Raw genomic sequence first — 57,671 nt, 5'->3', positions numbered from 1 at the left:
TGAGCACGTCGGATTTCAGGGCAACGCCTTTTTTATAGCTCTCGATGACTTCCTTCTTGACCAGTTCAGCGGCCATTTTCTCCAGCGTCGACTCGGGTGTATCCTTGATGAGCAGATCTACGTAGGATTTTAGACCGATCCGGATATTGAAATGTATTTTATCGTTCTCCAATTTGGGTTCGACGACAAAATGCGGCTTCATCAGGATCAGGGTGGCTACGGGAGTCTGACCGATAGGAATGTTGACGGGTGACCGTTCAAGCTGCCGCTGAATCCAGCGGGTTCCCCTCAGGTCATCCTCCGAGAGCCATCCGCGAAGCTCCCTGTTGTCAAAGAAATATGCGCCGGATACCCGGTGCATCGGGTGATCCTTTTTATCCTCATACCAGTCCTTATAGTCGATCGTCAACGAAGGAAGAATTGCTGTCCCGCTTGGTTCTCTCAGCTGGGCCAAAATTTTGAACTCGTAAATGGGCAGGATGAACGAACGCTGTGTATAAATCTGCTGCGGTGATTCCAATACGCTTTCCAGCGGAGAAAAATTCAGGATGGACTTCTCCGTCAAAATGTCTTGAACCGGATCTCTCGTCCCGTACAGCAGCACGTTATAGCGGATCTCCCGGAACCGGTTCAGCATGTCAAACACTTGGTCCATGCCATGCTTGAGCAGCCGCTCGGAACAAACGACCGCTTTCATATGGCCCCAAAATACACGGCGCTGGGCCGTCGAGTAGATGGACGTCAGCGATTCGGTCACGGTCTTCCCTTCTCCCGTACCGATCCAGATCGGCACAACTTTACCGACCTGGGCATTTTGGGATTGAGCAACATTCGAGAAGTTCAGCACCTGAATGTAGCTTTTATATTTTCCATCCACATAATCAAGTCCGATTGCCGTCACATAGGCCATATTCTGAATATCCTTGGAGTTCCAGCATCCCGGCAGGAGAAGCAGCAGCGCACAGCACACGATGGATAGCACCGTTCTTTTCATGTCGGAGATTCCCCTTGATGATCCGGATCCTGCGGATTCAGGAAGGAGGTGCGGCTTTTGACTTTATCCCACGGCAGACGGATGACCGAGTTGATAAAATCCTTGAACCGGAAAGGCGAAACCGGCGCAAGATAGGACTCTCCGAACGTCCGGAGGCGGGATACGTAGATCAGCAGCAGAATCAAGCCGAGAATGAGACCGTACATGCCCAGAAACGAGGCGATCAGGAACAAGGTGAACCGGATAACACTGATGACCGACGTTAAGCTTTGGTTGACCAGGGTCGCGCCGGTGACGGTCGTAATGGCGCCTACGACGACCGATGACGGAGAGACCAGCCCGGCACGGATGGCGGCGTCGCCGATGATGAGACCGCCAATGACGGTCAAGGTCTGGCCGATCGTGGTGGGCAGCCGGATGCCGGCCTCGCGGAAGATCTCAAACAGCAGGAGCAGCAGAAACAGCTCCATCTGAGCGGAAAAGGGCAGGCCCAGACGGGTCACTGAAATGGTCGCCAACATCCGGTATGGGAGCTGGTCCTGGTGAAATGCGGTCAAGGCCACCCAGAATCCTGGAAGAGCCACGGACAAGACGAGACTGAGCACGCGAATCAGGCGCACGAAGGAGACATAAATGTAGTTAAAGTGGATGTCTTCCGGCGACTTCATGAGCAGGGACAGCGAGCCGGGACCCGTAAGCGCCATCGGATTGCCGTCTACGATGATGACAAATCTCCCGTTGATCAACGAGCTGACCGCGTAATCCGGCCGGCCCGTAAAATCGATCAGAGGCAGCAGGGAATACTTCGAGTCGGACAGCAATTCCTCCAACTGGCTCGCAGTATACAGTCCGTCCATGTCGATTTTGGACATCCGCTTTTTGACTTCCTCCAGAAGCTTCGGTGAGATGATGTCATCAATGTAAAGAAGCGATACGCGCGTACGTGTTCGTCTGCCCATAATAAATGTCTCATTGCAGAGTGTTGTGCTGCGGAGCCGCTTGCGGATCAGCGCGACGTTTGTGCTGATATCTTCGGTGAAACCGTCTTTCGGACCTTTGACAGAAATTTCAGTGGTAGACTCTTCCGGGGTCCGCTTGGGCATGCTGCTGATGTCCATCGTATACAGCTCGTTGGTATGCGGGAGGAACAGGACGACACTCCCCTGAAAGACCGCTTCTTCCACCTCGCTGCTGGGCGCGTTGTGCTTTAGCGCGCTCAGCGGAAGTTTGCCTGCAAGCAGTTCGCCTTTTTTGGATGGAAGGCCGTCCTTCTCATACATGTCGTAGGGCTCCGGCAGAATGACTTTGCCGATCTGCGACGACTCGCACAGACCATCAGCAAAGACCAATACGATTTCCGAATAAGGATTGGATTTGCTGAGCCGATGCATTTGGACTTTAATATCTGCACTTTTCGCAAACAAATCGTTTAGCTTACTGAAATTCCAAAGCGTCGGATCCTCCGAGGGGTTGTCTTCCTTTTGGTCTTTTTGGGACTTGTTATCATCCGACTGGCCGTCTTCTGAAGTTTCGTTATCGGTATTTTCATTTTTACTTTTACCTTTGCCATGCTCTGCATCTTCATCGTTTCTTTTATCCTTGTTATGTTCAGGGCCGCTGTTGTCCCCGTTGTCATCTTCGGTGTCGTCCAGCGGTGCGCGATTTTCCTGGCCCGACTCTTCTGAAGACGGATCTTCCGATGAATGGTCGCGCCGTTTACCTTGATCCCCGCTTTTTTCGTGATCCTGGTCACGTTTATCACCATGCGGATGACCTTCTGATTTCTGGTCCTCTGCTGGTTCATTGCTCCCTTGGGGCATGTTATGTTTATTTTCAGTATCCGTCATGTCGTACGTTCCCTCCTTTTCTCCGGAATGAAGGACATGCCAACGCACAGCAGGGAATACGCGATTCCCAAGATCAGCGATGCCGGAAAATAATTCCGGTACATCATGTTATAAAAGTCCTGCTGGCTGTACGGAAACATGGACAGCACGATGTAACTGAACGTAAGGGCGAGGATAAATCGGTTCCGCATCGTTTGACTGGAGAAAGGCATAATATCCGCAAGCAAAAACAAGGATAGGCTGACCCGTACGGTTGACCCGGCAAGCCACTGATACACCGACAAAAAGTCCACATGTTCCACATAATCGCCGATTTTGACAAGCCGCCACTGCTCATAAGGGGACGTGGCCTGCTTGGCCGCTTCATACGGCCCGAATTCGGTAATGGCTCCTATAACGGGTCCCAGCGTAATCCAAACCATCAACAGCGCAAACACGACCATATGCCAGGGTTTCACATTCGACCGGATCCGGTGCTGCATCGTGACGATGACGATGAGTTCGATGAACGCACCTCCGGCATACAGCATGCCATGAACAGGTGGCGCCCAGCCGTGCTCCATCAGGGGGAACAGCAATTTGTAATTTTTGTGCGCCGTATTGGCAACCGAGACGAAAATTCCCAGGAAGACGACAATAGGCAGCAGGACGCCAGCTCCAATGGCCATGGAGCGCAGCCCGGTTTTTGCCATGTACAGGCAAACAAGCGCCAGTACGGTAACGAGCACCAGCTTCGGCGTGGCCGGCAGGTAATTGGTGATCGTCCAGGTGGAGGTATGAAGAAGCGTAAGGCCACCTATTAAATACAAATACAAGCATATCGGGGCCATGAGGACCCAGGAAATCCATGGTTTGGTCCGATCGGCAAGCCACGGCTGCAGCTTCCGGTTTCCGGATCTCTTCATGAACAAGACGAGCAGCAGCGACCAGGGCACGTAAAAGACCGCCGCCATGATGACGGAAACCCAGGCATCTCTGCCGGACGAGTCCAGAATCATGGGATTCACGATGACATGACTGGTCAGTCCATTCATTAACATGAGGATCATACAGATTTGGGAGAAACTCATTCGATTGACAGAACCCATCGCGCTTATCACTCTATTCCGGTTAGGCTTTGGTAAAGATTATGGATAGTATGGTAAAGAACGGTGGATTTTATGTATTTACATAGATCAAACAAAAGATTTGCATGGAACTTCTTGCTATATCGGCCCAGCAAAGGCCTATGAGATTCTTTAGTTCATTTTATGGACTTCCATATTTTCAAAAGTCCGTGTTGGAGTAGAAGGGTGAACACTGCTTTTATATAAAAAAAGACCGTGCCAATACCGGCACGGCCTGTTCCTATTATTTTATTCCTTCCGCAGCAGCGCTTCGCCTGCAATGCCCGGATTGGTCATTTGGTAAGGATCGAGGATGATGTTCAGCTCTTCTTCCGTCAGCACGTTGTACAGCAGGCACAGCTCCCGAACCGACTTGCCGGTCGTGATCGCTTCGCGCGCAATGCGGGAGACGACTTCGTAGCCGAGGTGCGGATTCAGTGCTGTAATGATGCCGACGCTGTTCTCGACATATTCCCTGCACCGCTCCACATTAGCCTGAATGCCCTCGACGCAGTGCTCGCGGAACACCCGGAAGCCCTGGTTCATAATTTCCAGCGATTGCAGCAGGTTGTAGACGAGAACCGGCTCCATGACGTTCAGCTCGAGCTGGCCGGCTTCGGATGCAAGGCAGATCGTATGGTCGTTACCGATCACCTGGAACGCGATTTGGTTGATAACCTCGCACATGACCGGATTGACCTTCCCCGGCATAATGGAGGAACCCGGCTGGCGTGAAGGGAGAGAAAGTTCCCCAAGTCCTGCCCGTGGGCCGGAAGCCATCAGCCGGATATCGTTGGCGACTTTGGACATGTTCATCATGCAAATTTTTAAGGCGGCAGACACCTCGGTGTAGGCGTCGGTATTCTGTGTTGCATCGACAAGATGATCCGCTGCCTGCACCGGAAAACCGCTGAGCTCTGCCAGAATCTCGGCCACGCGCTTGATGTAGGTCAAATCGGCATTGAGGCCTGTACCGACCGCCGTTGCGCCCATGTTAATATGCAGCAGGTTGTTCTTGGTGGCTTTGACCCGCTCAATGTCACGGCCCAGCACGCGGGCGTATGCCTGGAATTCCTGCCCGAGACGGATCGGAACGGCGTCCTGCAGATGGGTTCGGCCCATCTTGATCACCGCGTCAAACTCGTTGGCTTTATCGACGAAGGCCTGGTGCAGATCGGTCATGGTGGCCACGAGCTTGTCAATCATGGTCAGTGTCGCCAGATGGACGGCGGTCGGAAACGAATCGTTGGTCGATTGGGCCATGTTGACATGGTTGTTCGGGCTGATGTCGGCGTAGCTGCCTTTTTCCTTGCCCATCAATTCCAATGCTCGGTTCGCAATCACTTCGTTCGTATTCATATTTATCGATGTACCGGCGCCGCCTTGGATCGGATCCACGATAAATTGGTCGAGCCACTCACCGCCAATGATCTCATCTGCGGCTTGTACAATGGCCTCACCTTTGGCTGGAAGCAGCCGTTTAATTTCCATATTAGCCAATGCTGCTGCCTTTTTGACCATGGCCATCGACCGGATCAGTTCAGGATGCAGACGCTGTCCGGTAATCGGAAAGTTCTCCTTTGCGCGTAGGGTTTGAATGCCGTAGTATGCATGGTTAGGAACTTCTTTGGTGCCTAGAAAATCTTTTTCCAATCTCATGAAAATCAATCCTCCGGGTATCTGTACTGGATAAGTCAAAGAGCCGCATGTAAACGCTGTGAATTGTCGGACTCGCTACCATTATACGCTGGTTGTCTTGAAATTTGCTAGTTTATTGTCAACGAGGGGTGTAAAGATCATTCATTTGTCCACTGAAAACGGACGATACGGACCTGGGGGACGGTGAATGACTTACTTCTACATACATACGTTTGACCCTTGTATTGGTGGCAAGGCTTACATAAGAAGGAGCTTTTACACTTCGCACAGCTTGGCATAAAAAAGAGGAGGCGTATCATGTTCATAGTCTGGCAGTCGGTGGTTGTAGCGCCGGCAGGCCCGAGTCTCCGGAGGAGAGGAACATGTTCAGAGAAGTCATTGACAATGCCGACCAACCGATGACAAAGGATCGTCTTCATTAACATACCCGGAGGATGAGTGTTTATGATTCGTCACATCGAAGAATTGGTGAACAAGCCAAAAAGCCCGGGTAGGCGAACAAGCATACCCGGGCTTCTCTATAATATAAGCATATAAATCGGTTAAACGGAATGCGGAACCTTCACGTCAGGATTTACGTCGGCTTCATAATCGACGCCATCCGTCTCAAAGCCGAACAGCTGGAAGAATTCGCGGCGGTACCCATGAAGATCGGTCAGATCATAGATGTTGTCCGATGTGATGCTGTTCCAGATGTCGGCGACTTCAGCCTGCACATCTTCGCGGAGCTCCCAGTCGTCGATGCGGATTCTGCCGACTTCATCCACAGGCGTTTTGCCGCCGGTATACAGACGGTCGGTAAACAGGCGGTAGGTCTGCTCGATGCATCCTTCGTGGATGCCTTTTTCTTTCATGACCTTGTACAATGCGGAGATGTACAGCGGCACGACGGGGATCGCCGAACTGGATTGGGTCACCAGCCCTTTGCTGACAACGACATAAGCGCGTCCGTTTTTGGCGGCCAGCTGGTCGTTCAGCTTCAGCGCAGTGGCTTCCAGGTGATCCTTGGCTTTGCCGATGGAGCCTTCCCGGTACACGGCCTGGGTGATGTCCGATCCGATGTAGGAGAAGGAAATGGTGGCGGCTCCGTCGGCCAGCACGCCGCCCTGATCCAGCGCATCGATCCACAGCTGCCAGTCGTCCCCGCCCATAACAGCAACCGTACCGCGGACTTCTTCTTCCGTAGCGGGTTCAATGGTCACTTCGCTGATTTCGCCGGTGTGGAAGTTGACGGTTTTATTCGTATAGGGCTTGCCCAGCGGTTTAAGGGTGGAATTGTACACTTCGCCGGTGACCGGATCGGTTCTCCGGGCGGATGCCACACTGTACACCACCAGGTCGATCTGACCGAGTTCGGAACGGATCAATTCCACCGTTTTCTCCTTCGTTTCAGTCGAGAAGGCGTCCCCTGTCACGCTGAAAGATTTTAGCCCGGCTGCTTCAGCTGCTTGTTCAAACGCGGCGGAATTGTACCATCCGGCGGAGGCTGTCCGTTTCTCGGAACCGCTGCTTGGGCGGTATACTCCTACGGTATTCGCTCCGGCTCCGAATGCAGCTGTGATGCGTGCCGCCAAGCCATAGCCGGTCGACGCGCCGATCACGAGCACGTTTTTCGGCCCTTGGACGGCCGGCTTGGATTTGACGTAATCGATTTGGGCCTGGACCTGCGCAGCGCATCCTACAGGATGTGCCGTCGTGCAGATAAAGCCCCGGGTTCTTGGTTTGATGATCATGTGAATGATTATCCTCTCTTTGTTAAAGTAAAATATCGTTTGTTTGGATTCAGGTTTATGTATCCCATACAACAGCCATGAGGAAACTCCTTTAATGATATTATATCTAAAAACCGAAATACAAGGGTTTAAGCGGTGAATGGTAGAAGCGGAGAGATTTCGGGATGTCCACCCATTTGACAATGAGAATCATTATCAAGTAAGATGGATACAGTCCGGAAATCACGGAGCCGACATGAGGCGATGATTCCGCAGGAATACAGCAATCATATCGATTGACGGGAGGAACCACCTATGTTTATTCAATTGAGAACAATGGCTGTGCAAAAAGGGTACAGCGAACAGGTTGCGGCCAGATTCACCAAGGACGGCCCGATGGACGAGATGAACGGATTGATCGACAGAACGGTCATGGTCAATACCAGAGGAAGAGAGCAGGACGAAGTCGTCGTCATGATCCGCTGGGAATCCCAGGAAGATTGGAAAAATTGGGAGAAAAGCGAGGCGCATCTTCAAGGTCATCGCGACAAGAAGGGCCAGGAGCCGCCAGCCTATATGATCAGCACAACCGTCAAAATGTATGAAGTGCAGGCTGTGAAGCCGGGCAAGGCTTCTTCCAGCACCAATTAACATCGGGAAACAAGAAAAAACCGCCACTAATGGCGGTTTTTTGTGGTCTTCATGATTATTCCGGGGCATTCTCTCTGTCCCCTGCTGTTGCTGCACGGTTTCTGCGCCCGTAAATCCGGTACAGTACAATTCCGAACAGCGTTCCCACCAGCGACATGCCGGAAATCGTCAGAAACAGCGTTCTCCCGCCGAATGCCTCATACAGCGCGCCGCCTGCAAAGGAAGCGATAATGCCGGAAACCCCGAAGAACAGCAGCGCCAGCACCGTCTGCCCGGTTGCCCGCCATTCGACCGGAACGATGCGGTACAGGTACTGAATGGCGGCGGAATAAAACACCGGAAAGGTGAGCAGCTGCAGTAACTGCAAATAGGCGAGGAGATGCGGGTCCTCAATCCATGCCGATGCGAAAAAGCGTATAAAGTAAAAGAATCCCGAAAAGGCGATCAGCATCAGCTCGCTGCCTTTGCGAAGCCACCAGAAGCTCAAGGCGAACACGACGATCTCGCTTCCGGCTGCCAGAAACCAGGCTTGTCCCACCAGGCTGGCCGTCCCGCCCAGCTCCTTGATGTAAACTCCTAAATAAGTATCGTTCATCCGCGCGGGGATCGAGCTGATAAAGACCAGGATGAGAAAGAGCAGAGTTTCTTTGCTGCTGAGAAAATGCTTCAGGCTGGAAAGGGTGACCGGTTTGCCCGACACCGGAGCGTCCGGCATGAACAGCGTAATGACAAAGCTGACCAGACCAATGGCCGCAAACAAATACGCCAGGCTGTGCGCGCCGTACGAAGTCATGAAATAGCCTGCGAACAATGACATCACTGCATAGCCAAGCGCCCCATAGGTGCGAAGCGAGCCGTAGCTGATCCCCGCCGATTCGGCGACGCGGAAGTTCAAGCTCTCCGTCAGCGGATCGACCGGCATTAGAAAAAAGTAGGTGAGCATGGCAAACAGGATGATCAGGCTGTACGTTCCGGTATGGTACAGGACAAAGCCGGTCATGATGGCGCAAACAAGAAGGAGCAGCAGCACTTTCCGGATCGTTTTGGTCCGGTCGCTGATCATCCCCCACAGCGGCTGGGCCACAATCGTGATAAATCCTCCTGTACCGACGATGAAGCCGATCTGGGAAGGCGATAGTCCCTGCTCATCAAAATATACGGGAAGAAACGGAATGAAAATGGCCAGCAGGGCGAAAAACAGAAAATTAAACGCTTTAACAGGAGCGGAAGTTCTCATGGGTACAATAGATCCCTCACGTCATTTTGGAAATAGGTTAAATCGCGTTAGGACATTGTATCATGAATCTATCATTTTCTAAATCACCGATTTGTCACGGAAGGGGCGGACGTAGTATGGTAGACTAGAGTTACAGACTTCAACAATAGCGGGGGAAATGATGATTAAATTGGTATCTTGGAACGTGAACGGGCTCAGGGCCTGTGTCAATAAAGGTTTTATAGAATATGTAAAGCAAGTGGACGCGGACATCTTTTGCGTGCAGGAGACGAAGCTCCAGGAAGGGCAGATCTGCCTGGACGGCATGGACGAGTATTACCAATACTGGAACTACGCTGAGAAGAAAGGCTATTCCGGTACCGCCGTCTTTACCAAGCAGAAGCCGTTGTCCGTGTACTCCGGGCTGGAAGAGGACGGGGAGCCGGAAGGGAGAATCCTTACGCTCGAGTACGAAGGCTTTTACTTGGTCAACGTGTATACGCCCAACGCGCGCCGCGATCTGTCGAGACTGGATCTCCGGCTGGAATGGGAGGACCGGTTCAGAAGCTACATTCAACAGCTGGATACTCGGAAGCCTGTCATCATTTGCGGGGATCTAAACGTCGCCCATCAGGAAATCGACCTGAAGAATCCTAAATCGAACCGTGAAAACTCGGGTTTTACTCCTCAGGAACGCGGCAAAATGACAGAACTGCTGAATACGGGGCTGATCGATACGTTCAGACATTTTTACCCGGAGCAGGAAGGCGCGTATACCTGGTGGTCCTACATGCCCAAAATCCGTGAGCGGAACGTGGGCTGGCGGATCGACTATTTTCTCGTATCGGAACGGCTTGCCCCGTCCCTGATTGACGCCCAGATCGATCATCTGATCCTGGGGAGCGATCATTGTCCGGTCAAGCTGCTGATGGACGAAACGAAGCTGTAAACGGTGGATCCAGTCCTTGAAATCCGTCATCCCTGGCTCACTGCGGCAATAAACATCATCAGACATTGCAGCGGTGAGTGAGGGGCATGATCCCATTTTTTAATATCATCCACAAAGATGGGGTGTTGACAATCCGGTAAACCGTATGCTAATTTATTTCTATAAATTTAGAAATACGAAATCAGGAAGGAGGAGGGGAATATGAACGAAGATGTGGAGTCCAAGCAAGCCGTAAAAATATACAAGGCACTGGGCGAACCGACTCGTTTGAAAGTGGCGATGATCCTTTCCCGGGAAGGTGAAGCCTGCTGTTCCACGCTTGGGACCAAGCTGGAAACTGTAGCGGACTCCACGCTGTCCCATCATCTGAAGCAGCTGGCAGAGAGCGGTCTGCTGGATTCGCGTAAGGAAGGCACCTTTGTTTTCTACTGCCTGAACCGTGAGGTAGCGCAGAAATATGCGCCATTTCTGTTGAACTAATTTTTTTTGTCCTTTATTTCTATGATTGTAGAAATACGAAAATATTATTCAAAGGAGTTTGATTGCATTTATGACCAGCACCTGGAAGATTTACATTTTGGCCATTATCAGCTTTTTGGTAGGTACCTCGGAATACATCGTTTCCGGTATTTTGGATAAAATTGCGGATTCGATGGGCATTACAGTCGTTGCCGCGGGCCAGCTGATTACCGTGTTCTCACTGACATACGCGATCGCTACGCCTGTTCTCATGGCCCTGACGGCAAGGTGGGACCGTCGCAGGCTGATGATCACGGCCCTTGGCATTTTCGTTGTCGCCAACATCTTGTCGTTCGTGCTGCCCGGATATGAACTGCTGCTGGCGTCACGTATACTGATGGCGCTTGGTGCGGGGATGGTCGTCGTCACGGCGCTTAGCATCGCCGCCAAAATTGCGCCTGAAGGTAAACAGGCTGGCTCTTTGGCCACCGTCATCATGGGCTTTACAGCTTCGCTCATCATCGGTGTGCCGCTCGGAAGAATGGTCGCGGCTGCTTTTGGCTGGAAAGCGGTATTTATCGGGATTGCTCTGCTCGGCATTGTCGCGATGCTCATCATTTCGGTGACCATCCCGCGGATTCAGGGAGACGCGCATGTGCCCCTTCGGCAGCAGTTTTCCCTTCTGAAAAATCCGAAAGTTGCGCTGGGCCTGTCTATCAGTTTCTTTTGGCTGGGCGGCTACTCGGTGGCTTACACGTATTTGTCCCCTTATTTGCTTCAAATATCCGGATTGCAGGAGAGCCTGCTGAGCACGGCCTTGTTAGCTTTTGGCATCGCCAGCCTGGTCGGCTCAAAAGTGGGAGGCTTCAGTGCCGATAAGAAAGGGGTGACCTTCACCCTATTGAGCGGGATGACCCTTCACGTGATCGCTCTTATTCTGCTCAGTCTGGCCGGCCATTCGGCGTTCGCCGTGTTCGCCATCCTGATCTTGTGGTCATTCGCCGCATGGTCGACAGGACCGGCACAGCAGTACAATCTGGTGACGATCAAGCCGGAATCCTCCGGTGTCATGCTTGGGCTCAACCAATCGATGATGCAGCTGTCCATGGCGGCCGGCGCCGGCATCGGCGGCGTAGTCGTCTCGGGCGTCTCGCTGTCGGCGGTTACATGGATCGGGGCCGTGGGGGTACTGGTTGCGATGCTGGCGCTGTTCGGCTTGAATCAGCTGTCCGCACGGCGAAAGGTTGCGGCGGCGGAATAAAGGAACGGGTCTTCCATTCGTATGGAGCAGAAGAACTACGTATATCTAAAAAAAAAGCGGCCAGTCCTCTTTAGGGACTGACCGCTTTTGTTATTTTAAACCCACTTGCCTGCGCGGAACACCGGCTCAACGGTGCCGTCCGGCAGTTCACCGTCAATGTCCAATTGGTCCGAACCGATCATGAAATCGACATGCGTCAGGCTGACGTTGCCGCCTTTGGCGAGCAGCTCCTCTTTGCTCAGCTTGGTTCCGCCCTCGATATTGACCGGATAGCAGCTTCCAAGCGCGAAATGGCAGGAAGCATTTTCGTCTACGCCTGTATTGTAGAAGACACGGTTCATGAGCGAAATCGGGGAGTCATGCGGCACCAGCGCCATCTCGCCGAGGTAGGACGCGCCTTCATCCGTTTCCAGCAGCGATGTCAGGTGCTCGCGGCCCGATACGGCATCGTATTCCGTCACTTTTCCGTCTTTGAAGGTTAACTTGATGCCTTCCACCAGCCGGCCGTTCAGGTTGAGCGGAAGCGTGCTGGATACCGTTCCGTTGACTCCGGTCCGCAGCGGCATCGTGTAGATTTCCTCCGTCGGCATGTTCGCTACAAAATACACGCCGTCCTCCTTCAAATCCCCGCCGCCGAGCCACAGATGCCCTTCCGGCATCTCGACCCGCAGGTCGGTGCCTGGCGCGCGGTAGTGCAGGCTCTTGTACCGCTTGTCGTTCATGTACTGCTGCCGTTTTTTCAGCTCGGCGATATGATCCCGCCAAGCCGCGACGGGATCCCCGCTGTCGACGCGGTTCATGAGGAATACGGCTTCCCACATAGCCGGGACGCGTTCTTCCTCCGGCAAATCGGCGTAAACCTTGTTCGCCCAGGCGCGGGTCGGAGCCTTGATCAGCGACCAGCTGACCTTGTTGCTGCGTACGTAGGCCTGATACTTCTCGCGGGCCACCGCCGCCGCTTTCACGGCCGTCGATACTTTGGCGGAATCGATGCCGCGGAACAGCTCAGGGTCGGGCACCTTGATGTGCAGTACCGCGCCGCCGCCTTCGGCGAGCTGCTCCATCATGTCGGCCTGCCACTTCGGATAATAAGCGAAAGAATCGTCAGGCGCTTGTTCATACCGGATGCGGGTCACCTTCTCGTCGTCCCAATCGACCTGAACATATTTGGCGCCAGCCTCATAGGCTTTGGACACGATCTGCCGCGTGAAATCTACGGTTTCCAGCGGGGATTGCACAAGCAGCACCTGGCCGGGCTGGATGTTCACCCCGACCTTGATCACCAGTTCGGCGTATTTCTCCAGCATTTGTTCAAAATGATCCATGATTCAAGTTCCTCCATCGTATGTGAAATGGCATTCCTGCCGAGAAAAGAATGTCTGTCTACCAGTGTATCTCTATCCATTTCCTTGATGCAAGCTTATCGGGGCCTCCCGTCTTTTTCGAAAAACTTTTTTGCATGCCTACCGGAGTTTAGGTTTTTTTAAGTTTCGGCTGATATCGTGTTTGTCATATGAAGGAAGGGAGAATGGACATGAATAAAGCGGTAAAAAATGTGCTGATCATTTGCGGATGCGTCATTGTGATCGGCGCAGGGGGGACCTATTTTTATCAAAAAAACGCCAGTGCGACGAAAACGGAAACGGCGACCATTACATATGCCGTCGAGAGGGGCGACTTGTCCAAAACGGTAACGTCCTCCGGCAATGTGGAAGCACCCGAATCGGTGAACTTGAGCTTCAGCGGAAACTCCAAAGTGACCAAGGTCAACGTAAGCGTCGGGGAAGCAGTGAAAAAGGGGCAGCTGCTTGCAGCGATGGATGCAACGGCGCTGCAAAACGACCTGCTGTCAGCCCAGGCGAAGTATGACAGTGCCGTGGCGAAGCTGGACAGCATCCAGGCTGGAACGGACTCGGCTACCTTAAGCGAACAACAAGCCCAGGTGGCCAAGGCGCAGTCCGACCTGGAGAATGCCAAGACGGCGCTTACGAACGCAAAAAAGGCGGCCAATGCATCGTACCTGCAGGCACAGGTGGACAAGGCCAAAGCTGCCGTCATCAGCACGCAGGCCAAGCTGGACGAAGCGAAGAAGGGGACGGACCCGTTCCAGATTTTATTCGCTCAAGTCGCGGCGGATAATGCCCAGAATGCTTATAAACAAGCGGTATCGCAGCAGAGCAATCTGGATCAGCTGAAAGAAGCGGTTACCAATGCCGAATCACAGGTGGATAGCGCGTCCCGCGCCTATGATCAGGCGGTTTCGCAGCTGGCCAAGCTGCAGGAAGGGCCGGCTGAAAGCGACGTGGCCAGTGCCAAAGCCGACGTGGCCATGGCACTCGCTGCCTTGAACGACGCCAAGGCCAACGCAGCCGGGGCCAAAATTTATGCGCCGTATGACGGGATCATTTCCGCCGTGAACGCCAAGGTCGGGGAGACGGTCGCCGGCGACGCTGCTGCGGCCATTTCCATGTTCTCAACCGGCGGAAGCTTCCGGATTTCGGCCTCCATTGACGATACCGATATCACCGATGTGAAGGTCGGCCAGGACGTCAATATAACATTTGACGCGCTCACGGGCGTAACGCTGAAAGGGAAAGTCGTGTCCAAGGCGGTGCTCGGGGAAGCGCAGACCAGCGGCGTCGTGACGTTCCCGGTCGGCATTGAAATCACAGCGGGCCAAGATAACGCAGACAAGCTGATTCCGGGTATCAGCGCGACGATTGCCATTATTACCGACGGTAAGAAGAATGTATTGAAAGTTCCTGATGCGGCGATCAAGTCGTTTGGCGGACGGAAAATCGTCATGGTCGACAAAGGCGGCAAAGAGGAGCAGGTGGAAATTACAACCGGCCTTGATGACGGGGCTAATTCCGAAGTGCTGACCGGATTGTCCGAGGGCGACAAGGTGACCATTACGATGACGACGACAAAGACGAGCACCGGAACGAGCCAGGGAACCATGGGCGGCTTTGGCGGCATGGGCGGTATGGGCGGCTTCGGAGGCATGAGCGGAGGCGGCGAGATGCGGCAGTTCAACCGCGGCGGCGGAACGGGTGGAACCGGAGGAACTGGCGGAGGCGGAGCACGCAGCGGCGGCATGGGAGGTGGCGGACAGTGATCACCTTTGATCAAGTGAAGAAAATTTATGCATCGGGCGAGAACGAGGTCCAGGCGCTGAAGGGCGTCACCCTTCAAATCGATGAGCGCGAGTTTGTCTCCATTATGGGACCGTCTGGTTCAGGAAAATCGACCATGATGAACGTGATTGGCTGTCTGGATAAACCGACTTCCGGCAAGTACATGCTGGACGGCATCGACATCGGCTCGGCATCGGCCAAGCAGCTGTCGGAGGTGCGCAACCGCAAGATCGGTTTTGTCTTTCAAAACTTTAACCTGCTCAAGCGAACCTCTGCCATTGAAAACGTCGAGCTTCCGATGCTGTATGCGGGCAAAAACAAAAAGGAGCGGCGGGAGAAGGCCGAGTACTGCCTTGAGCTGGTCGGCCTGAAAACCCGGATGCATCACAAGCCGAATGAGCTCTCCGGTGGACAGCAGCAGCGGGTCGCTATTGCCCGCGCCTTGAGCAACGACCCCGCCATTATTTTGGCGGACGAGCCGACGGGCAACCTGGATACGGCATCATCCGAGGAAATCATGGGCATATTCCGGAGACTGAACGAAAAGGGGCATACGATCGTCATCGTCACCCATGAACCGGACATCGCCGCCTATACGAAACGGGTCATTTGGTTTCGCGATGGCCTGATCGAGACGGACCGGCTGAATCTGGAGCGTGAGAGGGTATGAATGTGGGGGAACTGCTGCGCATTTCAATCCGAAGCTTACGGTCCAACATGCTGCGCTCCTTCCTGACGATGCTTGGAATCATCATCGGCGTGGCGACCGTCATTGCCATGATTTCCATCGGTCAGGGAACGAGCAAGCAGGTGACGAGCCAAATTCAGAGCCTGGGTTCCAATCTGATCACGGTTACCGCAGGCTCGGGGTCGTCAACCGGCACAGCGGCAGGAGGCAGCCAAGGCGGAAGCCCGGGCACGCTGAACATTTCAGACGCTGACCCGATCTCCAAAATCGATACCGTGAAGTACGTCGCGCCGGTCTCGCAGGTGAGCGCGCAGCTGCTGAACGGATCGAACACGGCCTCCGCCACGATCATCGGCTCGACGCCGGGCTATGCCGACATCAAATCGTGGGAGACGGACATCGGACGTTTCTTTACGGAGGATGAAGTCAATGACCGGGCAAAGGTCGTGGTCCTTGGCGCAACGACGGCGGAAACGCTATTTGGTGAAGCGGGCTTCGATGCGGTCGGCAGCATGATCAAAATCAACAACATCCCGTTTCGGGTCATCGGTGTGCTCAAAGCCAAGGGTTCTTCGGGAACGGTTGACCAGGACGACACCGTCATCGCGCCGATCACGACGATTCAGTCCCGGTTTCAGACCGGGAGCTCCCGGAGCAGTGTCCGGCAAATTTTGGTCGAAGCCAAATCTACCGACGTGATCAACAGCACCATGGCGCTGATCCAGTATACGATGCGCCAAAGCCATAAACTTGGCGGGGCCGACGATGATTTCAGGGTTCAAAGCCAGGAGGATGTCATGTCCTCCGCCGAAAGTGTCACCAAAACGCTGACCCTCTTTCTAGGCGGCGTGGCGGCGATATCCCTGCTCGTCGGCGGAATCGGCATCATGAACATCATGCTGGTGTCCGTTACCGAACGGACGCGGGAGATCGGTATCCGGAAGGCGATCGGGGCCAAGGAAGGGACGATTCTATCGCAGTTTCTATTTGAATCGGTCACCTTGGCTATTCTGGGCGGTGTGATCGGCGTCATCCTTGGCTTCGGCGGCTCCAAGTTCGTCGGCAAGCTGATGGAAGTGACCACCGCGGTGTCCATGAACTCCGTGCTGCTTGCCGTCGGGTTCTCGGCCTGCATCGGTATCGTATTCGGTGTATTCCCGGCAAGACAGGCCGCGAAGCTGGATCCGATCGAGGCGCTGCGGTATGAATAGGCCGCCGTTTGTGACGAACGGATTGATGTGAATCGGATACCAACCGACTCAAGAACATTACATCTTGGGTAGAAAAAAGGGCATTTCACCGAATGATGTTCGGCGGAATGCCCTCTTGCCATTTATGAAGCCGTTACCTGGCGTATTTGTGATGCCGATACGCGGCTTTTTAAGTGTCCCTTGGAAAACCTGACCATACCGATGGCTGGTTTATCCCAGCTGTTTTTCCGCCGCATCCACCGTGTGCTTCAGCAGCATGGCGATGGTTACCGGTCCGACGCCCGCAGGGACGGGTGTAATGGCGCTCGCTTTTTCCAGACATGCCTCATAATCAACGTCCCCGACATTGCCTTCATTGTAGCCTGCGTCCAGAATGACGGCTCCGTCCTGAATCCAGTCTCCCTGAATGAATTTCGGTTTGCCTACTGCGGCAACAACGATCTCTGCCTGGGACACGATATCACCAAGGCCTTTCGTTCTCGAATGGCAGATCGTGACCGTGGCATTGCGGTTCAGCAGCATCAGCGAGACGGGCTTGCCGAGAATCGGGCTGCGGCCGACAACAACAGCGTGCTTGCCTTCTACAGGAATCCGGTAGTAGTCCAGGATGGTGATGATGGCCGCCGGGGTGCAGGAAGGATAGGCGGCAAAGCCGAAAGCATTCTGCGCAAATCCCAGCGTGGTGACGCCGTCGACGTCTTTTTCAATGGCGATCGCGTCGAATGCGGCTCTTTCATCAATCTGATGGGGAACCGGATGCTGCAGCAGAATTCCGTGAACGTTCGGGTCGGCGTTAAGCTTCTGAATTTCACGGATAAGCTCCTCGGTCGTCGTCCCCGCATCCAGTGTGATTTTTAACGATTCCATCCCGAGCCGTCTGCAGGCATTGCCTTTCATGCGCACGTATGTCGCCGATGCCGGGTCGTCGCCTACCAAAATTGTCGCCAGGCAGGGGGTAATCCCTTGCTCGGACAGCCGTTTCACCCTGCTAACCAAGCCGTCCTTAATGTCCTGCGCCACGCGCGCTCCGTCCAAAATCAGCGTTTGTTCTGTCATTGTCTGCATCTCCTTTAAATCATGGTAAGGTCCAGAAAAACATAAAGAGGCAAGGGGAAATTCCCCTTACCTCTGCCCAGGCGTACGGCTGTTTATATCCATGTGCTCCCTCATGGTTCATCCCATGTTTCCGCCAGTCGCACACAGTCCATCTATGTAGAATGATACCTTATTGTGCTTACGGGCACAATGGGGAGTTTTGAGAATGATGCTTATGTGCCGCCGTTTCTTTTAAACACGATGTAATCCATTTTTGTCTCAACCAGCACCATCAGCTGCTGCGCCATATAAGACGCCGTGTATTTAAAATCAACCTCTGCCCAGTGCATAATGACCCCCACCGTGGCCGACATCCGGTAGCTCAGCATGATTTCGTAGTCGATCGGCGGCTCGGTCGGTTCCATTTCGATATGCATGTCCTTTCGCATCGACTCCCTGAGCCTGTCGTACATGTCCATCGCCAGCTTTCCGCGTTCGACTCGCGATAAGGCCAGGAACACATCTTTATGCTGTTCGATATGTTCAAACAAGCGCAGCCCCGAGGGGTAGGTCATCGAGGCTTCAATTCGCTCCAGGCCCTCATACGGCTTGACGAGCAGTTCGGCGATGCCCTGCAGAAACTCGTCGTGGATTTCCTTGAGCAGGTCTTCTTTGCTGACGAAATGCTTATAAAAGGTGCCCCGGTTATAGTCTGCACGGGCTGCGATGTCCATAATAGTCACCGAATCGAAGCCTTTATCGAGAATTAAGGAAACGAGAGCGGATTTGAGCGCCTGCCGGGTTCTTCTGGCTCTGCGGTCAAGAACGTGTTCATCTGTCAAATGCATCTGCCTCCAGCTTGTCGTTTCTCCTATTATAACGTAAGTTGGGATGCCGCCAAAACGCAGAAAATCGTCAACAAAAAGAAGGTAAATGTTCAAGATTATCATGGTTCGGTGACATACGGCGGCAATCTGTTGGATAGATGACATTATTTCGAAATATGATTATTGTGTAAACAATTAATAAGGGTGTAACCTATACATGTAGCAGACATGAGCTATAAAGCCTATAAATCATTTTATAAACTTTGTTGAAAAGGAAGCGATTCAGTCATGAGTCAAACACAAACGAAAACTGCAGTCATTACCGGCGCGGCCGGAGGAATCGGGAAAGAGCTGGCACGGCGTTTGGCCGAGCGCAAGCTGAACCTCGTCCTGGTCGATCTGAAGGAAGATGCGGTCAAGAGCGTCGTCGAGGAGCTTGGCCTGAACGATACCAATTCACTGGCGATCGCTGCCGACGTATCCAAAGAGCAGGACGTGCAGAACTATGTGAACCGTGCTGTTGAAAAATTCGGCACCATCGATTACTTTGCGAACAATGCAGGGATTGAGGGCCCTACTGGGCTAATCGAAGAGCAATCCGTGGAAGCGCTTGATCTGGTATATAACGTCAACGTCCGCGGGGTGTTCCTGGGGCTGCATTACGTTATTCCAGTTATGAAAAAGCAGAATTCCGGCGCAATATTGAATACGTCTTCGCTTGCAGGCCTGATGGGCGCGCCAGGAGTGGCCCCATACATTATGTCCAAGCATGCCGTGATCGGCTTGACGCGCGTTGCTGCCAACGAGCTGGCTTCGCTGGGCATCCGGGTTAATGCGGTTCTGCCTGGAACGATCAACACCCGGATGATGCGGCAGATTGAGGCGAACTCCGGCAATGCAGAAGCGTACAAAGCCGCCAATGAAGCGGCCACACCGATGGGCCGTTACGGCGAGCCGCAGGAAGTAGCGGCGGTAATGAACTTCCTCCTCTCCGATGAAGCTTCTTTCGTTACAGGTTCCCTGTACACGGTAGACGGCGGGATGGTCGGTCAGTAATCACGACAACCGGATTCGGCCAAAAAAAGAGGAACAAATGTTCCAGGAATTTATTGACAACCGAGAGAAATAGCGCTATAGTGGGTTCAACATAGTGATTGGAAGCGGGAGAAGCACCCTGCAGGAAAGGCGTCATGCCTTACTTGCGGGGTGCTTTTTTTGTCCATTTATTATGAATTTTGATGATTTGGGGGAGAGATGAAGATGTCGTATGTAAAAGTTTTATGGAAAAACAGCTTGTTGACGGTTTTATGCTGTACGGTCGCGTTGTTCATGCTGGGTCCGGCCAAGGCGGACGCCGCATCGGACAGTGCTTGGGACGCCGCTTTGCAGAGTATAGGCGTGCTTCATGACAGCTATAAGGCGCTGGAAGAGGCCAATAAGCTGAAGAAGCAGCAGATTCAAGTGCTCCGGAAACAGAATGATGACCGGTTAAAGTCTGTCAATGCGAAGGTGCAGGGGATCGACAAAGCCAAGATCGACAAGCTGAAATCCGAAGCCGATCAGGCTCAGAAGAAATATCAGCCGCTGCTCAATGAATATACAGACCTTGGGAAGAAGGCGGCGGATGCGAGAAAACGCAAAGACCAGAAGGCCGCGCTTCAGTACGATCTGAAGCGCAACCAGATCAAGGCCTCGGCCAGTGCGGCCCGTGCGGAAATCAAGAGCCGTAAGGATGCGCTCGCTGCCGCCAAGAAGGAAGCCTCGGCCAAAGCCAAGGCGGTGAAGGATACGTTGGCGCAAGTCCAAACGTTAAAGAAGCAGGTAACTGCCGAGAATAAGAAGATTACGGCAGCGAACAGCACCCGAAGCGCGTCGGACAAACGGTATAAAGCGGCAGTCAAGCTCGGGAACGCGATCACAGCAACAGCTGAGCTGACCGTGATGTATAAGGAGCTTGGTAAAATCAGTGCTTCCCTCAATCAAATTTACCAATGGGAGAAGCAGATCGATTCCGTCATCCGGACAGCGGAAACGAAACTCCCTAAGTCTTGAAGGACAAGCGTGATATTTCCTAGTAAAGTACGTTTTGCCAAGGGGGATTACTCCTTTTTCTCCGGTTCGGTTGCTGCGGCCGGCTGCCATAGGATAACATGCCGGGTTTTGCTCCATTTTTCATAGAACAGTTGCGGCTCCTTCTTGAATACGCAGATGACGACATGAATAAAAAAGACGGTATTCATGGCGAACACAATGAGTCCCAGGATCATGCGAAGGATCGGCGGAACGGTGTCAAGGGAGCCGGCCAGAACCCGATTGGCTCCAAAAAACAGCCAGTAGAGCATTCCATATCGAACCACAAGCGATTTAAGGGAGATTCGCTCCCCTTCATCGGCCAAACGGATGCGGACAAGCCATTTGCCGGGAGTCAGACCTCCAGTCAGCCAAGGTATCAGCATGAAATACAGTCCGGTCGCAACCCAGAAGGAAGCCGGTATATGCAGGATATGCAGAATACCAAGCAGGATTGCCCAGACGATACCGTCCGCCATAAAGGCAATTCCCCGCCGCGTATAGGTCACCCGTTTGGTTGCCCGGTCGATATTGGCATCCAAATGCTCAATGCGGGGAAGAAGGCCGGATAACCATTCGGCTGCCAAGAATCCAAGCAAACCGCCGAGCGTGTTAGTGATCAGGTCATCGACGTCAAATACCCGGTACGGGTGATCGTAGAACCCGAATATTCCGGTGAGCTGGGTCGTCTCAAACAGCAGCGACAGCAAAAACGACAGCAGAATGGAAAGTTTCCATCCCGTCCGGAAATAATAACGGAGGATCATACCGAACGGAACGGTAAGAAACACGTTGAACACCACTTGAAGGAAGGCGCGTTCCGTAAGCAGCCGCAGGTACGTCGAGGGCTGCGATGACACGACGGACGTTTCTTTCAGGATGTCGTGAATGAAATTCAGCGGCACCAGCTGAAGCGCCCCTCCGGCCATGGCCGGATTGTGCCGGGAAGACGGCAGCGGAAGGATGACCAGAAACAGTGCATTGAGCAGGTACAGCAGGAACAGGTACAGCACAAACGCCCTGATTTTATGGATATAACCGTGTCTGCGGTATTGGACGACCATGAAGGGAATGGTAAAAAATAGTGCCGCAAAGGGAAAAGACAGAAATGCATATGAGATTGGAAATACATACGAATGAAACACGACTAAACTGCACCGCCTTAATTTCTTTATGGTTTCTTTCGGCCTTGCCATCGGCTGAATGTACATCATAGCATAAGTATGATCGGTTTCTGGTTAAATTTTGTTTAAAAATCATAAAGAATCGTGAAGCAAATGCAGAAAATTCGGCTAAATTTCTATCAGGATGCTTAAGCAAAATGTTATACTTGAACTTATGGTTTTTGTTCTAATACAACAAGATTCAGCAGGAGGATATTTGATGTCACAACCAGATGGGGTTTCATTGCAGAAAAAATTAAAACCAAGGCATATCAGTTTGATGGCCATGGGCGGAGTCATCGGCACCGGCATCTTCAAAGGCAGTGCCGAAACGATCGGTCTCGCCGGACCGGGCGTCATTATCTCTTACGTCTTCGCCGGGATGCTGCTGCTCGTCGTCATGGGAGCAATGGCGGAAATGGCTACGGTTTACCCGGGTAAAAACATGAAGGACTTCGTCCGTGAGGCCTTTGGCGAGAGAGTGTCCTTTATTATGGGGTGGATGTACTGCTTCCTATGGCTTTCCGTGTGCGTCATTGAGATTATAGCGGCCGGCAGCTTTTTGCAGTATTGGTTTCCCGGGGTACCGTTATGGTTGCTTAGTCTAGCCAGCGCGGCCTTCATTATTCTGATTAATCTGATGAGCGTGGGAAGCTTCGGCGAGTTCGAATTTTGGCTGGCGGGGATCAAAATCGCCATGATTATTGTCTTTATCGTTTTAGGGACATGCTTGATCTTCGGGATCATTCCGAGCGGCAACACGCCGTATCTGCATAACTACTCGGCGGCCGGAGGATTTCTGCCCAACGGATGGACGTCCATCTTTTCTGCTTTGCTGGTGGTCATGTTTTCCTACGGGGGCTCGGAACTAATCGGTTTGACATTGACGGAAACGGAAAACAGCGAAAAGGTGCTGCCCAAAGTGGTACGCAATTTTATTTTGCGGATCATATTATTTTTCACGCTGCCGATCCTCGTGATATGCGGGCTGATTCCCTGGAACCAGCTCGGCCCCGAGTCGAGTCCGTTTGTCCAGGTACTGACCGCGACCGGCTTGTCCGGGGCGGCGGATCTCATGAATTTTATTCTGGTTACAGCAGTGCTGTCCGCAGCCAACTCGGGAATTTACGGAGCTTCACGCATGCTCCACTCCATGGCTGCAGCCGGCGAAGCATCGCCGGCTCTTGCCCGCACGAACCGGAGGGGTATCCCGGTAAATACGCTGTTATTGTGTGCTGTGATTCTGATATTGGGATCCATGCTGGGCATGTTTGCGCAGGATCAGTTGTTCCGCGTGTTAATGGCTGTTCCGGGATTTTGCGTCCTGCTGGTCTGGATCTGCATCTCCCTGGCACAAATCAAGCTGCGGAAGTCGTATCCGGTGGAGCCATCCTTTAAGGTTTGGGGGTACCCGTATGTTACTTCTGCCGTCGTGGCCTGCTTGGCGGTAATCGCGGCCATGTTTTTATTCGATGCGCAGAACCGGCTTAGTATCGGCGTATGCATTGCCGTACTTATCGTGCTGGTTATCTGGTCCATGATCCGGTTTTCCAGGACTGGAGGACGAAGCAAGTAAGCGAAACAAAGCGAAAGAAAGCGAATGATGTGCTTATGAAGCGGTTTGGATTGTCTTGTATGATCCATCCCATTTGAAATTTTTATCAAGACTATCGAATTTATTGAAACCTGAAGCTGCCTCCGTCCGTCTAAGATGGTAATGGAGGTGCAGCATGAAGAATACGATTAAAATCAGTTCGATTCTGCTGGCGCTGGCTATAGCTGTTGCGGTAACCGCATGCAGTGACAAACAGGAAACGGCGCCGGGTACGCCAGACCGCGTGGATGAGCAGAACAATCCGTCAACCCAGCCCGGGAATGCTGAACAGGTACCGTCCGTGAAGGAAGGAACCGGAACGTATACCGGCCAGGCTGATCCGCATACGGTGGAAATTGTGGTTGACGGCAAGCCTACTGCTTTTCAGCTGGGTGACGGGCTGGATCAAGCGGTAGCCGATTTACAGGAGCAGGACCAAGTGCAATTCAAATACGAAGAAAAGGCTATTGAAGGCGAGGATACATTAAAGCAGCTCGTACTGACCGAAATTAAAAAATCGGACAGCGTGCAAGGAGCAGGCGAAAGCGGCGAAGACGGCACATCCGGCAAGGATTCATCTTCCAGTGCTTCGGCCGGCGGTCAATCTGATTCAGGAGACTCTAAATCATCCGCAAGCAGCGACAGTGTCAGTAAGCGCCCTGCCGAGGGCAAGCTGGAAGTCACCTTGGAAGGCAACGACGAAGTGCGGCCCGCCAAGCTTGTTCAGGCTGAAGGGTACTCGCTGTATATTCCCGAACAGTTTTCATTTGATGCGGGCAAGCATCTGCTGTATATGAATGTTGATCACGAGTACTCGGTCCGTATTGAGAAGCTGCCTGCAGATTTCAATTTGGACCAGCTGGAGTCGCAGGGTAAGGAAGAGCTCAAGCCGCATGGCGAAATCAAGAAGCTTGGGGCGGCAGACCTTACCGGTCCGATGAAGGATGCGCTTATTTTTTTGACGGCATTCGATTCCTCGGGAACCCATGAATATATCGTGAAGGAGCTTGACGGCAGTGGATTTGTTTTTCATGTCACACAGCCGCAGAGGGAAGCTTCCGAAGGTTTTGGACCGCTCGCGTTTGCAGCGCTGAATTCGATCGAAAACGAATAGCTTCAAGCTGAAATTACCGTTATCTGCACAGGGAATTTGCATGAATAAGAAGAGAAAAACCGCCATCTGGCGGTTTTTTTCGCTTACGGTTTATTGTTGCCGGCAGAACGCCGGGAACCGGCTGACCCAGGCCACGCAGTGCGAATAACAAGCTCTGCGATGAGAAGCAGCAAAGGAATCGTAATAAACACGCTGATCCGGTAGCTGACCGAGTAAGGACTTCCGGCAAGCGTGCGGATCGTCCACGTGAGGACGTGGACAACCAGGTTTGTAAAGCAGAATGCATAGCTGCGAGCCATCCACTTCCGGTGGCTGGCCATTTGCTTTTTCCGGATCTGAATTACAGCGATCACCGTGAATGCCGGCCATAGCATCGTTAACAGGTTAAACGCAATGCTGACCGACCTTCCTCCCGTGGCGACCGGTGCCATATAACCTGAGGTGAGGCCAACCAGCATGACACAGATGACATATAAATATCCGTTGAACCGGTGGAATTTTACGTGTCTGACCCGGATCCGTGCTGCGAAGTTGACGGCTCCGCAGATCATGGCCAAGCAGGCCAATATGGCATGAATCCTCATGACGATCAGCCACAGTTTAGGGTTCAGGGGGTGGTTCAGGTCCGTTTTGAAGCCGAGAAATGCCGAGGCCTGGGGATCCTGAATGATCTGTACATAGGCGACGTATAAAATAAAGGTGATCACAACGATTAGCATCAGGGCATAATAGCGCTTGCTTTTTGACATGGCAAAATACTCCGCTCCATTTGGAGATAATGTTCGAACCGCGGCAGCACCGTGGTGGCCGAACTTCGTTCGGAAATTTATGCTATAGGAAAACGGCTTTGCTTGCAACGCATGTTTGGTGTCGTTTTTGTGACGAAATGGATTTTATTAGAAAAATAATATTTGACAGATGAGTACAGAATTAAGTAAGCTAAGAATCAATCCAATCAAACCTACGAAAGGGATGCCTAAACATGAGTAAAAGCGGTAGACCCCGTGAGTTCAAAGACACAGCCGTCATCGATGCCGCTGTGGAGGTGTTTTGGTCACAGGGATACGGGTCCTGCTCAACAGACGATTTATGCAAGGAAACCGGTCTCGGCAGAGGAAGCTTGTACAATGCCTTTGGCAGCAAGCATGAGCTGTACGAACAGGCGCTGATCCGGTACCATCAGGTGGGGATCGAGACCCAATTGGACATTCTGCGCAAAGACGCTCCGGTGAAGGAGCGGCTGCGGGAGCTGCTGGAATGGGAAATCCGGGAGGGCTCGACAGCCAAGGACCGTGGATGTTTGCTTATTAACGCGTCGGTAGAGCGGGGAAAGTCTGACCCGACTGTTGAGCGGATCTTCAAACAGCATGTGGCGCTGCTGGAGCAGGCTCTCGAGGAAACGATTCGCGAAGGGCAGTCCGTCGGCGAAATTTCTCGTGAACGGGATACATCGGAGCTGACGGCTCTGTTCCTCAGCTGCTGTTATGGCCTGCGTGTGATTTATCCGGGGACCATGAACCGTGCATTGGCCCAGCAGATTATTGACGGCACGCTTGCGGCCATTTTTTAGCAGAATCCCTGGGAGTCAGAGATATATTTAATCTATCATCTAGTCTATCTAAATCATTGTTTTCTGTTGTGTTCGTATTCGAGCTGCCGCTTTGCGCTGTACGATGTTCATGCGATGGACGCGGCTGTGCTTTTTGAATAATTTTGTACTAGTGGTTACAAAAGTGAGGCGTAAAATGAGCCGCAAAGTTATAACCATTGAAAAATGGAGGTGAGGCACAAGTAAAGACGGGAGCAAGGTGGAGATATAGAGAACACACAGAGGAAATACAGTGAGGATAAAGATGAGATTCCGAGGAGCTTTCGAGTAGATTCCTAAGAGTTGTAGAGGAGATGCAGAGATAAATATAAAGAAAATACAGAGGAGGATTCCCAGGTGAAATGCCTGTGTCTAATTTTGTACTGAATGTTACAAAATAATAAATAAAGGAGCTGTTTACATTGCCGCTTGCGATTTATGTACTGGGATTGATGATTTTTTCCATGACGACTTCCGAATTTATGGTGGCGGGGATCATGCCGTCCCTATCAGAGGAGTTTGGCGTATCTGTCGCCGCCATCGGATATCTGATATCCGCTTATGCTGCGGGGATGATTATCGGCGGGCCTCTGTTGACAGTCGGATTGTTAAAAGTGCCGCGCAAAAAAGCCTTTCTGGCATTGTCCGCCGTGTTTCTGATTGGGCAGACGCTGGGAGCGCTCGCGCCGAACTATGAACTTATGATGGCTGCCCGGATTATTACCGGGGTTGCCTCGTCGGCTTGCTTTGGTGTGTCTATCGCGATTGCGCTCACTTTGGTTCGTCCGGAAGCAAGCGGCCGTGCCGCCTCCATTGTCCTTGGCGGATTGATGGTCGCAACCGCCGTCGGGCTCCCCGCCGCCATGCTGTTTGACCAGTATCTCGGCTGGCGGGCGAGCTTCTGGGCTGTCGTCTTCCTTGTGCTGATTTCGGGAATAATGGGTCTCCTGCTGATCCCGAAATCACCCAAGGAAGAGGCTGAATCGATCAGTCTCCGCGGCGAATTCGCTGCATTCAAGAACCGGCATTTATGGGCGGCCTTTGCAACCAGCATGCTGATCATCGGGGCGACGTTTGCGGCATTCAGTTACTTTTCACCGATCCTTACCGATGTAGCGGGCTTCAACGCATCCATGGTGCCGCTTCTGCTCGGGGTTTACGGGGTGGCAACGGTCATCGGCAACACCATCACCGGCAGACTGGCCGACCGGTACATGATGCCGATTATGACCATCGGCCTAGTCGTGCTTACGGGCGCGCTGATCATGTTCGGCCTATTTGCCGCACACCCGGTCGTTGCGGTTATCGCCGTCATCGTGATCGGCCTGGTCGGGGTCTCCATGAATCCTCCCATGGTGACCCGAGTGGCCAGAGCTTCGAACGGTGGCTCGCTCGTCAATACGTTCCACGTCTCGGTCGTCAATTTCGGCATTGTCGTCGGTTCGACCATTGGCGGGCTCACGATCGATCATGGCTACGGCCTGGCATCACCGTTGTGGGTTGGTGCCGTTCTGGCTGTGCTTGGCCTGCTGTCGCTGGTTCCATATTTGAAAAAGACCCCGGCTCCAGCTGGTACCGCAGCGGTTCCGGAAAAAACCTGTGCGTAAGCGTGAAGAACTGGTCCGGTTACGTTGTCTGAGCCTGCAGGTTCTTGCTTCCATCGTTCCTAACGGCTTCAGCCATTTCCATTTATGTCATGAACGGCTACAATAAAGGTAGATCGAGCAACCGTGATCGTATCTAATTTCATATCCAAAGGAGAACCCGTAATTCATGGCAACGATTCGAGAGCTTCTGACGGAAGCGGATCTGCAGGAGGCCGAGCGCAGGAAGCTTCCCATACGCGTGTTTAAAGATGACCATTTGATCGATTCAGATACGCGGATCATCCGGTTCACCGACTCCACGGTGATTACCCAGTCCGGTGTGAGTGATGTTACTTACCACTCGCGTAAAGAATGCCAATTTTATGAGATCCGCAAATAGATTTGATTACATTGCCCGATAAACGCTTAGGCAGAGCCACCGGTGCTCTGCTCAGGCGTTTGTTTTTTTTGGCATCAACCATCCATAGACCGAAATATATATAGCCATGCCGGAATTGATATTATCTTTCGTCTTCAAGCCGCTATAAGATAAAAGTACCGGTCCGGGTTTACAGGCAGGTTACAGGACCTGCGGAAATTTATGAATATGGGGAGAGATCTAGAAATGGAACAATCACACTTGAATATTGGAATCATCCTTGGCAGCACTAGGGAAGGGCGGGTCAGCCCGCAGGTCGGAACATGGCTCAAGGAGCTGGCCGACGGGCGTGGAGATGCGGAGTACCACCTGATCGATTTGGCGGATTATCCGCTGCCGTTCCTCGGACATCCCGGCGGAGAGGACGCCATCCAAAACTGGGCTGCGGTCATCGGTCGCATGGACGGATTCGTGTTCGTCACCGCGGAGTATAATCACAGCATTTCCGGTGTATTGAAAAATGCGATCGACCTGCTTCGGGATGAGTGGGGGAATAAAGCGGCAGGCATCGTAAGCTACGGGTCCACTGGAGGCGCCCGGGCGGCCGAGCATCTGCGCGGCATTCTTGGGGAGCTGAACGTGGCGGACGTCCGCATTCACCCTACGCTGTCGCTCTTTACCGATTTTGAAAGCTTTAGAACCTTCAAGCCGGCCGAGCTGCATCATAAAAATGTCAACGGCATGCTGGATCAAGTGATTGCCTGGTCCACGGCTCTAAAGACGATTCGGGCATAAATTCGATTGGATATGTTGAAAAACGCACAGAGGAAGCTATTAGACGCTGCCTGAGTGCGTTTTTTTGCTGTATCCTCGAGGGTTAAAGGAATTCGCCGAGCTCAGGTGGTCATGGAGTATTGGGTGCCGAGAACATGGAGATCGACTTGCTGCAGACGGTTTACAGCTGATTCTGGGGAATTACGAACAGCCAAGCTGGACTTACGGCGACTTCCTGACCAACTCGATAAAATCGCCGAGTGCCCGGGAGATCCATTTCTTCGGATGGGTCATCAGCTGCAGGCTGAGCCGCAGATCGGGATGGTTGAAGGGAAGGGGGGCGAGCAGCCCTCTGCGGATTTCATCGTCTGCCGCCATGCGGGGCAAGAGGGAGATTCCAGATCCCGCCATGACACATCGTTTGATCGCTTCGGGGTTTCCCAGTTCCAAGCCAAGCCGGCATGGGATTCCATACTGCTTCAGAAGCTTCTCCAGCATCACCCGGTAATTACAGGTTTCTTCCGGCAGAATCCACTCGGCATCGTACAGATCTTGAAGACGGATAATCTCTCGATCTGCTAATGGATGTCCTGGCCCTGCAATGAGAACGAGCGGTTCCTCGCGGACCGTCTGCCAGTGAAGCGCCGGATCCTCCGGTTCGTTATCGAGAATCAGGCCGATGTCCAAATCTCCCTCTTTGACTCTCTGGACGAGAAGGTCCTCCCGGTCCGTCCATAATCGGATGGACAATCCTTCGTACTGCTTGCGCAGCTGCTGAATCAGCGGGGGGAGAAAGTAAGCGGCGAGGGAATCCATCGTTCCGACGGAGATCGTGCCGCCTCCCTCGGTCCGAAGCTTCTCCTTCGATTCATCGAACAAATCAAGCATTTGTACCGTAAGTTTAAGCAGCTCTTCCCCGGAGGAGGTCAGCCGAACCCCCTTGCCGTAACGCTCGAACAGCTGCGTATCGTATGCTTTCTCCAGCTTCTGTATTTGCGCCGTTACACTCGACTGCGCATATCCCAGCTCTTCGGCCGCCCGGGTAAAGCTTTTGCGGTGCGCGATCTCGCGAAAGGTATGAAAGTACGTTAGGTCCATGCTATTCATCTCCATGATATCAATATTATCGATGATGCTCATCAACTATTATAGATAACACTGATAATAATTCCTATGCTAAATTAGAGGCACAACCTATAGAGGAGGTCATCGAAATGATCGGAAGAGATGAACTGCATGGCGTTTTGGTTCCTGTGGTCACGCCATTTTTGCCAAACGGAGAGCTTGATTTGGCATCGTATACCCGTTACGTGGAAAAGTTAGCTGAGCATCATATCAACGGCTTGATCATAAACGGGACGACTGGAGAGGCCCCGACGGTACGCTGGGACGAAGTCGTACAGATCACCCGGGCCACGCAGCAGATTTTGAAAGAAAAGCAGCGAAGCATCCCGGTGATCATCGGAACGGGAACCAACGACACGTTAACGACCGTGCAGCGGACGGAGCAGGCTGCCGCCTTGGGGGCGGATGCCGTCCTCGTTGTGGTTCCCTATTACAGTAAACCGTCGCAGGAAGGGATCATTGAGCATTTTCGCCGGGTGACGGAGGTCGGGGTACCGGTTATTGCTTATGAGATCCCTGCTCGTACCGGGGTCCGCTTAACGATGCATACGGCCAAAACCATTATGGAGATGGAAGGTGTGATCGGTATGAAAGACAGCTCCGACGGCCTGGAACTGGTTACCGAGTTGACTCGTCAAGATGCGGGGGCGGTGTTATGCGGTGACGACCTGTACTACCATGCCAAACTCAGCCAAGGGGCGAGCGGGGGGATTCTGGCTTCGGCCAACTTGTACACAGATATCTTTATTGAGGTCCATGACCTGGTGCAAAAGGGGAGGGTCATAGAAGGCAAACGATCTTTTGACCGTGTCGTTCCGCTCATCCGTAAACTGTTCCAGGAACCGAATCCCGCTCCGATAAAATGGGTGCTGGCTAATCAGGGTGTGATTGCTTCAGATCACCTTCGGCTGCCGATGACACGTATATCCCAGCCGCTCCAGAATGAACTGGCCCAACTGCTGACAGGCATCGAAGCAGCGCATAACTAATACCACGGACGTTAGCAAGAAAGCGGCCATCCATCCTTCAAAGGAAGGGCGATGGCCGCTTTCTTGCTGCCCGTATCAGACGCCCGATTCCAGATCCAAGCGCCAGTCATTGCAGTGCATAAAGCTGCCTTTCGGGTATTCAAAATCACATTCACCCATGAAAGCAAAGCCGAGTTTCCGGCAAATCGCATTGGAACCCGGGTTATCCACGGACGGAAAAGCGTGCATAAATCGGTGCTTCTTCTGCTGTTTCGCCTGCTCGATCACGGCTGCTGTCGCGGCCGATGCAATGCCCCGCTGCTGAAAGGAAGGCAGGACGCCCCAGCCGATCTCATAAATGGTAGATCCCTGCCAACCACTCTCCCAAAATCCCGCATTGCCTATTGGCACCGGATGATCTGCCAGCCATATGCTATACATGCAGCCGTTCCCCAGGGACTGAACCTCAACATATCGCTTATGGCGCTTCTCGACCTGCTCGTCACTTTCCGGGCCGCCCAGATGTTCCAGCATCTCTGGAACATTCAAACGATAGAGCAGCTCCAAATGCAAATGGTCTTCCGACCAGGGCCTGATCTGTACTTGCAATCCCGCCATATGATTTCCCATGGATGGTTATCCCCCTCAAATATAATAATAGATGAAACTTGGAATAAGAACCTATGTTCCTACTATATATCAAGTAAATGGAAGTGTCATGTTTTTTATTACAAGCTTTACGTTTCGGCCTCTTGTTGGCCCTGAGCGATCAAATCTCAGCCGGCATCCCCGCGAGACCGAATCCCCGGCGAAGGGCATAAAGACCTGTTTTGCGTATGCGTCCAAGGTCCCGTGTGCTTAGCAGGCAGGATCCCATATAATTGAAGAGAGCGCCTCCTTCATCAGGAACCCGGCTGGTTTTCGGGGAAGGGCTTTTTTTGTTGCATTCATGGTCCACGGACCATCGGGTAAAAGTCAACAAGCACGCTTCATGCGGGATCAATGGGGTGTCCGGTGTTGAATGGAAGGTGACTATCAAGAGGATGGTGAAGGAAATGAACCATTTATGGAAGGGAGGTGATAACGATGAGTACGATTCACATGCTGGTCGGCATTCCAGGCAGCGGCAAAAGCTTCTATGCCAAAAATTTGTGCAAGCGTGAGCGGGCCGTGGCGGTTTCGACTGACTCCATTCGGGAGCGGCTGTTCGGCAGCGAGTCCAGGCAAAAAAATTCGTATCTGGTGTTTGACGAGGCTTTTGCCGAAATAGACCGTCTGCTCGGGGAGGGCCGCAGTGTCGTATTTGACGCAACCAACGTGAGCCGCGACCGCCGCGTAAAGTTTCTGAAGAAATTCAAGGATGTGCCCGTCGAAGGCCATGTGTGCGATACGCCGTATGCGACGGCCAGGCAGCGGGCGGGGACTCGCAAACGCCGGATCGACGACGCAGTGCTGACGAAATTTGCCAAAAACTTCGAGTTTCCGGTCATGGCCGAAGGGTTCCAAGCGCTGCATATCGTGCACAGTTCAGAGGATGTGAAGCTGGACAGAATCCAATTGGAAAAACTGCTCGAAGAACGTCCAGGTCACGATGAGCTTTTTGCCTATTTAAGCGCCTATCCGCATTTTTGTGTCATGCTTGGGTACGACCAGGAGAATCCCTATCACTCCAAAACCCTGTCTGAGCACACCTTCGCCGTGCTTGCCTATATCAATGCGCAGTACGAAGGGGATGACCTGCTGGCGATGCAGTATGCGGCGCTGTTTCACGATGCAGGCAAACCGTTCTGTAAGGTCTGGAAGGAAACCCGGGGCTATTACTCCTATTTCGGCCACGAGCATGTCTCTGCGGCCATTGCCTGTCATGTACTGAAGGAGCTCGGATATGATGAGGCATTTGTGTTGAAGGTTGTGCATATGGTCAGCTTTCATATGGAAATTCTTCACGGGGGAGACGCAGGAGCGTCAAACATTTATCATTTGCTTGGCGGGGATCTGCTGGCCCGGTTGTATTTTTTCGCGGAAGCGGACACGAACGGCAAATAAAGAGGTGGTTTCATGAAAATCAAATATCCGAAAACGATGCATCTTCCCTGGTCACGAGGATACACCGATGATGACAAAATTTTGCGCAGCACGGACCATTTCGTGGGAAAAGAAGTAGTGATCACCGAGAAAATGGACGGCGAGAACACCACGATGTACCCGGATTTCATTCACGCGAGATCGCTGGACAGCAAGGATCATCCGTCCCGGCATTACGTCAAGACGCTGCACGGCGGCATTAGGTACTTGATTCCGGAAGGGTATCGTCTTTGCGGGGAAAATGTGTACGCCAAGCATTCGCTCGCTTACGATGCGCTGCCTGGATACTTTATGCTGTTCTCGGTTTGGAATGAGCAGAACCTGTGCCTTTCCTGGGATGAGACGGAAATCTGGGCGGATCGGCTTGGAATACCTACGGTGCCGCTGCTGTATAGAGGCATTTGGGACGAAGAAGCAGCCAAACGGTGCTACACGAAAAAGTCCTGCTGCGGTGGGGAACAGGAAGGGTATGTGGTGAGGCTGGCATCGTCTTTCCCTTACGAGCAGTTCAGGCAAAGCCTGGCCAAATTCGTGCGGAACAATCATGTCCAAACGGATGAGCACTGGCTCAGCAGACCGGTCGAGCCGAACGGACTCCAACCGTGAAGCTGCTGAAGCAGGGGGGCAGACAATGTAAGCTGAGGAGCTTTATGTACAGAGTCTAAGCATGATCTAGATTACTTGAGCGGATTACAGTTAGGAGCTATATTTGTTGCTAATAGAAAGATGAAATGGTATGGAAGGTGGTGTTGGTCATGTAATTCCGAAGCAGCAGTACCCACATCGGAGGAAATTGACGGGTCTTGAAATTATATTTTTTTGAGCTTTAGCTTTGTATACATATTTGAATACATAATAGAAGATTCACAATAAGTAAAAAATTGCGAACATTCTATTCATGGAGGGAACGGTATGCCGGGATGTGCAGGTGTTGCGCTGTATCATACGGAACGGATTGGGGCGATGCAGGCTTTTGCCGCCGGGGAGGCTTTTTTTGAGAAGATCGACACGGCTGTAACAGGGACGAGTTACTATAAGCTTTTGGAGCACGGAGATCATGAAGGCGATCACGATCTGGTGGAAACCTCCCCGGAGCAATTACGGGCGAAAATCGGCGCTGGAGAGGCTGAAGCCTTCTGGATGTACAGCCAGCAGCACGGAACTTTGCCATGGGACGCCGCCTTTACTTATCATACGAACGGATACGGCAGTTTCCCGCATATCGCCGCTTTTTGCGACAGCCCTCTGGAAGACACATATTCCGTTCTTAAAGAATGGCTGTGCCATATGGCAGAACAGTTCACCTTTCCTTATGCAATCTTATACGGGACGAGAAAAATGACGGATGCGATGAGCTACGCCGCAGGGGACAACGGAAAAACCGCATTCCCTTATGAAAAAGCGTTTGCCTTCAACAAGGAGACCCCCGGCTTATACGGCGGACAAGCCCGCTATACTGGCAGCAAGCTGAGAATGGTTTACCCTGCCAATGTACTGAACGGCGAGCATCTCAACATCGGGATTGCGGGTACGAATCTGGAAAACTGGATACAGAGCAGCCATGATCATGGTATACTTTACCGGGTGGGCGAAGAACGGTGGATGTGGGAAGTCGACCCCTCGAAACTTGAACAGGTGAATCAAACCTGTGGAGAGGCGGGTGCCTTGATCGTCTGGCAGCCCCGGCAGTCGAAGAAACCGCGGCGCAAGCTGCCTTAATCACATCGATCACACTCATTTACATTTCATCAGGACCCGGAGGATGGTATGTCACGACCTTTATTCCCGCGCTTAAAAGGAAACAGCAGAGGCTGTCTCGCCTTTGAGCCTTTTTTTCTTATTCCGTACAGTATGGTGAGCACCTACGCGACGCTGTATATGTACGAGCTTGGCATCGCCGAAACCAGCATCGGCTGGATCACTACGATCGGCCTGATCGTTCAGGTGTTTTCATCGTTTATCAGCGGTTATTTGACCGACCGGATGGGCCGCAAATCGGCCATCCTGTATTTTGACCTGTTCAGCTGGAGTCTGGCCACCATCCTGTGGGCGGTTTCGCACAATGTGTGGTTCTTCCTCACGGCGGCGCTCGTCAACGGGTTTCAGCGCGTGCCGCATACCGCGTTTTACTGCTTGATCGTCGAGGATACGAAGCCCGCCGACCGGACTTACGTCTTTACGCTGCTGCAGATTATTAGCGTGATCGGGGGCCTGTTCGCTCCGCTCGGCGGACTGCTGGTGGATCATTACGGCCTTGTGTCCGGCACGCGCATCATGTACGTGCTTGCGTTTCTGATGATGACGTTTCAGTTCGTGGGGCGGCATCTGACGACGCGTGAAACCGAAATCGGCCAGAGAAAGATGCGGGAGACCCGCGATCTCGGACTGAAGGAAAGTCTGATCGATTATGGCGGGGCGATTCGCGACATTGTAACGAGCAAGTCGCTCATGCTGATCTTTAGCGTATACATTTTGTTCAACTTCCAGGCCACGATGAAAACGACGTATCTGTCGCTGTACATGGCGGATTACCTGCATGTGGACAGCGGGCTGATTTCCCTGTTCCCGGCGGTGTCCTCCATCATTATGCTGCTGACGCTGTGGCTGCTGATGCCGAAAATTCCGGAGCACGCGGCGAACCGCTCGATGATGGCCGGTTTCATTCTATCGGTCGCTTCAAACGTCATGCTGGTGCTGTGGCCGACGTCGAACCTGATCTGGATCGGGCTAAGCACGATTTTGGCCGCCGTAGGGCTGATGATCAGCTCGCCCTATTTGGAAGCAGCCGTGCAGAACGCGATCGACGATGACAAACGGGCAAAAGTGTTCTCCATGCTGTCCGTGCTGATCCTGCTGCTTACGTCTCCGGCAGGCATTATCGGCGGTTGGGCGTACAAGCTCGATCCGCGGATTCCCGTGTGGCTTGTGGCGGCTGCGTTCGCCGGCGCCGTTCTTCTGATGATGCTGCATCAGCGGCGGGAGAAGAGCCAAGAGACGCAGGCTGCGCTCCGGCAATAAGGCTAACATAACAAAGATCCCCTGCCGTGTGTTCGGCAAAGGGATCTTTTTTGAAGAGATCAGAAAGTATAAGTTTCGGAGGCTCCGCTTCCTGATCTCGCAAGAAAAACTTCCTTTAGACGCGGTCTGTCTTCTTTGAAGGTACGTCGATAGACGTTTTTCTTATTCGTTATGAAAAGCACCTAAGGTGCAGTAATATTCGCAGTCGGTTATTTGGACGATTGTGGCGATACCAAAATTTTGACTTGGCTTTTCTCTTTCAGCAGCGCCTCAAAACCCTGTTCGACGATCTCGCTTAAAGCAATGCGCTTCGTAACGAGCTTATCGGCCGCGAAATAGCCCTGCTGCATCAGGCTGATTACAGCCGGGAACACGTCCCGGTAACCGATGATGCCGGCGATATTGCGTTCCTGCATGACGATCTGGTTCGGATGGATCGGGGCTTCCCGTTCGAAAATGCTGACAATCATAATTTGACCGCTGATTTTCGTCGATTGAATCGCTTGGTTCAGAACAGCCGGGACGCCTGTAACTTCATAGGCAACATCCGCTCCGCCTTCGGTAAGGCGATGGATTTCTTGGACGACGTCAACGTCGGCAGGGTTGAGCGCGATAGCCCCCAGCTCCTGCGCCTTGCTCCGCCGCTCAGGCGATAGTTCCACGGCGTAGATTTCCGCAGCACCCGACGCTTTCAGCGCTTCGATGACAAGCAGGCCGATCGGCCCCGCCCCGAATACGACCGCGCGGTCGCCTACCTTGAAGCGGCTGGAACGGACGGCGTACAGGGCAACTGCCGACGGCTCGACCAAAGCGCCCTGCTCGTAGGAGACACTGTCCGGAATATGATGAACCATATGCTCCTCGGCCGCCACGTATTCGGAGAAACCGCCCCCGCCGCCGGCGAGTCCCAGGAAGCCCATTTTTTCGCAAAGGTTATATTTTCCCTGCTTGCAGGCAGTACAGTGTCCGCAGGCGAACACAGGCTCCACGACGACCCGGTCGCCGGCTTTGAAGCGGGTCACGCCTTCGCCGACTTCCACGACCTGGCCGGAAAATTCATGTCCCATCACGACCGGGGCTTTCTCACCGGTTAATGGATGAGGCGCACCCTCCGGAATGAATATCGGCCCGGCGGCGTATTCATGCAGGTCGCTTCCGCAGATGCCGCACCATTCCACCTTGATTTTGACCTTACCTTGGAGGGCCGAAGGCTCCTCAATCGTTTCCACGCGCAAATCTTTCACGCCATGCCATCTCAATGCTTGCATGAATCCGTCATCTCCCTATCAGGCAGTAAATAATATGGTGAGCGATATATCGAAAAATAGGAAACGTTTCCGATCCATATGATGTCACATTCTATTCTGCGTGTCAAATCATTTTTTAGGGCTATAGCGGGCGTTTTTAACCTAGGTGCGAATGGAAGATTTACATGTCTATGTATAGAAATAAGCTGAGGTTATGCGTTGATTGCAGCGTCTGACGGCTAAGCTGAGGCATCTGAATGGCGGGGTATGTTATAATATATACTGAAAAAGAAAAAAATGTCTTCCGGATAGGAAACGATTCCGAAGTGAGAGGGATTAATTCGCATGTCCAACAAGAAAAAGGTGACCATTGAGGACGTCGCCAAGCAGGCAGGCGTCGGCATCGCCACCGTGTCCAGGGCGCTCAACAACAGCGGGGGAATCAGCGAAAAGACGAAGGCGAGGATCATGCAGGTGATCGATGAAATGGGCTTTGTCCCAAACACGTCGGCCCAAAGCCTCAAAATCCGCCAAACCCACCAGATCGCGCTTGCCGTGCCGGACATCCGCAACGCGATCATTCCGGATATCGCCTGGTCGGTAGAGCAAGCCGCCAAGCAGCATGGATACCGGGTGGTGCAGATTAATACGCTTGGCAACGCCCGTCTGGAGCTGGAGACGCTGCGGGAGATCAAGAAGCTTCATGTGGACGGCCTCGTACTGATGCCGCTGGCGTATCCCAAGCAGCTGGAAAGCCTGATCAACCAGGCCAGCATCCCGGTATCCGTCATCAATTACGGCAAGAAGCTCAGCCCGGATCTAAAGGCGGATATCGTGGGGCTCGCCCGCCAGGAAGGAAGGCTGGTCATGGAGCATCTGCTTCAGATCGGACGGGCACGGATTGCTTATGCAGGCGCGCCCAAGGACAAAATTGAAGAACGGTACCTGGCATACGAACAGTCGCTTAGGCATGTCGATGCTTCGCTGGTTTATTTCGGGGAAGATTTTTCGTTTGAGACCGGACGCCAGGCGGCCGATTATTTTTACAGCCTGAAACATATGCCGGATGCGATCTACGCCGTCAACGACATGGTGGCGATCGGGATCGTCAACCGCTTCAAGGAGCTCGGTATCCGGGTACCACAGGATGTGGCGGTGGTCGGCATCGACAACAACTTGTGGGCGACCGTAACCACTCCGCAAATCAGCTCGGTGTCCATCATGGGCAGCGAAGTCGGCCGGCTGGCGGCAGAGCTGCTGCTGAAGCGGATCCAGTCGCACAATCCGCCGGATTATGAGCGGGTGGAGTTTGAGCCGCGTCTTATCGTAAGGGAATCCAGCGTTTCAATGACGCAGTATTCGAATAAATAACATAAGGAAATAAGCTTCGGCACACATGGGAAGGGGACAGGATGATGAACGAAGAAATCGGAGCACCGGGTTGGGACGCCATCGACCAGGAGCTTGAAAGATTATACGGCAGTCAGGAGCCAAAGCATTACGGGACGCTCATTTCGTATGCGCTCGGCGGCCAGGATCCACTCGACGGAATCAGCGCCTACAAAGCGGAATCGCCGATCCCGCATTGGCATTTTGTCACGTACGGCTTCTCGGAATTGTATGAAAAAGAGTCGGAGGACCAAGAGGTCAGCGGATTCGGCTTTGAGCTCACATTCCGGCTGCAGCGGGATGCCGATGAGGAGGAGCCGCCGGCGTGGGCTTTGAACCTGCTGCAAAATATGGGCAGGTACGTGTTTGGCAGCGGAAACGTGTTCCGTTCGGGCGATTACCTGGATGCTAACGGGCCGATCTGTCTCGGAGCCGACACGCAGCTGACGGCCCTGGCTTTTGCTGAAGATCCGGAGCTGCCCGCGATCCAGACGCCGAATGGCCAGGTTGAGTTTTTGGAGATGACCGGCATTACGGGAGATGAGCTCGAAGCGATGCAGACCTGGAATACGCTCGGCGTTCTCGGGGCTGCCGAGGAGCATATACCCTATTACATAACGGATTTAACCCGCAGCTCCCTGCTGCGCATTCCACCCGTCGCGGAGAAAATCCGGCAGGGCGCGGAAGCGGAAGGATCCAGCAACGGATTCTTATTCGTGGATCAGCTGGCCTGGGAACCGGGAAAGAGCGGTTGGTTCAGCAAGTCGCCTTCCGTTGTAAAAATGGGAGCCAAGCAGGCCGGAATTATTGCCAAGCTGCTGCTAGGCCGGATTTTAAAGGGCCGTTCGCTCACGCTCGTCGGACCGGACACCCGCGTCGTCTTTGAGCCCGGGCAGAAGCCGGAACTGAAAGCCGAAGGAGACGAGGTGCGAATTGCCCTGGACGATCAAGCCGCATCTGAGCTGAGCCGTTCGCTGGCACCGAAGGAAAGCGTCGTTCCGCTGCCTTCGGTGAAGGGGGCCGCTATCCAGATCGTGAAGACGCAGATCAAGGACAGCGAAGGCAATGTAGTCAAAGTCATCGGTTAAGCAGGACCCCGCCGGCGCGGGGCTTGTTTATAATATTAGAAAGTATAAACTCCAGAGCGATTGCTTCCTAATATTGCAAGAAAAATTACCTTTAGACGCGGTCTGTCTTCTTTGAGAGTACGTCGATAGACGTTTTTCTTATGGCATGGCTTAAGAAATTCGGGAGGGGAAACGATTGAACGCGAGCGTACAGCAGTTTTTGGATGAGGTATGGTCCCTGATCAGCGGGATTTATGAGAAAGAAAGCAAGCGTATCCGTGAGATCAAGGAAGTCAGCAGGCTCCAGGCGGGCATCAAGGATTATCTTGGCGTGGCCTGGAGCACCCGCAAAGCCGGCGACGGATACGGCGTAATCAGCATCGACCTGGACCGGCCCTTTGATTGGACCGACTCCTCGTACCGGCTGAATGCCGGGCCTTACATATGCGATATCACCGACGACCTGATCACCGGCGAGTGGCTTCCCGCATTGCGGACACGGCTTGCGGAAGCGATGAGCGCCGGGACATACGGCCCCAGGTTTTTCGATTACCGCTTCGAAATCGTGCTCGAAATGGAGCGGCCAGAGGGATTAAGAACGTTCACCGAGGTTTTGATCGATGAGGACAAGCTCGCGGCTCAGAAACAGGAGCTCGAAGGCTTTATCCAGTCCAAAGTTTTACGGGATCTGCCGGTACGTCCCAAGGAATTGGACGAGTTCTTCTTTGCCCGTCATCTGCTCAATTCCGATCTGTTTGAACAGCGAGAGGCACAATTAGAGCCGCTGATTGGGCGGTTGGAGGAGAAGCACCGTTCGAATCCGGACCGGCTGCTCGGGTGGGTCTCTCAATATACTTCAGCCTTTCGGGAATGGGCGGAGGAGCGTTTTTTGGTCCGTTATTTTGAGCGCACCGGGAGTTTCGGTCAAGACTGGATTCGCAAAGATGCGGCGGACAGGGCTGTTGTGAATGAGGAAGAGCTGGACTTTTTCGTCTATGCCGCGCTGAAGGTCGGCCGCCGGGAGCCCGAGCTCCGGGCGCGCTATCTGGAATTCGCCGTTCAGTTGGGCTCGGAGAAGGCTGCCGGCTATATAAAAAACGGCAGCGGGCGCTTCCAGCACAGGTTCGAAGGCACGGCGATCCAGGCAGCGGCGAACGACGTTACGGAAACAATCGACATCCGCCTGCATGTGGAGGAAGAGGCCGCATACCGGGAAGCGCTGACGTATATAACGGGGCTGCTCTCGGAGGGGTTTCCCAAAGAGTACAAACTAAACCTGAGGAGCCCATCCAAGGACAAGCACTATCTGCCGCTGAATAAGCTGGCTAAATCGCAGCTGCACCGTTTTTTTGCCGACGCGCTCCGGTATCCTGGCCTGCATCCGCTGATTGCCAAGTATGCCGAGACAGCCATGGAGGAATTTGCCTGGTATAAGGATGTGGAACCCGGGGAGAAGTCGGTCATGCCGGGAACCTATGCCGTTCTGGGATTAGGCCTCGTGAGCACGGAATATTTTCCGCTGCTGCGACGGTACATGGAAATAGTTGATACGGAGCACCAATCCGCTCAGGACGGGTACGCCGAAGCTTTTATCGAAGCCCACGGGTTGACCCCCGACCGGATGCCGGTGCTTGTGGCGATTCTGCTTGGAGGAAGCGATTCAGCCAAGCCGGTGAAATCCTTCGTTATCAATACACCGGATCTGGCGGACGCTCTGCTGAGTGAGCTGGAGTCCAAAAAGGATTATGAGCGGGAAACGGTGCTGTACCGGATTTTCGGGACCCGCGCCAAGCTGGCGCAGTCCGCGAGAAAAGAGACTTCTCCGATGAGAGAAAAGCTGGAGCGGTTGCTGGCATGGTATCCGTGAGTCCATTCAATACATGAGAAAAGGGGACGATCATTTGGAATGGACGGAGGCCAGCAAGAGCAAGGAGCTGGAGATGGTCCGGGCGGCGGTGGATCAGCTGGATCCGAACGAGCGGGACGCCCGCGGAAGAACGCCGCTGATGCTTTTTATCACCAACCGGATGCCTGTGGACGGCATTAAGCTGCTGCTCGAGAAAAACGTCGATCTGGAAGCGGAAGACAAGCTGGGCGATACTGCGCTCAAAAAAGCGGTGAAGTTCAAGCAGCCGGAGACGGTCAAGCTGCTGATCGCGAATGGCGCTCAGCTGAATTCCCCGCACGGCATCCTGGGGACGGCCTGGCAGGCGGCAAGAATGGACAAGGCCATGGCCGATTTGCTCGCTGATACGGACGGGGCGGTCCGCCTCACGTTGAACGATGAGGAGCAGAGGATCATCGACAGTATTTTGTATGAGGAGTCGCTGGATGAGGTCACTGTCCGGATCCGCGGGTTGTCCTCGCCGGTTCTGCTTCATGCCGTGGTGAATGGCTACAACTGGGACGATGGGCCTGATCCGATGATCGCTGCCCTGGAAAATCCGGAGTGTGCCGAGATCACAATGCTGGATATGTATCAGCTGCTGGATGCCGATTACTGGCTTGGCATGGATGAAGCCGATGCGGCAGCATCGGAAGAAGGCCGGAAATGGCGCTGGCTTGCCGAAAGCCTGAAAGAGAAAGTAGGCGCGAAGCTCATTTGATTCTGAGGGGGACCCAGGCTTGAAGAGATTTCGCTGGCGCTTCGGGCAAACCGGACATGTATATTATTTTGCGCCATCGAGCAGCAAGGCACCAGTGCCTGTAACGGAGGCCTGGCAGGCTGCGAGGAGTTCGGGCTGAATTTGTTACTGAACAGGAGGGGGATCCGCCTGCATGGATGCGAAAGCCAAAAAAATATTAACGAATACGTACTGGCAATCGGGAGGCTGGAGACGCGGAAGTTTTATGTTATCGGCTGAGGATTTTGAGTACGCCAAAAGCAAGGGGCTGATGTTCGATCCGCTTACCGTGTCGCATGATGAGCTGATCCGGCGGATCATTCATCTGCATGAGCATAACGTGACGAAGGAGCGGGTGGCTGCTGCGTTTTTGCACAGCCTTTCCACCCGGAAAGTTCATCTGCGCAGCGCTTTATCAAGCTGGACGTTGACCCGCCATTTACCCTCTCATACTTTCCGTATGCGTGCCGCCGATGTCCCCCGGTACAGTGAGTGCTTTTTCTGCGATGACGGCATGCTGATGTCCCAAGAGGAATATGCCGGCGAGGACCTGAACGTGCTTAATTTCGAACGGATCAAATGGGGAGGCGTCCGCCACAATTGGCTCGTTTACTGCTGGCTGGATCTGTTATGCCTGAGCTGTGAGGAGGATCCGTTCCCGGTGCGGGAAGAAGACGTGGATATGCTGAAGGGGATGATCCACGGGATTGAGGCCTGTGGTGACAAGGATGCCGCCCGGCAGCTCGAGAAAAGGTGGAAGGACGTGTTCCCCTCCAATTCGCATGAACGGGATCAGGTCATGGAGATCTGGGGTTACGCAGGCATTTTGGAAACCAAAGATTTTTACCGCAAAGAACGGGGACGGGGCACCGATTTCAATGCCGTTGCCTGCTGGCGCGGGGAAGACGGGTATTCGCGGGAGAAACTGGAGTACTTCTTCGGTCCTTATTTATAGCTGTTTTACAGTGTTTATACCATATAAAAAGGAGAGCCGCGGGCTCTCCTTTTAGTTTGGTGATTTTTCTGGATTTCGATCGGTTCTCCGTTCCAATACGGCTGCTTGATCAAGCACAATCCACTGGTTAACTTCGTCATATCCCTTCACAACGGCTTGAACGACGTGCCGCGGGTACATCCATTCCGGCTTTCCGGACAACTCCAGCTCCCCGGTGTCAGCTAATCCTACTGCTTCTGTGTTCGCAAGCGTAATGAGCGTTCCTTGCGGAAAAAAGGCTTCGATGGCGCCCTCGACCCTTTGTCCTACAGGGTGCAGCGACTTCTGGCGCTGCCACAGCCCGCCCGTGGAATTAAGGGAAGCGGACCAAACTTCCTCGAATTCTTCCTGGGTGATCAAGATTAACCCAGCTTCTGATGTATCGATCGGCCGCTCGGCCAGCATAAAATGATAGTCTCGGTCTTTCCGGTTCGAAGCGATGCACTTGCCGTCATCCTCGATGACGAGCTGGCGGTAAGCAACACCCTGCTGGTCAATTTCGAAATACCAGGTGCCCATACCAGGTTCGGGACAATCTTTAATATATTTCATATACCTCTCCTTATCGATCCATGCCTGGTCATGCAGATTGAACCCTAATGACGTTTTTTTGATCATCCTTATTTCAGGGGAACCTGCCCGGCCAACCGCTCGAATTGCTCCAGATGAGGGTTCAGCTTTGGCTGAATACTTTGCAAATATTTGAGGCTAGCCTCGTTTATACGCTGTTCTGCCGCCGTATCCGCAGGGAAGATCGAGTAGGTCTTGTGGATCGTGCCGCTGCGGTACTCCGCGCTGAACAGGCTGCCGCCTTTCAACGACGCTTTGAGATGGTCAGCGCTTCCCATGATGACGAGCTGTTCCTGCGGCGATTTGTACGCAAAGTAGAAGTCGGGATCGGCCAGGGCATGAATGACATCATATCCGCTCGTCTGCACGCCGCCGCCGAAAGCACCCGTTTGGATTTCATTCGAGCGGACCGCACCGTCTTCCTGGATGACTTTGTAGGTCAGCGTGCCGGTGCCGTTCATCCGGTCCAGCTTCCACTCCCCGTTATATACGACTTTGTGGCTTTCGCCGTCGGCGGCGTACTCGTTGATATACTTCCCTTTGCCTTCGCGCTGGCCGTTCACGAACTCCCCGGAATATTGTTTGCTGTCGCCCCATTTCATCGTTCCCCTGCCGTTAGGCTTGCCACCGCTGACTTCACCGTAATAGGTGGTTGTGTCCGAAATTTGCAGCCATTCTTTGGCCGGCGCTGCTTGTACCGAAGGAGAGATAGGCCAGATCGCCGCAGCTGACAGTGCAGCGCTTAGGACAAGAGATACGGAAAGATTTTTAAGTTTGATCAAATCAATACATCCTTTCAACAAGCTATTCTATGATTGCTCACGGTTTATTGGCAATGCTTGGACAACGTTACGTGAGAACGTTTTATTAGTTGTTAGCCCTTAATGTTCTTCGCATGGATTAGACCGCATATTTAAATGTGCAGGCATCGCGCACATAAAATTCGTTACCGATTTTCACGATGTAATCGGTGATTTGAACGATCTTCCCGCTGCCGATCATCTCCTGACCCAAAAAAACGGCAACAGGCGTTTGCTCAATCATCGCGGTATGGAAGTGAATCGGGGAAGTCAGGGGCTGCATAAATCTTCTGCTTTTCATTGCATTTCACCTCTGCCTGTCATTTTACCAAATTTCAGCAAGGAATGGTGTATACAAAACAGTTCCAACCGCCTGAAATGGTTGATGATCTGGATTGCGAACAAAACAAAACGAAGAAACTAAACGACCGTTCCCCGGCAAATACCGAAAAACGGTCGCAGCTTCGTATCCGATTTGTCGAGTCAGGTGAAAAGTCCGCCTAAGCGGTTATCGGCTGGAGGTGGGCAGCCCAGTTGTCTTGCCATGGATACGATTTGGCCTTTGTGATGAAATTCGTGAGTCTCCGTATGAGTTAACAGCAGCAAAGGAGTAGGAGCCTTCGGGTAACCCCGCCAGCTCTCGTCCTGCTTGATCGGTTCATTCCAGCGATCGCGATATTCACTTATGAACCGCTGCACGAGTTCATCCGCTTCCGTAAATCGTTCACGGACGTACTTCACATCGGCGCATTCAATTTCTTCTATGGAAATATCCCTATGCTCGTTTCTCTTCATAAACGGGAAAGATCCCAACCACCACCGATAGCAGTCAACGACGTGAAGATGGGTTCGAATGATCGTTCCTCGCCCAAATTCGGGAACGGGTTGATGCAAGATTTGGGGAGGCAGCTCTTCCAAGAACGCAAACATGTTTTGTCTAACGGATCGGATCCAATCGTATTGTTGCTGCAGCATTTCGATCAACGTAATCACCTCTAGGATTTCGAATGATACTTATCGTCTTGCCATTTCAATTTCTCAGTGATCGTCAATACGTTGCCGTCGGGATCGATGATCGTAAAATAGAGCGTATTGCCGCGCAGCTCGATCCGGTCCACCACCGCGCCATCGTCAATCAAAGTCTGGTACGAGCGGAATATCGCATAGGGGTCCGCACGGCGAAAACCTTCGACCAGCGCTTCGAACACCTCGATACTGAGTCCGCCACGCGGAGCTGCGAGTACGGAATCATCCCAATATTCGGGATGGCTTTCAACGGTCTTTTTCAGCCTCGTCCTCGCCCGCCTCAGAGCCGCCTTCACCGAACCCTCGGATTGTCCGAACAGCCTTCCCGTTTCCTTCGCGGTAAAGTGAAATACGTCGATTAGCAAAATCAGAACGACCTGTTTAGGTTCGAGCCGATCGGACAGCAGTTCGAGCGCCTCACGGACATCCCACTTACTCCATTCATCATAGGAACCGATTAAATGCTCTTCGAGTGGTCCGACCTGCGGCTCCCATTTGCGGCTGCGGCATATATCCACCCAAGCGTTGGCAGCAATTCGAAACAAAAATGGCTTCGTTATTTCTCTATTCGGGAACCGAGTATGCCAACGATAAGCTTTAAAAAGCGACTCTTGGAGCAAATCGTCCGCATCCCACGCCGAACCGGCCTTAGCCAGACAATATCGTTTCAGATCGCTTTGCAGCGGAAGTGTCATCTTCGCAAATGTCTCATATCCTGCGTCTATTAAGTGATCTTCCTGCGTCACTATTGCTGCTTCCTTATATTATTCTTGTGAGTAAAATACGGCGTTTGCCCCGTTTCTTCCACAATATCCACGGGATTTCCGTCCAGATCGAATGCTTTGAAAAACCTGTACCCATCCTCTTCGTGGATTTCGCTTAATTCCGCTCCTTTCGCCTTAAGCTGGCTGTACGAATGGTTGATATCATACGAAGTGAAATTGAAGTATGGCATCATTTCTTTACCGGTATCAAATTGGACAGGCTGCGGTTTCTCCACTTTCCATAACAAAACCAAGGTTTGGCCGTTAGGGAAGGCGAGCCCGACCCGATCATCTGTCTTTTCAATCGTCTCCAGATCGAACATTCGAACGTACCATTCCTCTGAACGTGTAATGTCGGTCACCGGAATAAAAATGGCGGATACATAAGCGATGATTTTTTCCATAGATGAGCACTCTCCTTTAAGCTGATTTTCAATCTAATAACGATAAAAATCCATAATAAGATACGGGGGAGCAAAGAGTCTTTTTAAATTTTATCCCGGCCTATGGATCACGCCTGCTGCCGGAAAACGCCAAAGAGGGCTGCAACAGGTCGCTCGCCAGCAACTTGTCACAGCCCATAATTCAGCGCTAGATGCGGTCTCCCGGAGATTACTCTTCCCCTGTAGCAATCGGATTTTCGCTGTACGAAATCCAGTCGCTCCAGCTGCCGGCGTACAGCCGGACATCCGGGTATCCAAGCTCGGTCAAGGCAAGGACATTCGGGCAGGCCGATACGCCTGAACCGCAATAGACGATAATTTCATGGTCCTTCGGCACGTCCTTATAGTACTCTTTGAGCTCATCGAGGGATTTCCATTCCCCGTTGTCCTGTAGGACGCCCTTCCAGAACTTGTTCTTGGCGCCGGGAATATGGCCGGCGGTATGGTCGATCGTCTCGTTCAGACCCAGGTAGCGGGAGGATTCACGCGAATCCAGGATGACGATCGATGGATCCTTCATCGCCTGGCGGACGTCTTCCAGGTTGACGAGCATTTCAGGATGCACATCAGCCGTGAAGGTGGTAGGGACCCGAACCGGCTGGTCCTTGCTGACGGGGTAGCCTGCATCCTTCCATGCGCTGAAGCCTTCGTTCATGACGAACACCGTCTCATGACCCATGTAGCTCAGCAGCCACCACAGACGCGAAGCGTACAGTCCGCCTTGATCGTCATAAGCGATGACACGGGTTTCCCGGTTGATGCCGACTTTCCCCAGCTTTGCGGCAAGCTGGGCGGTATCAGGCAGGGGATGCCGCCCGCCATGCTCACTGACTGAGGAAGACAAATCCTTCTCCAGGTCAAGGAAAACCGCTCCCGGGATATGGTTCTCCTCATAGGAAATCCTTCCGGCATCGGGCTGTCCCAACATGAACCGGCAGTCGACGATCGTCACGTCGGGCTCGTACATCCGGGCAAGCACCCAAGCTTTGTTCACTAGTACACTCAATAAAAACACCGCCTTAATTCAATGATAATATCTTGAATGGAATATTGTTCTATTATACCAGCGGGGCGGGGGGTTGTCTCTCCAATCGGTTTCTTCGGCAAGGTCAAGTGTGTTATGATAAACGCGCTGCGGACAAGCCGCCGCAAAATAAAAAACGGCCGGGTCACCCCCCAGAGGGAGATATCCAGCCGTCATCATTAGAGCCTGAAATGTAGACAATCCTCATTTATGGTAAACGATTCTCACATGTAGATGGGTGTAAATCTCTTCCGTATAATGGTCATTCGGACAGCTCTTGATGACGCGGAGGTGATCTTTGCTCGAAACCAAAGGCTCAGAGCATGAAGGGCAGCGGTCTACAAACAAGCTCTTTAATTTCGCAAACAAGCTTATTCACCATCCTATTCCCATTGATTTACTTGGGTTTATTATAAACGCTAATGTTCCATTCGTATAGTGTTAATTTTGAGTTTTTCGCTGCGAACTATTCAGTCATCCAGAGGTGTGTAGTAGATGGATTTAGCAGGACATATCGTTATGTTTTTTATCGGGCTGGCAGGTTCCTTTTTTTCAGGTCTGCTGGGCATCGGCGGAGCCATTATCAATTACCCGCTGCTGCTCTATGTGCCGGGACTCTTTGGCGTGGAGACGTTCAGCCCGCGGCAGGTTTCCTCGATCAGCATGATCCAGGTATTTTTCTCTTCCCTGGCAGGCATGCTGGCTTTTCTCAGACAGAGCAAAAAAGAAAAGCCGCTGATGCACAAAGGGCTGATCATGAATATGGGGGCGAGTATTCTGATCGGCAGCTTGGCAGGCAGCCTGGGCTCGGCTTATCTGCCCAGCGCAAGCATCAATATTATTTACGGGGTGCTGGCCGTGATTGCAGCTGTCTTGATGATGATTCCCGGCCGTGGCACCCAGGAGGAAGTGCAGCTGGCATCGGTGCAGTATAACCCTTGGATTTCCGCGGTTTCCGCCTTGATGGTGGGCGTTGTCTCTGGGATTGTCGGTGCCGGAGGTTCCTTTATTCTGATTCCGATCATGCTGACCCTGCTGCGGATTCCGGTGCGGGTGACGGTGGCTTCCTCACTGGCGATCGTATTTATCTCGGCTATCGGCGGCGTATCCGGGAAAATAGCCGGCGGGCATATCCCGCTGTGGCCCACCTTGTTTACCGTGGTAGGGAGCATCCTTGGCGCACCGGTGGGAACGATGGTCAGCCGCCACCTCAACGTCAAATCGTTGAGAATCGCCCTTGCCGTCCTGATCGCAGCCACCGCCGTAAAAATTTGGTGGGGCATTATTACAGCAGGCATATAAGGTGAATCCTAAGCATGTATATTTCTGTGCCCAAGGTCGAAGATGAACAAACAGGAAGAACATACCGAGAAAAAGAAGGGTGTGAAGGCTTTGCATAGACTGCTTCGAATCAGCTTGGCATGCGTGATGTCGATCATGCTCGCATCCGGCTGTTCCTTAAATCACGGAGGGAATAACGCATCTGGACAAACAGGTGCAAATGGACAACATGACGCAACGGGGCAAGAGGGTACCGCCGGAGGGAACGGTGAGCCGAATTCTTCTGCGAATCAAGGCGGAAATACGACCAGTCCCCCAGAGGGCACGTCAAATGGAGACGGAGGCAGCGGCCAGGATACGGGTCCAGACGGATCGAATCCGGGTGGCACAAATGCTACAGCGGACGATCCGGTCCTTAAGCAGCTGAACCAGCTGACGACCGAAGAGAAGATCGGCCAGCTCGTACTCGTGGGTATGGACGGGACCGCCACAAGTGCAGAGACCCGCGAGCTCGTGCAGAAGTATTATGTCGGCGGATTTATTTTCTACAAAAATAATATTGACAGCACGAAGCAGGCACTGAGCCTGTTCAACGGCCTCAAAAAAGACAACCGGGACAATCCCGTGCCACTGTGGATGAGTGTGGACGAGGAAGGGGGACGGGTGTCCCGGATGCCGGATGAATTCGTCGACATACCGACGAACCTCGCCATAGGAAGGAAGAACAGCACGAAGTTATCCCATGGCATCGGGCAAATCTTCGGCCGGGAGCTGGCCGGATTCGGGCTGAACATGGATTTTGCGCCGGTGCTGGACGTCAACAGCAATCCGGACAATCCCGTGATCGGGGACCGTTCCTTCGGCAATGACGCCGAACGGGTTGCCCGGCTAGGCAAAGCTACGATGGAGGGAATCCGTGAGGAGCATGTGGTGCCGGTCGTGAAGCATTTCCCGGGGCATGGCGATACATCCGTGGACTCCCACATCGGTCTGCCTGTCGTGAACCATGACCTGGCGAGATTGCGGAAGCTCGAGCTCGTGCCGTTCCAGGCTGCGGTGAAAGACCAGGCGGATGTCGTCATGATCGCGCATCTGCTGATGCCGAAGCTGGATCCGGACCACCCGGCGTCCTTCTCCAAAGCCGTCATTACGGACCTGCTCCGCAATGAGCTTGGGTTCAAAGGGGTCGTCATCTCGGACGACATGACGATGGGGGCAATCGATAAAAATTACAGCATCGGCAAGGCATCGGTCGGGGCCATCCTTGCGGGCGGGAACATCATTCTCATCGGGCATGATTACGCCAAGGAGAAGGAGGCCATCCAGGCACTGACGGACGCGGTAAAAAACGGGACGATATCCGAAGAAGTGCTCAATGACCGGGTATACGCCGTTCTTAAGCTGAAGGCTGCTTATGGAATTACCGACGAACCGGCAAAAGGGCCGGATGTGGACCGGATCAACAAGGATGCCCGCAGTTTGTTGACCCAATATGGATTGAAATAGAGTCAATCATCGCATGCTAGGAAAAGAAGAGGCTTGAGCAGCTGTGTCACGTGTGGAAGAATTGTTGAGTCAATAGCACGGGGCTTCAATAACAAGCTTGGCATATATTATTCTATCTTCTGAGAAAGGAATGAGAGATATGCCAACATTTGATAACATGCAGGTGACGGGGAACGCAACGATTGAGCAGGACATGCAGGTGAACGGCAATGCCACCATCGGAACGGATATGCAGGTGAACGGCAATGAAACGGTCATGCAAAATTTTAACGTGATGGGGAACGAGACGATAGCTGGCTCCTTGCAGGTGAACGGCAGCCAAACGGTATCCGGCAATATCGGTTCCGGCAGTACGGTTAGCGCGTTGTTTCGTATGGTCACGCAGTCCCAATCGACCGTGCCGGCAGGAGGTTTTACCTCGCAGCAGGTCCGTTTCTATCCGGCGATCCTGCCGGGCCAGCCAGGGCTTGTGCTCAAGGGAACGGACGGTAATAACTATGTGCTGTTCGTTGACGTTTCGAGCGGAACGCCTACGCTTGCGCTGATGCGTGCGTAAAACTGAGGTATAAGCTGCCAGTGTGGATTGGGACCGGGTTCAAATGTAAATGAATAAAGGCGCCGCCTCTGATGAGAGGGGCGCCTTTTTTATAATATCAGAAAGTACAAACTCCAGAGCCAAGGCTTCCTGATATTGCAAGAAAACTTTCCTTTAAACGCGGTCTGTCTTCTTTGAAGATACATCGATAATCGTTTTTCTTATAATATCAGAAAGTATAAACTCCAGAGCCAAGGCTTCCTGATATTGCAAGAAAAATGACCTTTGCTAAAGTATGTACGAACATTTCATCCGGCAGCCTCGCGCGGCGGCTGCTTCTTCCGGCCCAGCAGTCTGCTGACGTTGAGCTCGGACAAGGCTACACCGAGCAGAACGAGACCGGCGCCAGCATATCCTTGGGCGGACAGCGTTTCGTTCATGAACAGCAGGCCGAAGACGGCGGCCACGACCGGCTCCAAGGCAAAGATGAGGCCTGCTTGGGTTGCGGTCGTATACTGCTGGGCCATGGTCTGCAGGATAAAGCCAAGCGCGCTGCACACGAGGCTGAGCGCCAGCACCGCCACCCAGCCGGAGATGCTGCCGGGCAGGCGCGGGGTCTCCCACAGCACCGTGAAGACGAGCCCGAACGCGCCGGCAAAGCCGAGCTGCCAAATGCCGATGCAGAGCGGATCCGGCGATGTTTTGGCTGCACGGCCCGTCAGCATCATGTGGACGGCGAACAGCAAGGCGCCAAGGATGCACCACAGGTCTCCGAAGCCGATGCCGGACTGGGGCCGCAGCGTGAGCAGACCGATTCCGGTCATCGCCAACAGGACGCCCAGGACGAGCCGCTTGCTTGGCATGCTTTTGCCGAATACGGCCGAGAGAACCGGCACGAAGATGACCGTCAGGCTCATCAAAAAGCCCGCATTGGATGTGGACGTTCCTTGAAGCCCAAGCATAATGGAGGCAAACACGCCGAACAGGATGAAGCCTAAAAGCGCGGCATGTTTCAATACGGAGACGTCTGTATTGCGGCGAAGCCGGCCTGCGAAGAGGCCGCCAGCGGCGATGAACGCCAGCCCGAACCGGAGGGCGATCAGATTGAAGGGCTGAACCGAATCCAGTCCCATTTTCATAAACAGATAGGAAGAGCCCCAAAAAAGGGTGACGATCATAATCACGACATTTGCTTTAAAAGGTTTCATGGAATAGGAGATCCTGCCTTTACACGATCAAACTTGAACAACAGCTTTCGCCTGATCCAGTATACGTGGTATTTTTAAATAAGAAAATTGAATGTTTTGAATGCGAAGTATGAATGAAATTAATGAAAAAAGGGTGGCGAAGGTGAGCCTGTTTAAGTATGAAGTGTTTCATAAAGTGGTAGAGCTTGGCAGCCTGACAAGAGCTTCCGAGGCGCTGGGTTTGACCCAGTCCGGCGTCAGCCATGCCGTTCACAGTCTGGAAACGGAGTTTGGCTTCTCGATCCTTACGCGAAACCGTTCCGGCGTCCGTCTGACCGATAACGGGGAACGCGTGCTTGCATTCGTACGAGAGATGCTGCAGGTGCAGGAGCGGCTGAAGCAGGAAGTGGCGGCCATTAACGGGCTGGAAACCGGCACGATCCGGATCGGAACCTTTACCAGCATTTCGGTGCAGTGGCTCCCGGGGATTATCCGCGATTTCCTGGCCAGCCATCCCCGGATCGAAGTGAACTTGTATGAAGGGGACTACCATGAGATCGAGGAATGGCTGCTCAGCGGCGAAATTGACTTTGGGTTTGTGTCGATGCCCACCCTCGATTCGTTTGAGGTCATCCCGTTAAAGCTGGACCGGATGCTGTGCATCCTTCCCCCGGGCCATCGCCTGGAAAAAGAGCCCTGCATACGGTACGTCGACATTGCCAACGAGCCCTTCATTATGCCGAAGGAAGGCAGCGATTACGATGTTCGGCGGGTACTGCGCAAAGGCAGGGTCAAACCGCCGGTCAAGTTCCGGGCAGCCGACGATTATGCGATCGTGGCCATGGTGGAGAACGGACTGGGCATCAGCATTTTACCGGAAATGATCCTGCGTGGCAGGCGGAACGAGGTGGTGGCGCTGGAGCTCGAGGACGGAAGCTGCCGGTCGCTGGGGATCGCCCTGAACGCTACGAGGAACGTCTCTCCGGCCACGCGGAAGATGATCGATTGCGCCCGAAGCTGGCTTGCCGATGAAGCGCGGGCGGGAGGAGCGAAACCCGCAAGGGGGGAGTAACGTATACACGGGTGGACGCGCCTGAATTTGACAAGAACGATCCGGGCGGTATAACTATAGAAAATGGATCTGGACCCTATCATGTAAAGGAAGCGGTGTTACGATGACGGAACATCAATCTGCAATCGGCGGGGCTTCGAAAGAAGCGGCCGCCCCCAAAGGAGACTGGAAGGCGTTCATCCGCCTCGTCATGCAGACGAGGCCGTCGAAATGGCTGCTCGCCGTGGCTTCGGTGCTGAGCGTCATTTCCACGCTGGTCAGCCTGATCGTCCCGTATTTTACGAAAAATCTGGTGGACAGCTTCTCTGTGGAGTCGATCCGTCCGGAGCAGATCGTACTGCTGGTCGTGACGTTCGTCCTGCAGGCGATTGCCGGCGGCGTCTCGATCTACCTGCTGAACCGGCTGGGGCAGGAGGTGGTGGCCAAGCTCCGCGACAGGCTGTGGAAGAAGCTGCTGACGCTCACCATCCCCTACTATGACAATAACCGGACCGGAGATACCGTGAGCCGGATGACCAATGATACCGCGGTGCTGAAATCGCTCGTATCCGAGCATGTGACCGGTTTTTTTAACGGCATCATCTCTATGATCGGCTCGATCATCATCCTGCTGCTGATGGACTGGCAGATGACGCTGATCATGCTCGCCGCCATCCCGGTGGCTTCGGCGGTGCTGGTGCCGCTCGGCCGGACAATGCTGAACATTTCACGGAAAATGCAGGATGAAACCGCCTCGTTCACAGCAGTGCTGAACCAGGTGTTGTCCGAGATCCGGCTGGTCAAAGCCTCGAACGCCGAAGACCGCGAAGAGCGGGTCGGGCGGAGTTCCATTGAGAGCCTGCTGTCGCTCGGCATCCGCGAGGGCAAAGTGCAGGCGTTCATCGGCCCGGTCATTTCGCTGGTCATGATGGGTCTGCTGGTCGTCATTATCGGATACGGCGGTATGCGCGTATCCAGCGGGGCGCTGACCGCCGGGGAGCTCGTGGCATTTATTCTGTACCTGTTCCAGATTGTCATGCCGGTGAACCAGATTACGGCTTTTTTTACGCAGCTGCAAAAATCCGTGGGGGCAACCGAACGCATCGTCTCCATTTTGGAGGACGAGCAGGAGGACGTGCTGCAGGGCCGCACGCTGACCGATGCGGCTCAGGCCATCGAAGCGGAAAATTTGACGTTTGCCTACAGCGGTGATGGCGAGGGCGTGCTGCACGGACTTAACTTCACGCTGGAGCCCGGCAAGGTGACGGCCGTGGTCGGACCGAGCGGGGGCGGGAAAACGACGCTCTTCTCCCTGATCGAGCGCTTCTACAAGCCGACCGGAGGCACCATCCGTATCGGCGGGGAAGATATCGAATCCTTCTCGCTGCATTCTTGGCGCAGCCGGATCGGTTATGTACCGCAGGAGAGCCCGATCATTTCCGGCACGATCCGCGACAATATTTGTTACGGGCTGGACCGGAAAGTGACGGACGAGGAAGTGGAACGGGCGGCGCATATGGCGTATGCCGATATTTTTATTCATGAGCTGCCGGAAGGATATGACACGGAAGTCGGTGAACGCGGAGTGAAGCTGTCCGGCGGCCAGCGCCAGCGGATTTCGATCGCCCGGGCGCTGCTGCGGAACCCGCAAATTTTGATGATGGACGAGGCGACTTCGAGTCTCGACAGCAAGTCGGAGGTGTTCGTCCAAAAGGCGCTCGACAACTTGATGAAGGGCCGGACGACGCTGGTTATCGCCCACCGGCTGTCGACCGTCGTCGATGCGGATCAGATTCTGTTCATCGAGAAGGGCCGCATTACAGGAAGCGGGACGCACCAGGAGCTGTTCGAATCGCATGCCATGTACCGCGAGTTTGCCATGCAGCAGCTGCGCATCGGCGAAGACGCTCAGGCAGGGGAACTGCCTGAGCCGGCATCCGAGCCCGCCCTGAATCTTCCGCCGTCGGCGGAAAGGAAATGAGGTATTGTTTTGTTTCGTATATTCATTATCGAAGATGACGCCAAAATCTCCTCCATGCTGAAGGCGCATGTGGAGAAATACGGGTATGAGGCGGCGGTGCTGGAGGATTTCGACCGGGTGATGGAACGGTTTGAATCTTTCCAGCCGCATCTCGTTCTGCTGGACGTCAATCTTCCGAAGTTTGACGGCTTTTATTGGTGCCGGCAGATCCGGCATGTGTCCACATGCCCGGTGCTGTTCATTTCGGCGCGCGACAGTGAAATGGACCAAGTGATGGCGCTGGAGAACGGGGCGGACGATTATATAACGAAGCCTTTTGCTTATGAAGTGGTGATGGCCAAAATCCGCAGCAGCCTTCGCCGTGCCTACGGCTCTTATTCCGGCAGGCAGGAGGAGCGCAAAGTAGAGGAGCCGGGCGGACTGACGCTGTATCCGGAACGGTTTATTCTGTCATCAGCCGGCGCCAGTGTAGAGCTGACACAGAAGGAATCGATGCTGATTGAAGCGCTGATGAACCGGGCCGGCCGAGTCGTCAGCCGCAACCGCCTGCTGGATCTGCTGTGGGAAGATCATCACTTTGTCGATGACAACACACTGAACGTCTATATGACCCGGCTGCGCAAGAAGCTGAAGGAGCTAGACATGGAGGAGCGGATCGAAACGGTACGAGGAGCCGGCTATGTGCTCCGTACCATGGGAGAGGAGACGCCGTGAGGCTGTTTTTGAAAGAGCACATCCCGCTTCTGATCGTATACCTCGTGCAGATCATCCTGGTCGGAACGCTGTTTTGGCTGGGGTCGGATACGCATTCCGTCTCCATCCCCCTGTACAGCGCCGTCCTGATAACGGTTCTATTATTCGTTTATTTAACCTACAGGTATTTGAGCCACCGCCGCTTATACCAGCGGTTGTCGGAGCCGGCCGGGACGCTGGACCAGTCCCAGAACGAAATCGGGGAGACCCCGCTGGCCGATGCGCTGCATGAGCTGCTGGAGAATCAATTTCAGCTGTATCAGAATGAGCTCTATGATACGAGGCAGCGGCTTGCGCTTCACACCGCTTTTATCAACCGGTGGGTGCACCAAATGAAGACGCCGATCTCGGTCATCCAGCTGACGCTGGAGGATATGGATTTGGACGACGAGGTGGAGGGCAGCATTCAGGAGGAGCTGGACAAGCTGCGCAAGGGATTGGAGATGGCACTGTATACATCCCGGCTGGACCGGTTTGAGCATGACTTTCGGGTCGATGCCATTCCGCTCCGATCTGCCGTCCAGGAGGCTGTGGCCGACAACCGACGCTGGTTCATCCGCAATCGTCTTGTACCGGACATCCGGATCGATGAGGAGCTGGCCGTCTACTCGGACGCCAAGTGGCTTCATTTCATGCTGGGTCAAGTGATCACGAATGCTGTAACGTATTCGTCCGGCCGCGGTGAGCGAGTAGTGTTTGCAGCCAGCCGCCGCGAAGCCGAAACGGTGCTGGAAATCACGGATCAAGGCGTGGGCATCCGGCCCGAGGATTTAGGGCGGGTATTTGAACCTTATTACACGGGAAGTACGGGCCGGAACTACCACGAATCGACGGGAATGGGTCTGTACCTGGTCCGCGAGGTGTGCAGTCGGCTCGGTCACCGCGTAGAAATCAATTCAGCTCCCGAACAGGGGACGACGGTAAGGTTCGTTTTTGATGCGCGGCCGTTGCGGCCATCTGTCTAACAATCGCAGAGGGAGAGAGGGCGCTTTGATGAAATGTCATGGCGTCCTTTTTTTGCGGTGAGGGACCCCGAACATATCCTTACGAAGGTTTAAGATTGGCGTAAGACGAATCCATAGTTTCGGCTGCGGGTTATGCTTTACAGTAGAGGTATCACAGAAGACAGACAAGAAAGGAGCATTCCTGTGACGGATATATTGAAAGTGACCGGCTTGAGCAAAGTCTATCCGGGCAAAGTAACCACCCGCGC

General features: G+C 53.3%; 55 protein-coding genes and 1 riboswitch (2 of these 56 only partly in view). Of the genes, 33 read left to right on the top strand and 22 right to left on the bottom strand.

The genetic code is table 11. The features are described 5' to 3' along the window. The 5 genes from C7820_RS11585 to fabV all read right to left on the bottom strand — a co-directional run. Positions 1–994, bottom strand: partial view of a Ger(x)C family spore germination protein gene (locus C7820_RS11585; protein ID WP_116231054.1) — the 5' portion only. 152 nt of this gene lie to the left of the window's left edge; the window shows 994 of its 1,146 coding nt (coding positions 1–994); its start codon is at positions 992–994; its stop codon lies off the left edge, out of view. Then, positions 991–2,841, bottom strand: coding sequence for a spore germination protein (locus C7820_RS11580; RefSeq protein WP_258875213.1), 1,851 nt, complete (start codon positions 2,839–2,841; stop codon positions 991–993). The genes C7820_RS11585 and C7820_RS11580 overlap by 4 nt, the downstream gene beginning before the upstream one ends. Beyond that, positions 2,838–3,911, bottom strand: a complete 1,074-nt coding sequence (locus C7820_RS11575; RefSeq protein WP_258875212.1) for a spore germination protein — start codon at positions 3,909–3,911, stop codon at positions 2,838–2,840. Before C7820_RS11575 ends, C7820_RS11580 begins: the two co-directional genes overlap by 4 nt. A 285-nt stretch (positions 3,912–4,196) precedes the next feature. Beyond that, on the bottom strand, positions 4,197–5,606 hold the full coding sequence (gene aspA, locus C7820_RS11570; RefSeq protein ID WP_076167538.1) for an aspartate ammonia-lyase: 1,410 nt from the start codon (positions 5,604–5,606) through the stop codon (positions 4,197–4,199). A gap of 542 nt (positions 5,607–6,148) precedes the next feature. Beyond that, positions 6,149–7,339: an enoyl-ACP reductase FabV gene (gene fabV, locus C7820_RS11565; protein ID WP_116231052.1), complete on the bottom strand. Its 1,191-nt coding sequence runs from the start codon at positions 7,337–7,339 to the stop codon at positions 6,149–6,151. Positions 7,340–7,633: 294 nt separating this feature from the next. Between fabV and C7820_RS11560 the strand changes: the two genes are divergently transcribed. Then, positions 7,634–7,969: an antibiotic biosynthesis monooxygenase gene (locus C7820_RS11560; RefSeq protein ID WP_116231051.1), complete on the top strand. Its 336-nt coding sequence runs from the start codon at positions 7,634–7,636 to the stop codon at positions 7,967–7,969. 55 nt (positions 7,970–8,024) lie between these two features. Here C7820_RS11560 and C7820_RS11555 read toward each other — a convergent pair whose 3' ends face one another. Then, complete coding sequence (locus C7820_RS11555) at positions 8,025–9,206, bottom strand: MFS transporter (protein ID WP_116231050.1); 1,182 nt, start codon at positions 9,204–9,206, stop codon at positions 8,025–8,027. 163 nt (positions 9,207–9,369) lie between these two features. Here C7820_RS11555 and C7820_RS11550 point away from each other — a divergent pair, with 163 nt between their 5' ends. The 3 genes from C7820_RS11550 to C7820_RS11540 all read left to right on the top strand — a co-directional run bounded on the left by C7820_RS11550 (position 9,370) and on the right by C7820_RS11540 (position 11,854). Beyond that, complete coding sequence (locus tag C7820_RS11550) at positions 9,370–10,134, top strand: exodeoxyribonuclease III (protein WP_116231739.1); 765 nt, start codon at positions 9,370–9,372, stop codon at positions 10,132–10,134. Between the two features lie 201 nt (positions 10,135–10,335). Beyond that, complete coding sequence (locus C7820_RS11545) at positions 10,336–10,614, top strand: ArsR/SmtB family transcription factor (RefSeq protein ID WP_116231049.1); 279 nt, start codon at positions 10,336–10,338, stop codon at positions 10,612–10,614. Between the two features lie 70 nt (positions 10,615–10,684). Further along, positions 10,685–11,854 (top strand): MFS transporter, encoded by a 1,170-nt coding sequence (locus tag C7820_RS11540; RefSeq protein WP_116231048.1) that lies wholly within the window; start codon positions 10,685–10,687, stop codon positions 11,852–11,854. A 95-nt stretch (positions 11,855–11,949) separates the two neighbouring features. On the opposite strand, the gene C7820_RS11535 is transcribed toward C7820_RS11540, so the two are convergent. Then, positions 11,950–13,179, bottom strand: coding sequence for an aminopeptidase (locus C7820_RS11535; protein ID WP_116231047.1), 1,230 nt, complete (start codon positions 13,177–13,179; stop codon positions 11,950–11,952). Positions 13,180–13,388: 209 nt separating this feature from the next. On the opposite strand from C7820_RS11535, the gene C7820_RS11530 reads away from it, so the two are divergent. Genes C7820_RS11530 through C7820_RS11520 form a run of 3 tightly spaced genes read left to right on the top strand, consistent with a single transcriptional unit; the run spans position 13,389 to position 16,890 of the window. Then, the gene (locus C7820_RS11530) at positions 13,389–14,972 is read left to right on the top strand and encodes a permuted SH3 domain-containing protein (protein WP_181909001.1); all 1,584 of its coding nucleotides are present in this window, start codon (positions 13,389–13,391) and stop codon (positions 14,970–14,972) included. Further along, positions 14,969–15,661: an ABC transporter ATP-binding protein gene (locus C7820_RS11525; RefSeq protein ID WP_116231045.1), complete on the top strand. Its 693-nt coding sequence runs from the start codon at positions 14,969–14,971 to the stop codon at positions 15,659–15,661. The genes C7820_RS11530 and C7820_RS11525 overlap by 4 nt, the downstream gene beginning before the upstream one ends. Then, a complete protein-coding gene (locus tag C7820_RS11520; protein WP_116231044.1) occupies positions 15,658–16,890 on the top strand; it encodes an ABC transporter permease in 1,233 nt (410 codons plus the stop codon). Before C7820_RS11525 ends, C7820_RS11520 begins: the two co-directional genes overlap by 4 nt. 210 nt (positions 16,891–17,100) lie before the next feature. On the opposite strand, the gene C7820_RS11515 is transcribed toward C7820_RS11520, so the two are convergent. Continuing rightward, the gene (locus tag C7820_RS11515; RefSeq protein ID WP_089546707.1) at positions 17,101–17,946 is read right to left on the bottom strand and encodes a bifunctional 5,10-methylenetetrahydrofolate dehydrogenase/5,10-methenyltetrahydrofolate cyclohydrolase; all 846 of its coding nucleotides are present in this window, start codon (positions 17,944–17,946) and stop codon (positions 17,101–17,103) included. Positions 17,947–18,013: 67 nt separating this feature from the next. Further along, positions 18,014–18,097: riboswitch (ZMP/ZTP riboswitch) on the bottom strand. A 61-nt stretch (positions 18,098–18,158) separates the two neighbouring features. Further along, a complete protein-coding gene (locus tag C7820_RS11510; RefSeq protein ID WP_076167508.1) occupies positions 18,159–18,767 on the bottom strand; it encodes a TetR/AcrR family transcriptional regulator in 609 nt (202 codons plus the stop codon). Between the two features lie 273 nt (positions 18,768–19,040). Between C7820_RS11510 and C7820_RS11505 the strand changes: the two genes are divergently transcribed. Then, a complete protein-coding gene (locus tag C7820_RS11505; protein WP_076167506.1) occupies positions 19,041–19,808 on the top strand; it encodes an SDR family NAD(P)-dependent oxidoreductase in 768 nt (255 codons plus the stop codon). Between the two features lie 204 nt (positions 19,809–20,012). Further along, on the top strand, positions 20,013–20,804 hold the full coding sequence (locus C7820_RS11500; RefSeq protein WP_116231042.1) for a hypothetical protein: 792 nt from the start codon (positions 20,013–20,015) through the stop codon (positions 20,802–20,804). Positions 20,805–20,851: 47 nt separating this feature from the next. Here C7820_RS11500 and C7820_RS11495 read toward each other — a convergent pair whose 3' ends face one another. Next, entirely contained in the window at positions 20,852–21,967 is a 1,116-nt protein-coding gene (locus C7820_RS11495; protein ID WP_116231041.1) for a VanZ family protein, read from the bottom strand. Between the two features lie 238 nt (positions 21,968–22,205). Here C7820_RS11495 and C7820_RS11490 point away from each other — a divergent pair, with 238 nt between their 5' ends. Both C7820_RS11490 and C7820_RS11485 read left to right on the top strand, forming a co-directional pair. After that, on the top strand, positions 22,206–23,561 hold the full coding sequence (locus C7820_RS11490) for an amino acid permease (protein ID WP_116231040.1): 1,356 nt from the start codon (positions 22,206–22,208) through the stop codon (positions 23,559–23,561). Between the two features lie 154 nt (positions 23,562–23,715). Beyond that, positions 23,716–24,693, top strand: a complete 978-nt coding sequence (locus C7820_RS11485; RefSeq protein ID WP_116231039.1) for a hypothetical protein — start codon at positions 23,716–23,718, stop codon at positions 24,691–24,693. 83 nt (positions 24,694–24,776) lie between these two features. Here the strand turns inward: C7820_RS11485 and C7820_RS11480 are convergent, their stop codons facing one another. After that, the gene (locus tag C7820_RS11480; protein ID WP_116231038.1) at positions 24,777–25,442 is read right to left on the bottom strand and encodes a DUF2306 domain-containing protein; all 666 of its coding nucleotides are present in this window, start codon (positions 25,440–25,442) and stop codon (positions 24,777–24,779) included. A gap of 233 nt (positions 25,443–25,675) precedes the next feature. Between C7820_RS11480 and C7820_RS11475 the strand changes: the two genes are divergently transcribed. The 4 genes from C7820_RS11475 (at position 25,676) to C7820_RS11460 (ending at position 29,041) form a co-directional block, all read left to right on the top strand. Continuing rightward, positions 25,676–26,263: a TetR/AcrR family transcriptional regulator gene (locus tag C7820_RS11475; protein WP_116231037.1), complete on the top strand. Its 588-nt coding sequence runs from the start codon at positions 25,676–25,678 to the stop codon at positions 26,261–26,263. A 440-nt stretch (positions 26,264–26,703) separates the two neighbouring features. Next, positions 26,704–27,888: an MFS transporter gene (locus C7820_RS11470; protein ID WP_116231036.1), complete on the top strand. Its 1,185-nt coding sequence runs from the start codon at positions 26,704–26,706 to the stop codon at positions 27,886–27,888. A gap of 166 nt (positions 27,889–28,054) precedes the next feature. Next, a complete protein-coding gene (locus tag C7820_RS11465; protein ID WP_076167490.1) occupies positions 28,055–28,267 on the top strand; it encodes a hypothetical protein in 213 nt (70 codons plus the stop codon). Between the two features lie 225 nt (positions 28,268–28,492). Next, positions 28,493–29,041: an NADPH-dependent FMN reductase gene (locus C7820_RS11460; protein WP_116231035.1), complete on the top strand. Its 549-nt coding sequence runs from the start codon at positions 28,493–28,495 to the stop codon at positions 29,039–29,041. 201 nt (positions 29,042–29,242) lie between these two features. On the opposite strand, the gene C7820_RS11455 is transcribed toward C7820_RS11460, so the two are convergent. Beyond that, a complete protein-coding gene (locus tag C7820_RS11455; protein WP_116231738.1) occupies positions 29,243–30,118 on the bottom strand; it encodes a LysR family transcriptional regulator in 876 nt (291 codons plus the stop codon). Positions 30,119–30,234: 116 nt separating this feature from the next. Here C7820_RS11455 and dapA point away from each other — a divergent pair, with 116 nt between their 5' ends. Continuing rightward, positions 30,235–31,134, top strand: coding sequence for a 4-hydroxy-tetrahydrodipicolinate synthase (gene dapA, locus C7820_RS11450; RefSeq protein WP_116231034.1), 900 nt, complete (start codon positions 30,235–30,237; stop codon positions 31,132–31,134). Between the two features lie 75 nt (positions 31,135–31,209). On the opposite strand, the gene C7820_RS11445 is transcribed toward dapA, so the two are convergent. Next, the gene (locus C7820_RS11445) at positions 31,210–31,743 is read right to left on the bottom strand and encodes a GNAT family N-acetyltransferase (RefSeq protein WP_116231033.1); all 534 of its coding nucleotides are present in this window, start codon (positions 31,741–31,743) and stop codon (positions 31,210–31,212) included. A 456-nt stretch (positions 31,744–32,199) separates the two neighbouring features. Here C7820_RS11445 and C7820_RS11440 point away from each other — a divergent pair, with 456 nt between their 5' ends. From C7820_RS11440 to C7820_RS11425, 4 genes are all read left to right on the top strand, one after another. Beyond that, positions 32,200–33,159 carry an AAA family ATPase gene (locus C7820_RS11440; protein ID WP_116231032.1) on the top strand — a complete coding sequence of 320 codons (960 nt, stop codon included), beginning with the start codon at positions 32,200–32,202 and terminating at the stop codon, positions 33,157–33,159. A gap of 12 nt (positions 33,160–33,171) precedes the next feature. Next, the gene (locus C7820_RS11435) at positions 33,172–33,804 is read left to right on the top strand and encodes an RNA ligase family protein (RefSeq protein ID WP_105443449.1); all 633 of its coding nucleotides are present in this window, start codon (positions 33,172–33,174) and stop codon (positions 33,802–33,804) included. 306 nt (positions 33,805–34,110) lie between these two features. After that, positions 34,111–34,917 carry a hypothetical protein gene (locus C7820_RS11430; protein ID WP_116231031.1) on the top strand — a complete coding sequence of 269 codons (807 nt, stop codon included), beginning with the start codon at positions 34,111–34,113 and terminating at the stop codon, positions 34,915–34,917. Positions 34,918–34,965: 48 nt separating this feature from the next. After that, entirely contained in the window at positions 34,966–36,216 is a 1,251-nt protein-coding gene (locus C7820_RS11425) for an MFS transporter (protein WP_116231030.1), read from the top strand. Between the two features lie 209 nt (positions 36,217–36,425). Here the strand turns inward: C7820_RS11425 and C7820_RS11420 are convergent, their stop codons facing one another. Next, complete coding sequence (locus C7820_RS11420) at positions 36,426–37,484, bottom strand: 2,3-butanediol dehydrogenase (RefSeq protein ID WP_116231029.1); 1,059 nt, start codon at positions 37,482–37,484, stop codon at positions 36,426–36,428. Positions 37,485–37,808: 324 nt separating this feature from the next. Here C7820_RS11420 and C7820_RS11415 point away from each other — a divergent pair, with 324 nt between their 5' ends. The 5 genes from C7820_RS11415 (at position 37,809) to C7820_RS11395 (ending at position 43,498) form a co-directional block, all read left to right on the top strand. After that, positions 37,809–38,834: a LacI family DNA-binding transcriptional regulator gene (locus C7820_RS11415; RefSeq protein WP_076167468.1), complete on the top strand. Its 1,026-nt coding sequence runs from the start codon at positions 37,809–37,811 to the stop codon at positions 38,832–38,834. A gap of 44 nt (positions 38,835–38,878) precedes the next feature. Then, on the top strand, positions 38,879–39,940 hold the full coding sequence (locus C7820_RS11410; RefSeq protein WP_116231028.1) for a suppressor of fused domain protein: 1,062 nt from the start codon (positions 38,879–38,881) through the stop codon (positions 39,938–39,940). Positions 39,941–40,115: 175 nt separating this feature from the next. Next, positions 40,116–41,786 (top strand): DUF6138 family protein, encoded by a 1,671-nt coding sequence (locus C7820_RS11405; RefSeq protein WP_116231027.1) that lies wholly within the window; start codon positions 40,116–40,118, stop codon positions 41,784–41,786. A gap of 34 nt (positions 41,787–41,820) precedes the next feature. Continuing rightward, positions 41,821–42,525, top strand: coding sequence for a DUF4274 domain-containing protein (locus C7820_RS11400; protein WP_116231026.1), 705 nt, complete (start codon positions 41,821–41,823; stop codon positions 42,523–42,525). Positions 42,526–42,697: 172 nt separating this feature from the next. After that, positions 42,698–43,498 carry a hypothetical protein gene (locus tag C7820_RS11395; RefSeq protein ID WP_116231025.1) on the top strand — a complete coding sequence of 267 codons (801 nt, stop codon included), beginning with the start codon at positions 42,698–42,700 and terminating at the stop codon, positions 43,496–43,498. Positions 43,499–43,549: 51 nt separating this feature from the next. Here C7820_RS11395 and C7820_RS11390 read toward each other — a convergent pair whose 3' ends face one another. From C7820_RS11390 to C7820_RS11360, 7 genes are all read right to left on the bottom strand, one after another. Then, entirely contained in the window at positions 43,550–44,089 is a 540-nt protein-coding gene (locus tag C7820_RS11390) for a hypothetical protein (RefSeq protein WP_116231024.1), read from the bottom strand. 68 nt (positions 44,090–44,157) lie between these two features. Next, positions 44,158–44,889 carry an MORN repeat-containing protein gene (locus C7820_RS11385; protein WP_116231023.1) on the bottom strand — a complete coding sequence of 244 codons (732 nt, stop codon included), beginning with the start codon at positions 44,887–44,889 and terminating at the stop codon, positions 44,158–44,160. Between the two features lie 118 nt (positions 44,890–45,007). Then, entirely contained in the window at positions 45,008–45,208 is a 201-nt protein-coding gene (locus C7820_RS11380; protein WP_234489624.1) for a hypothetical protein, read from the bottom strand. Between the two features lie 182 nt (positions 45,209–45,390). After that, positions 45,391–45,891 carry a DinB family protein gene (locus tag C7820_RS11375; RefSeq protein WP_116231022.1) on the bottom strand — a complete coding sequence of 167 codons (501 nt, stop codon included), beginning with the start codon at positions 45,889–45,891 and terminating at the stop codon, positions 45,391–45,393. 11 nt (positions 45,892–45,902) lie between these two features. After that, positions 45,903–46,679, bottom strand: a complete 777-nt coding sequence (locus C7820_RS11370; RefSeq protein WP_116231021.1) for an RNA polymerase sigma factor — start codon at positions 46,677–46,679, stop codon at positions 45,903–45,905. Next, positions 46,679–47,101, bottom strand: coding sequence for a VOC family protein (locus tag C7820_RS11365; protein WP_116231020.1), 423 nt, complete (start codon positions 47,099–47,101; stop codon positions 46,679–46,681). The genes C7820_RS11370 and C7820_RS11365 overlap by 1 nt, the downstream gene beginning before the upstream one ends. A 208-nt stretch (positions 47,102–47,309) precedes the next feature. Beyond that, on the bottom strand, positions 47,310–48,146 hold the full coding sequence (locus tag C7820_RS11360; protein WP_116231019.1) for a sulfurtransferase: 837 nt from the start codon (positions 48,144–48,146) through the stop codon (positions 47,310–47,312). Between the two features lie 513 nt (positions 48,147–48,659). Here C7820_RS11360 and C7820_RS11355 point away from each other — a divergent pair. The 3 genes from C7820_RS11355 to C7820_RS11345 all read left to right on the top strand — a co-directional run bounded on the left by C7820_RS11355 (position 48,660) and on the right by C7820_RS11345 (position 51,507). Next, positions 48,660–49,466, top strand: a complete 807-nt coding sequence (locus tag C7820_RS11355; protein ID WP_116231018.1) for a sulfite exporter TauE/SafE family protein — start codon at positions 48,660–48,662, stop codon at positions 49,464–49,466. A gap of 81 nt (positions 49,467–49,547) precedes the next feature. Next, the gene (gene nagZ / locus C7820_RS11350) at positions 49,548–50,951 is read left to right on the top strand and encodes a beta-N-acetylhexosaminidase (protein ID WP_397334160.1); all 1,404 of its coding nucleotides are present in this window, start codon (positions 49,548–49,550) and stop codon (positions 50,949–50,951) included. 139 nt (positions 50,952–51,090) lie between these two features. Then, positions 51,091–51,507: a hypothetical protein gene (locus tag C7820_RS11345; RefSeq protein WP_116231017.1), complete on the top strand. Its 417-nt coding sequence runs from the start codon at positions 51,091–51,093 to the stop codon at positions 51,505–51,507. Positions 51,508–51,794: 287 nt separating this feature from the next. On the opposite strand, the gene C7820_RS11340 is transcribed toward C7820_RS11345, so the two are convergent. Continuing rightward, a complete protein-coding gene (locus C7820_RS11340; protein WP_116231016.1) occupies positions 51,795–52,694 on the bottom strand; it encodes a DMT family transporter in 900 nt (299 codons plus the stop codon). Between the two features lie 142 nt (positions 52,695–52,836). On the opposite strand from C7820_RS11340, the gene C7820_RS11335 reads away from it, so the two are divergent. The 5 genes from C7820_RS11335 to C7820_RS11315 all read left to right on the top strand — a co-directional run. Further along, positions 52,837–53,745, top strand: a complete 909-nt coding sequence (locus C7820_RS11335) for a LysR family transcriptional regulator (protein WP_116231736.1) — start codon at positions 52,837–52,839, stop codon at positions 53,743–53,745. Positions 53,746–53,848: 103 nt separating this feature from the next. Further along, positions 53,849–55,705, top strand: a complete 1,857-nt coding sequence (locus C7820_RS11330; RefSeq protein ID WP_116231015.1) for an ABC transporter ATP-binding protein — start codon at positions 53,849–53,851, stop codon at positions 55,703–55,705. A gap of 9 nt (positions 55,706–55,714) precedes the next feature. Next, positions 55,715–56,419, top strand: coding sequence for a response regulator transcription factor (locus C7820_RS11325; RefSeq protein ID WP_089546733.1), 705 nt, complete (start codon positions 55,715–55,717; stop codon positions 56,417–56,419). Then, positions 56,416–57,423: a sensor histidine kinase gene (locus C7820_RS11320; protein WP_116231014.1), complete on the top strand. Its 1,008-nt coding sequence runs from the start codon at positions 56,416–56,418 to the stop codon at positions 57,421–57,423. The genes C7820_RS11325 and C7820_RS11320 overlap by 4 nt, the downstream gene beginning before the upstream one ends. Before the next feature lie 183 nt (positions 57,424–57,606). Next, positions 57,607–57,671: the 5' end (the start) of an ABC transporter ATP-binding protein gene (locus C7820_RS11315; RefSeq protein ID WP_374954648.1), read on the top strand. Its footprint extends 709 nt past the window's final position; the window shows 65 of its 774 coding nt (coding positions 1–65); its start codon is at positions 57,607–57,609; its stop codon lies beyond the right edge, outside the window.

The organism is Paenibacillus sp. VMFN-D1 (genome assembly GCF_003386155.1).
Lineage (GTDB): Bacteria > Bacillota > Bacilli > Paenibacillales > Paenibacillaceae > Paenibacillus_AQ > Paenibacillus_AQ favisporus.
This window is presented reverse-complemented; position numbering and strand designations above follow the sequence as displayed.

Coding starts and splice junctions, on each gene's coding strand:
- C7820_RS11330 (WP_116231015.1), top strand. CDS start 53,849: ATGACGGAACATCAATCTGCAATCGGCGGGGCTTCGAAAGAAGCGGCC.
- C7820_RS11365 (WP_116231020.1), bottom strand. CDS start 47,101: ATGGAAAAAATCATCGCTTATGTATCCGCCATTTTTATTCCGGTGACC.
- C7820_RS11560 (WP_116231051.1), top strand. CDS start 7,634: ATGTTTATTCAATTGAGAACAATGGCTGTGCAAAAAGGGTACAGCGAA.
- C7820_RS11455 (WP_116231738.1), bottom strand. CDS start 30,118: ATGGACCTAACGTACTTTCATACCTTTCGCGAGATCGCGCACCGCAAA.
- C7820_RS11475 (WP_116231037.1), top strand. CDS start 25,676: ATGAGTAAAAGCGGTAGACCCCGTGAGTTCAAAGACACAGCCGTCATC.
- C7820_RS11415 (WP_076167468.1), top strand. CDS start 37,809: ATGTCCAACAAGAAAAAGGTGACCATTGAGGACGTCGCCAAGCAGGCA.
- C7820_RS11355 (WP_116231018.1), top strand. CDS start 48,660: ATGGATTTAGCAGGACATATCGTTATGTTTTTTATCGGGCTGGCAGGT.
- C7820_RS11485 (WP_116231039.1), top strand. CDS start 23,716: ATGAAGAATACGATTAAAATCAGTTCGATTCTGCTGGCGCTGGCTATA.
- C7820_RS11540 (WP_116231048.1), top strand. CDS start 10,685: ATGACCAGCACCTGGAAGATTTACATTTTGGCCATTATCAGCTTTTTG.
- dapA (WP_116231034.1), top strand. CDS start 30,235: ATGATCGGAAGAGATGAACTGCATGGCGTTTTGGTTCCTGTGGTCACG.
- C7820_RS11430 (WP_116231031.1), top strand. CDS start 34,111: ATGCCGGGATGTGCAGGTGTTGCGCTGTATCATACGGAACGGATTGGG.
- C7820_RS11530 (WP_181909001.1), top strand. CDS start 13,389: ATGAATAAAGCGGTAAAAAATGTGCTGATCATTTGCGGATGCGTCATT.
- C7820_RS11345 (WP_116231017.1), top strand. CDS start 51,091: ATGCCAACATTTGATAACATGCAGGTGACGGGGAACGCAACGATTGAG.
- C7820_RS11380 (WP_234489624.1), bottom strand. CDS start 45,208: ATGAAAAGCAGAAGATTTATGCAGCCCCTGACTTCCCCGATTCACTTC.
- C7820_RS11425 (WP_116231030.1), top strand. CDS start 34,966: ATGTCACGACCTTTATTCCCGCGCTTAAAAGGAAACAGCAGAGGCTGT.
- C7820_RS11500 (WP_116231042.1), top strand. CDS start 20,013: ATGTCGTATGTAAAAGTTTTATGGAAAAACAGCTTGTTGACGGTTTTA.
- fabV (WP_116231052.1), bottom strand. CDS start 7,339: ATGATCATCAAACCAAGAACCCGGGGCTTTATCTGCACGACGGCACAT.
- C7820_RS11480 (WP_116231038.1), bottom strand. CDS start 25,442: ATGTCAAAAAGCAAGCGCTATTATGCCCTGATGCTAATCGTTGTGATC.
- C7820_RS11580 (WP_258875213.1), bottom strand. CDS start 2,841: ATGACGGATACTGAAAATAAACATAACATGCCCCAAGGGAGCAATGAA.
- C7820_RS11490 (WP_116231040.1), top strand. CDS start 22,206: ATGTCACAACCAGATGGGGTTTCATTGCAGAAAAAATTAAAACCAAGG.
- C7820_RS11410 (WP_116231028.1), top strand. CDS start 38,879: ATGAACGAAGAAATCGGAGCACCGGGTTGGGACGCCATCGACCAGGAG.
- C7820_RS11555 (WP_116231050.1), bottom strand. CDS start 9,206: ATGAGAACTTCCGCTCCTGTTAAAGCGTTTAATTTTCTGTTTTTCGCC.
- C7820_RS11545 (WP_116231049.1), top strand. CDS start 10,336: ATGAACGAAGATGTGGAGTCCAAGCAAGCCGTAAAAATATACAAGGCA.
- aspA (WP_076167538.1), bottom strand. CDS start 5,606: ATGAGATTGGAAAAAGATTTTCTAGGCACCAAAGAAGTTCCTAACCAT.
- C7820_RS11435 (WP_105443449.1), top strand. CDS start 33,172: ATGAAAATCAAATATCCGAAAACGATGCATCTTCCCTGGTCACGAGGA.
- C7820_RS11575 (WP_258875212.1), bottom strand. CDS start 3,911: ATGAGTTTCTCCCAAATCTGTATGATCCTCATGTTAATGAATGGACTG.
- C7820_RS11340 (WP_116231016.1), bottom strand. CDS start 52,694: ATGAAACCTTTTAAAGCAAATGTCGTGATTATGATCGTCACCCTTTTT.
- C7820_RS11440 (WP_116231032.1), top strand. CDS start 32,200: ATGAGTACGATTCACATGCTGGTCGGCATTCCAGGCAGCGGCAAAAGC.
- C7820_RS11395 (WP_116231025.1), top strand. CDS start 42,698: ATGGATGCGAAAGCCAAAAAAATATTAACGAATACGTACTGGCAATCG.
- C7820_RS11445 (WP_116231033.1), bottom strand. CDS start 31,743: ATGGGAAATCATATGGCGGGATTGCAAGTACAGATCAGGCCCTGGTCG.
- C7820_RS11505 (WP_076167506.1), top strand. CDS start 19,041: ATGAGTCAAACACAAACGAAAACTGCAGTCATTACCGGCGCGGCCGGA.
- C7820_RS11465 (WP_076167490.1), top strand. CDS start 28,055: ATGGCAACGATTCGAGAGCTTCTGACGGAAGCGGATCTGCAGGAGGCC.
- C7820_RS11520 (WP_116231044.1), top strand. CDS start 15,658: ATGAATGTGGGGGAACTGCTGCGCATTTCAATCCGAAGCTTACGGTCC.
- C7820_RS11460 (WP_116231035.1), top strand. CDS start 28,493: ATGGAACAATCACACTTGAATATTGGAATCATCCTTGGCAGCACTAGG.
- C7820_RS11515 (WP_089546707.1), bottom strand. CDS start 17,946: ATGACAGAACAAACGCTGATTTTGGACGGAGCGCGCGTGGCGCAGGAC.
- C7820_RS11535 (WP_116231047.1), bottom strand. CDS start 13,179: ATGGATCATTTTGAACAAATGCTGGAGAAATACGCCGAACTGGTGATC.
- C7820_RS11390 (WP_116231024.1), bottom strand. CDS start 44,089: ATGAAATATATTAAAGATTGTCCCGAACCTGGTATGGGCACCTGGTAT.
- C7820_RS11420 (WP_116231029.1), bottom strand. CDS start 37,484: ATGCAAGCATTGAGATGGCATGGCGTGAAAGATTTGCGCGTGGAAACG.